Raw genomic sequence first — 57,671 nt, 5'->3', positions numbered from 1 at the left:
TATGATACAAAAAAGTAGGTACTTATCAAAATTTCAATCTTAGTATATAGTAATTTTTGTTGAAATTCAAATGTTTTTTAGGAGGAAGAGAATGGAAAAGAAAATTTCACCAAATTTAACGCTCTTTGCATTAGCTATCAATGCTTTCGCAATCGGTTCAACAGAATTTATTAGTGTGGGTTTATTACCAATGATTGTTAAAAGTTTTCATATTAGTCTTTCCCAAGCAGGTTTGACTGTTTCTTTATACGCTTTAGGTGTGACGATTGGGGCGCCGTTATTAACAATTTTGACAGGAAAATGGAATCGTCGCTCATTAATGCTGGGGATTATGCTTCTTTTCATTAGTGGGAATTTAATTGCTGCGTTTGCGCCAACGTTTATTATTTTATTGGTAGGGCGGATACTTTCTGCATTGGCGCATGGTATTTTCATGTCTGTTTCGACTGTCATCGCCGCAGATGTTGTGCCGCCGTCACGTCGAGCTAGCGCTATTGCTATTATGTTTACGGGCTTAACGGTTGCAACAGTGACTGGCGTACCTTTAGGGACGTTTATTGGGCAACAAACAGCTTGGCATATGTCCTTTCTTTTTATAGCCAGTATTGGCTTGGTGGGACTGATTGCTAGTTATTTTTTAGTTCCCAAAAATTTACCGATACCAGGAAAGGTTGACTTAAAAGGAATCACGCGGATTTTTACGAACAAACCCCTCGTTTTTTCTTTTCTAATTACTGCTTTTGGTTATGGTGGAACGTTTGCTGCATATACGTACTTGTCACCGTTATTGGAAAATTTAGGCTTTTCAGCCAATGCGGTAGTGATTATTTTAGTTGTTTATGGCGTAATGGTTGCAATTGGCAATACAGTAGGTGGTCACTGGGCAAATAAAAAACCTTTAGATTCGTTAGTAAAAATGTTTAGCTTATTAATTCTGTCCTTAGTCTTTTTATTTATTACTGTTTTAATGGATAACAGTCTTCTAGGCTTATTAGCAAGTTTGATGTTGGGTCTATTTGCCTTTATGAATGTACCTGGTTTACAACTATATGTTGTAGAATTAGCGGAAAAGTATGTTCCAGAAGATATCACTTTGGCCTCAGCTTTTAATATTGCAGCCTTTAATATTGGGATTACCGTTGGCTCAATGACAGGTGGGGTAGTCACAGATCATTTATCAGTAACATATACACCGATTTTTGGTGGCTTTATCGTGTTGATTGCCGTCTTGTTCGTACTATATATTCGGAAGCAAGAAGCATAAAAAAACAACTATCTTTAGAAAACTAGAAAAAAACAGCTGGTCACTACGGAACGGACCAGCTGCTTTTTTTTAAGCTTTTTTGCGGAAATAATTCCAGCAAGCAATTAAAACAATTACTAATAAGGTTAACAAGAAAATCAGAGAAATGAGGGAGCCCATCGTTGTCCCCTGAGCAAAATTATCTGCGTGGTCTTGAGCGATATTAATAATCGTCGCTACGATGGCCGTCGCAATAGCGCCAGAAAATTGTTGAAGTGTATTAAATAACGTATTACCGTCGCCAAAATCTTTCTCCTCTAACAAGCTCATACCAGTCGTCATCATATTACTGTATGCAAAACCTAGACCAATCATATAGGTAACATGTCCAGCGACGAATCCTAATAAAACAGGCATCTCTAGTAAAATTGTTAAAGCTAGCCAACCGATTGTCGCCAAACTTAAGCCAAATAATATAGGTTTTTTAGCGCCGTATTGATCCAACACTCGTCCAGAAAGTGGTGCCAAAATGGCCCCGACTGTAGCACCTGGCAGCATGACTAGCCCAGCTACAAACGCATTTTTTCCAAGGACGATTTGAACAAAGTTTGGTAAGACAAAGGAAATACCTAACAATAAGAATTGACAAACTAAAAAGCCACATAAAAATAAAACGAAGGCGGGATTTTTTAAAATTGTCAAACGAACTAGTGGCTGTTCAGCGGTCGTTGCTCGTTTATAAAAAATAACAAAGCCAATAACGGCTGCCAGAAGTGAAAGCCAGCCAAACAATGTGCCAATTTTACTTAAAAACATCAACAAACCACTAAATAACAGGGCAATACCAATTAAACTAACCAAATCAAGAGTGGTGGTTTTTTTAACAGGTATTTCTGGAATAGCCGATAACCCCATAAACAAAGAAAGTAGTAAAATAGGAATTAAGAATAAAAAGATGGCGTGCCAAGACAGGGAAGATGTTAAGATTCCACCATACGTTGGACCAATGGCTGGAGCAATTGAAGTGGTCAATGTGCCTACCCCCATCATCGTTCCCCGTTTTTCCAGCGGGGTAAAGTTCAAAATAATATGAAACATCAGTGGCAAAGCAATCCCAGTGCTAGCCCCTTGGAAGAGTCGGCCTAATAACAAGATACTGAAAGATGGCGAATAGACATCAATCGCTAAACCAATCAAAAAGAAAAGATTCGCAACGATAAATAAGCGTCTTAGCGAATAGGTTTTTAATAAATAATTGGATAAGGGCACCATGATAGAAATAACTAATAAATAAATCGTTGTCACCCACTGCACGGTACCGGTGGAAACACCAAATTCCTTTGTTAATGTCGGAAAGGTTACATTCATTGCTGTTTCAATTAATACGCCAGCAAAAGACATAATTCCTGTCGCTAAAACGGCAGGGAATAATCGTACGTTTTTTTGTTCCATTTAATCACCTCTATAGTTTTCATTTTTTCGTAAAAAAATAGAAGCAGTTTCTATAAGAATAGAAACCGCCTCTCTCTCGACACGCAATTTGCGTGTTATCTGTACGATTTGTTTACATGTTGCATTGTAAACACTTTTTAGGCAATCGTCAAGCAGAAAATAATTAACGTTGCATGAAGAAACTAATAATTGCAAAAATAGCAATGTGAGCTGGATAGAAAATATAAAAGAAATTCCGCATGCCACGGCCTTTTTCACCATTATAAAGAATAATTGGAATCGCTGCTAAAATCATCATCCATTGGTGGTTCGCCCCGAATAGTTCTTGGAAATTATAGCTGGCTGCTGAAATCAACGCAACAACGCCAATCGCTGAAATTTGTAACCACTTTTTGCCATGGAATAAATAAAAAGCCACAGCCAAGAGAACAAATAAAAACCCGCCTTCTGTCATCATTAGTGATGGCACAATCAGATTGAAAAGTTGGAAACCAATTAAGATAGCAGGGTTGCTTAATATGTCTGGAGAACTAAAAACGACGAAAGGTAGAGCACTGATTAATAAAGGCACAATAAACCAAAGAAGCCCTTTACCAATTTGTTTTTGTTTAAAATAGTCCATAGACTGCATGTAGACCGTACCTAAAAATAACGTCCCAAAAATATTATTGATAATTAAGCCACCTGTTGAAAAATACGCATTTAAAATGCCGTTCAGAATCCCCATAATCCAGAAGCCTAACAACAATCGGAACATGTATTTTCGCCGATTGCTTGTGTGAATGAAGCCTTCAGAACTTTCAAATAAGAAAATAGGTGCAGCAATTCGTCCAATCCATCCGAACCAACCAGGCACGCCTAAAAAACTAAAAAATTGCAATAGATGGTCAAAGACCATTGAAATAACCCCAATGACTTTCAAATGAAAGCCAGTTAATGTTTTACCCATAGTATAAACGCCTCTCTTTCATAAAGAACAATATAACAAAGTTCAGAAAAACCAACCATTTATTTGCCTAACAGTTATCTTACAAAATTGTTTGATTTCTTCAGCTTTTGATGAAAGAAAAAAGTGCCAAGACTAGTTTTTATAATTATTCTATGCTATAGTAAAAGTACATTTTAATAAAAAACATTTGGGGTGCTGTTATGGCTGAGATGATACCCATTGAACCTGATGCAGTTAGTACTGTCGCAGGGAAATGCCGATTTACTTTGATTTTTCACGCACTCATTCTGTCCTAGGATGAGTGTGTTTTCTTTTATCAGGGTTTATTTAAGTCACTCCTTTTGCTTTTTGTTAAGAGAAAGGAGTTTTTTTATTGAAAAAATGGTCATTGCAACAAGTCGTCTTACTCGCTTTTTTAGCCTTTTTGTTTGGCGGTGTTTTTATGGGGGCAGGGTTCCTCTATGCGTTATTGAATGCTGCGCTGTTACCATTAGGACTGAGTCCATTTGCCAATGAGCTTTTATTTGGAATGTGGACCATGGTGGCACCAATTGCAGCGATGCTGATTCCACGAGCGGGAAGTGCTGTTTTGGCGGAAGTTTTAGCCGCTTTGGCAGAAATGCTTTATGGTTCGTATTTCGGACCTAGTGTATTAATTTCTGGTGTGATTCAAGGCCTAGGTAGTGAAAGTGGCTTTTTTGTGACACGCTACAAACGGTACGATACACTCACGTTATTTTATAGTGCGATTGGGACGACTATTTTTAGTTATGTGTATGAATACTTTAAGTTTGGTTATGGCAATTACGGTCTGGGGATGAACATTGCTTTAATTAGCGTTCGGTTCGTTTCCATTTGTTTCTTTGGTATTTTCTTAACGAAAGTTATTTTACGAATGTATCAGTCTGCGCAAGGGTTAGCTGTGAAGGCAAAATGAATAGTATCCAATTAAAAGCTGTGTCCTTTTCACGAGAACAACCCTTGTTTGAAAAGACAAATTTAGCAATTCCTCAAGGAACGTTTTCCTTATTAATTGGCGATAGTGGTAGTGGAAAATCAACGCTCTTACGATTGATTGCCGGATTTGCTCCGCTTGATTACCAAGGAGAAATTTTGATTGAAGGAATGGAGCGCCGACAATTATCAACTCGTGAAAAGGCGCAAAAAATTGGCATGCTGTTTCAAAACCCCAGTCAACAATTTACAATGAAAACCTTGGAACGAGAACTGATTTTTGCTTTAGAAAATTTAGGAATCTCGCCTGAAGAAATGAACCGAAAAATCCAAACAGCGCTTCAACTTGTTCAGACTCAAACCTTATTCACACGAGAATTAGCGACGTTATCTGGTGGTGAAAAACAAAAAGCGGCGTTGACAGTTCTGCTAGCAATGAACCCAGATATTCTTTTATTAGATGAACCTTTTGCAAGCATTGATCCAACCTCTCGAAAACAATTTATTCAAATTTTAGCAAGACTCCATCAAGCAGGCAAAACGATTTTGGTGTGCGACCACGATTTCAGCGATTACGCTGATGTTGTGGACCAAGTCGTCACGTTGAAAAATGGCCAGTTTGAAAAGCAACCGTTGACGTTTATCAAAACAAAACCGCAGACATTTCAACTGACAAATTCTGTGGTAAAACAACCAATGCTCCAATTGAAAAATTTTCGTTTGTATCAGGGAAAACGAGTGCTACTTGAAGAAAAAGAAGCGCTTTTGTTTAAAGGAATTACCACGTTGACGGGGCCAAATGGGGCGGGGAAATCCACCTTATTAAAAGCCATCGTTCAGAGACAAAAATATCAAGGAAAAATGTTCTTGGCGGGCCGCCGCTTGCGGGCTTCAAAAAAATTGTATCAACACATGACATTAGCGGTGCAACAAGCCAATCGTCAGTTTGTCACGTTGACTTTACGAGAAGAGCTTTTGTTTGGTCAGAACATGACAGCAGAAAAAAGAAGAAAACAAGAGGAAGCCTTAACTTTTTTAGGTTTAAAAGAAAAACTAGAGCACAGTGTTTTTCAACTAAGTGAAGGGCAAAAAAAGATGGTGCAATTAATTAGTTTGCTGAGCTTAGATTTGGACTGTTTACTTTTAGATGAACCTTTTGCTGGATTAGATGAGCGAGCATGCAATTATTTTGTTGAATGGATCAAAGAAAAAAGTGCGCAACAAGATTTTCTAATCGTCACGCATCGGCTAGAACCTCTCTCTGGCGTGAGCAATTACCGAATAGAATTGCTGCATCAACAACTGATTATCTGGCAGGAGGGAACCACATGCAAATAAAGCAAACAAATGCAGCAATTTATGCTTCTTTGATTCTTATTTTGACCTTTGAATTATCTTTTTCTCAGTCAATTTTGGCAAATTTGGCGGTTTTTATGGGTTGTATCATTTTTTTAATAGGCCAGCGAAAATCCCGCTTACTGCTTTGGTTATTTTTCTTGCCACTTTTACCAGCAATCGGGACGTTTTGGTCTATTTATTTGCATGGTACGAGTAGTCAACAAGCCTGGCTTTTGTTTAGTCGAACGTATGCCTTTGCCGGTTTAGGACTAGCTTTTGCTGTAGGCGTTGATTTTGAAGAATTATTGTTGTTATTGGAACAAAAGGGGCTAGCACCAAACTTTGTTTATGGAATTTTAGTGGTGGTTCACGCCTTACCGGAAGTGAAAAGAGAAATTAATGATTTAAAAGAAGCAAGCCTACTCCGTGGCAAAACGTTTCATTTTTGGTCGCCGATGCTTTATGTTAAAACACTGCTCGTTGCTGTTTCTTGGCGAGATAAATATACGGAAGCAATGTCCGCCCATGGCTATGAAGAAGGAGCCACCAGAAGTCGAAAAGAGCATTTTGTGTCAGCAAAAGTCAGTCTTGGGCTTGCTATTTTGATCATCATTTTTACAAATTTGTTTATTTTTCTAACGTAAAGGAGAAACCTATGACATTTACAGAACAAGCCAAAGAACAAGCGCAAGCTTCTTGGCAAGGAAGTTTTCAGCATCCTTTTATCACAGAGTTACATGAAGGAACCTTGAGTCCAACGATTTTTCGCTACTATTTAATTCAAGATCATTACTATTTAAAACACTTTAGTCAACTTTATCGCTTGATTGCGGCACAAACGCAACAACCTCGATTGAAAAAATTACTCTTAACAAATGCGGAAAATCTCGCGTTGGGCGAATTAGCTATTCGTGAAACTTTTTTTGAAGAACTAGCGATTACGGAAGAAGAGGTTGCAGCGACACCGATTGCACCAACCGCGTATCACTATGTTTCTCATATGTATCGCCAACTTATTGAAGGAACGCCTAAGACGGCCGCAGCAAGTATGTTGCCTTGTTCTTGGCTCTATCAAGAAATTGGTGCACAGTTAGTCAAACAACACTCACCAGAGCCACTGTACCAACGTTGGATTGAAACCTATGCTGGGGAGGAAGCGTACCAACACGTCCAAGAGGAACGCCAACTGTTAGACCAATTATATGAAGAAAGTTCACCACAAGAACAAGCAGCTATGATCACCGCTTTTGTTATCAGCAGTGAGATGGAATACGCTTTTTGGGAAATGGCCTATACACACGAAACCTGGATTGGTTAATACAAAAACAAGTCGTTTAGTGATCGTAACTAACGACTTGTTTTTGTATTAGAAAGCAGTAATTGTCAGTTGCTTTTTTGACAGGGCGTGATAAGATATTCAGTGACGCAAAATCTGTTGTAACTCGCTCAGTAATAACAGAAACGCCTTGCTAAGAAAGGACTGTAGAAGCCTCATGAATTATCCAGAACCGATTGCAAAATTGATTGAAAGTTATATGAAATTACCAGGAATTGGTCAAAAAACAGCGACACGGCTTGCTTTTTATACAATTGATATGAAAGAAGAAGATGCTAATGCTTTTGCAAAAGCGCTAATTAGTGTCAAGAGAGATCTCCATTTCTGTAGTATTTGCGGAAATATTACTGAAGAAGATCCTTGTGAAATTTGCCAAGATAAAAATCGTGACCGTAGTATTATTTTAGTAGTGGAAGAGCCAAAAGACGTTATGGCAATGGAAAAAATGCGTGAATATCAGGGCTTGTATCACGTGCTCCACGGGGTGCTTTCACCGATGGAAGGAACAGGACCAGAAGATATTAATATTGCCTCTTTGATCAAACGATTGCACGATGATGAAGTGAAAGAGGTCATTATAGCAACCAATGCTACCACTGAAGGAGAAGCGACGGCGATGTATTTATCACGGCTCATTAAACCAGCTGGAATCACCGTTACTCGTTTGGCACACGGCTTGTCTGTCGGCAGCGATATTGAATATGCAGACGAAATAACCTTGCTAAAAGCAGTCGAAGGGCGTCGAGAAATTTAAAAGAAACATCGTTGGAAAAAGAGGTTGAAATCGAAGTAGGTCGTTTCTGTGAGAAAATGTCGCAGTTCAAGCTTTTCCGTACTTCTTTTTCAGTTTCTTTTTTTCAGCGGATGTATCACTTTAAATAGGACATAAGGATTTCAATTAGACTGATAGAGCAAGATGAAGTATAATAGATACAAGTAAAAATTGATTGGAGTTTTCGCACGTGCAGGGTATTTTTATCACATTTGAAGGTCCAGATGGCGCTGGCAAAACCAGTGTTTTGAAGGAAGTTTCTGAAAGATTAGCTAAAGAGTCAAAACGAAAAATTGTCACCACAAGAGAACCAGGCGGCATACCGATTGCCGAAAAGATTCGAACAGTTATTTTAGATCCAAGAAATGACAGAATGGATGAGCGAACAGAAGCTTTACTTTACGCAGCTGCTCGTCGTCAACATTTAGTGGAAAAAATCTTGCCAGCTTTGGAAGCGGGTCATTTAGTCCTATGTGATCGTTTTGTTGACAGCTCATTAGCCTACCAAGGCGCTGGGCGTAGAATTGGGATTGCCCCCATTGCTTCAATTAATGCGTTTGCGACAGAAGGTGTCTCACCAGATTTTACAATTTATTTAGACGTTGACTCAGATACTGGCTTACGGCGGATTCAAGAAAATCGAACACAGCAAATTGATCGCTTAGATTCAGAAGGATTAGAATTTCATCAACGTGTTCGTCATGAATATTTGAAATTAGCAGAAGAAAATCCACAACGTATCAAAAAGATTGATGCACGGATGAGTTTAGAACTTGTCGTAGAAGCAACGTATCAGGCGATTATTGGACGTTATCCAGAAAACTTTTAATTATAGGAAGGTGTAGACCATGAAGATTATTTTAGCCATTGTACAAGACAAAGATAGTAACCGATTAGCCAACGAATTTATTGATGCCAATATTCGTGCTACAAAATTATCCTCAACAGGTGGATTCTTAAAAGCGGGAAACAGCACATTTATTATTGGGATTGATGATGAACGTGTCGACGAAACATTAGCTTTAATTAAAGAAACATGTCAATCAAGAAAACAATATGTTTCAACACCTGTGACTTTAGATATCACAATGGATGGCCAAATTCCTTATCCTGTGGAAGTTGAAGTAGGCGGCGCTACTTGCTTCGTCTTACCAGTTGAAGGATTCCATCAATATTAAGATGAATGAAGCACAACAGCTACAGCAAATGCAACCTTTGCTGTACAAGCAACTCCAAAAAAGTTTTGAGCATGGTCGTCTTGCCCATGCTTATCTTTTTGAAGGAGATACAGGAACTGGAAAACAAGAATTTGGCTTATGGATGGCGAAACATGTCTTTTGTACGAATTTAGTAAATCAACAGCCTTGTAACGAATGCCATAATTGTGTGCGGATTAATGAAAATGAACATCCAGATGTTTTAAGAATTGCGCCAGATGGGCAAACCATCAAAGTGAACCAAATCCGTGAATTAAAAGCGGAGTTTTCTAAAAGTGGGGTCGAGACTGCTAAAAAAGTTTTCTTAATTCAAGAAGCAGATAAAATGAGTACCGGCGCAGCCAATAGTCTCTTAAAATTTTTAGAAGAACCAGAAGGACAAATTTTAGCTATTTTAGAAACCACTTCGCTTTCTCGAATTTTACCAACGATTCAATCACGATGCCAAACCTTACATTTTCAACCATTAGTCAAAAAAACATTAATTGATCGCTTAATCAAACAGGGGGTTGGTGAAAAGACTGCAACCCTTTTAGCTGAGCTGACAAATAGTTTTGAGAAAGCAGTTGAAATCTCTCAAGATGAATGGTTTAATGAAGCTAGGGAAATCATTTTGCAATGGTTTAATTATCTAAAAAGTAATGATTTACAGGCATTTATCTACGTTCAGAAGAAAATGATCAAAGTATTTAAGGAAAAAGAACAACAAGCGCTTAGCTTTGACTTGCTCATGGTTTATTACCGTCAATTATTGGAAGAAAGTGTTGCGACACAGCAAGCCAAAAAAGTAACGGAAGAGCAGGCGGAACGGTTGGCGCTAATTTTGAAAGCACGCCAAAAATGGACTGCCAATGTTAGTTGGCAAAATGTTTGTGAACAATTAGTTATCCAAATGATTCACCCTAAATCATAAAGGAAAAAAGTGCCAAGTGGCATTCAGTTTCATAATATAGTAGGAACTTAGCTGTTTCAGCAAGTTCCTTAACCGATTGAAGCGACGTTCACTTGAACTAGATTAGGAGGAATAAAATGGTAGAAGTAGTAGGAGTTCGCTTCCGTGAAGCCGGTCATATCTATTATTTTGCTCCTGGAAAATCTGAGTATATTTATAATGAGAAAGTACTCGTTGAATCTCAACAGTCAAAACAATTAGCTACTGTTGCTATTCCTAAAAAAACAGTCGATTCAGACGATTTACCAGAGGACCTAAAACCCATTTTAAATAAAGCAACAGCCAATGATTTAGAAAAAGAACAAAAAAATTTGGCTGATGCAGAAGCTGCCAAAAGCATTGCCAATGAAAAAATTCGAGCTCATGACTTAAAAATGAAATTAGTGCGAGTAGAATATACCTTCGATCGTAGCAAAATGATTTTTTACTTTACGGCAGATGGGCGAATTGATTTTCGTGAATTAGTCAAAGACTTAGCGGCTATTTTCCGGACGCGAATTGAGTTACGTCAAATTGGTGTCCGAGATGAAGCGAAAATATTAGGTGGCATTGGCCCTTGTGGCAGACAACTATGTTGCTCAACATTTCTAGGAGATTTTATGCCAGTTTCAATCAAAATGGCTAAAGATCAAGGGTTATCTTTAAATCCTGTCAAAATTTCGGGATTATGTGGCCGCTTAATGTGTTGTTTGAAATACGAAAACGACGAATATGAAGCCGCTAAAAAAGAATTACCAGATTATGGAAAAGAAGTAATAACACCAGATGGCAAAGGTAAAGTCGTCGGGTTGAATCTATTAAGTCGGATTGTCAAAGTTCGTCTGCATGGTCGTGAAATCGCAGCGGATTATGATTACGAAGAAATCAAAGAAGCTACTGCGAAAGTTGCTGCTGAAAAAGGTGATCAAAATGGATAAACGTTCGCTCTATGATGGATTAAATTCGTTGGAAACTGATTTAGACAGTTCCGTGACACAATTAAGAGAAATTAAAGCAGCACTCCATGAGTTGGTAGAAAAAAATACCACGTTGGAAATCGAAAACCAACGCTTACGGGAGCATCTCCAAGAACTGAATAAGTTAGCAGGAAATACAACTGAAACTGAAAAACAAGAGCTATCAAAATCACGTATGAATTTGGAAAAACTTTATGAAGAGGGCTTCCATGTCTGCAATATTTTATATGGTTCAAGACGTGAAAATGATGAAGAATGTGCCTTTTGTCTTGATGTTATTTATGGGGAACGTACGCGTTAAGTCTAGTGGACACTGCAAATAAAAAGGAAAGGTTTGGTTTGACAGTCAATCGATTGTCAAATCAAACCTTTATCTATTTATAGAACGAAAAAGGAAAATGAGGGATGCGCTATGCAAAAACAGAAAAGTTTTGATAAGCAAACAACAAAAGGAAAATTGTATCTTGTCCCAACACCGATCGGCAATTTAGAAGATATGAGTATTCGTTGTTTAAACATATTGAAAGAAGCAACGGTGATTGCTAGTGAGGACACAAGAAACACACAAAAATTGCTAAATCATTTTGAGATTACAACACCACAAATTAGTTTACACGAACATAATTACAAAGAGCGAATTCCTCAACTGATTACACGATTGCTGAATGGTGAAACGATTGCCCAAGTTAGCGATGCAGGTATGCCTTCAATTAGTGATCCTGGTCATGAATTGGTTACAGCATGTCTTGAAGAAGAACTGGCAGTGATTGCCTTGCCAGGACCTACGGCAGGAATGACCGCCTTGATTGCCTCGGGTCTTTTACCACAGCCATTTACGTTTTATGGTTTTTTACCAAGAAAGAAAAAAGAACAGAAAGACGTGTTATCAGCATTAAAAGAAGAACGGCCGACACAGATTTTTTATGAGTCCCCCTATCGGATTGCTAAAACGGTCGCAACGTTTGCTGAAGTCTATGGTCAAGAACGTCCCGCTGTGATTTGTCGAGAATTAACGAAACTTCATGAAGAATATTTACGTGGTACCTTAGGAGAACTAACAGAATATTTAGCAGAAAATACGCTAAAAGGCGAGTGTTGTTTATTAGTTAGTGGATTTACTGGTGAGAAAGAGACAATAGCAGCAATGCCAGCTATTTCCCTCAAAGAACATGTACAAGTTTTAATGGAGGAAGAGGGACGGAGTTCAAAAGAGGCGATCAAAGAAGTGGCCAAATTGAGAAATGTAAAAAAACAAGAAGTATATAAAGAATATCATTCCATTTAAAAAAGGAGAGAAACATGAGTAATTTATTGCGTGCAGAAGGCGTGTCTTATCAAGTAAATGGTCGTAGCATTCTTTCTGATATTGATTTGTCATTTGAAACAGGTAGCAATACAACAATTGTTGGTCCTTCAGGTAGCGGGAAAAGTACATTTTTAAAAATTTTATCTTCATTATTAAGTCCTACAGAAGGCGAAATTTTTTATCAAGAAGCGCCAATTACTACAATGCCAATCGAAACATACCGCCAAAAGGTTTCTTATTGTTTTCAGCAGCCAACTTTATTTGGTGAAACCGTGTATGATAATTTATTATTTCCATTTACCGTCAGACAAGAAGCGTTTAATCAGGAAAAAGTCGTGGCATTGCTCCAACAAGTGAAATTGCCCGCTGCTTATCTTGAAAAGAAAATAGCTGAACTCTCTGGTGGTGAGCGACAACGGGTTGCTTTGCTACGAAACATTGTTTTTGTACCAGATGTTTTATTATTAGACGAAGTTACAACGGGATTAGATGAAGAAAGCAAACAAATTGTCAATCAATTGTTAAACCAATTAAACAAAGAGCGAGGAGTCACGCTGGTTCGTGTCACGCATGATACCGAAGAAATTCAGCAAGCACAGCAAGTGATTCGTATTGTAGCAGGAAAGGTGGCGCCGACAGATGGATTTAGCAGTTAATAATTTATCCTTATTTTTTTCAGTCATGCTAGTGGTGGTCGCATTAATTATTAGTACTAAAGAAAAATTAGGTTTTACAAAAGATATTATTATTAGTGTGATTCGAGCAGTCATTCAATTAGTCGCAGTCGGCTATTTATTAAAATATGTTTTTCAAGTCAATAACCTGATTTTAACGCTCATCATGGTTTTGGTGATTGTTTCCAACGCAGCCTTTAATGCAAAAAAACGCAGCCAGCAATTACAAAAGGGCTTTTTGATTTCTTTTATTGCGATTGGTTGTAGTACAGGAATTACCATTGGTATTTTGATTTTTTCTGGTTCTATTAAATTTATTCCTTCTCAAATCATTCCTATCAGTGGGATGATTGCCAGCAATTCGATGGTGGCAATTGGTTTATGCTATCGCAATTTAGATACTCTTTTTCAAAACCAACGGCAAGCGGTAATGGAGAAACTAGCATTAGGTGCAACTATCAAACTCGCCTCTTTACCAATCATCCAACAAAGTGTGAAAACCGGGATGGCGCCGACGATTGATTCTGCCAAAACTGTCGGAATTGTTAGTTTACCTGGGATGATGTCAGGCTTGATTTTTGCGGGCGTTGATCCTGTCCATGCGATAAAATATCAGATTATGGTGACCTTTATGTTGCTATCAGCAACAAGTATTGGTTCAGTAATTGCAACTTATCTTGCCTATAAAGGCTACTATAATCAACAAAAACAATTGGTCGTTTAATTAAAAAGCTGGAAATCTGTGTTTATAACTTCACGGATTTTCAGTTTTTTCTGGTTGAAATAAAGAAGTTTCAATTTGAAAAAGAACGGACGTTCGTATATAATGGAGGGAGGAGGCGAATCAAAATGATGAGCGAATTACGTTTTCCCTTAAAAAAAGATACGTCGAGAAAAATTATACATATAGATATGGACGCGTTTTTTGCTTCAGTTGAAGAACGAGATCATCCAGAGTTAGTAGGACATCCGTTAGTTATTGCGCGCCATCCAAGTGATACTGGGGGCAAAGGAGTGGTGACCACAGCGAATTATATTGCTCGACAGTACGGTATTCACTCGGCTATGAGTGCTCAAAAGGCGTATGAACTATGTCCAAGTGCCATTTTTAAGCCAGGTAATTATCAGAAATATAGTGAAATTTCTCAAGAAATCCGTGAAATTTTTCGCCGCTATACAGATGTGATTGAACCAGTATCTATTGACGAAGCGTATTTAGATGTAACTGAAAATAAGGTCAACAGTAAGTCGGCTATTAAAATTGCGAAAATGATTCAATATGATATTTGGCATGAATTGCAGTTAACTTGCTCGGCAGGTGTTAGTTACAATAAGTTTTTAGCCAAGTTAGCATCAGATTTCCAGAAACCAAAGGGCCTGACGGTTGTCTTACCAGAAGAGGCCGAAGATTTTTTGAAAGCATTACCGATTGAAGATTTCCACGGAATCGGCAAAAAAACAGTGCCTAAAATGCATGAACTAGGGATTTTTACTGGAGCAGATTTATACAAGCAAGATGAGATGACGTTGATTCGGTTATTCGGTAAAATGGGTTATTCATTGTATCGTAAAGTCCGTGGTATCCATGATGCGCCAGTTCAAGTGACTAGAGATCGTAAGTCGGTAGGCAAGGAACATACTTACGGCACTCCTTTAACGACGGAAGAGCAGGTTACGGCTCAATTGAGACAATTAGCAGCAGGGGTTGAGCGTGCATTGCAACGAGTGCAAAAGCATGGCAAAACAGTAGTCCTGAAAGTTCGTTATACTGACTATACGACGATTACGAAACGTGTGACATTACCTGAATATATTTCAAAAAAAGAAGAACTTTTCTATCAAGCGAATTTAATTTGGGAAGATATTTTAGGTTTAGAACAAGGAATCCGTTTATTAGGCATTACTTTAACGAATTTAGATCCACTAGCGTATGAAAACATTGTTTTACCTTTATGGGAAAAAAGTTAGCCCTTTAGCCACATCCTCAAGAGATGGCTAAAGGGCTAACTTTTTTAAATTGATTTTTTGATTTGTTCATAAGACGTTTCGGCGTCATGACATTTTTCCCAAATAACAGCTTTGCCAGCAGCAAGTGATTTGGGTACATCAATAATCCGTTGATTACTACTGCCACGAAATTGTAAATTTAAATTACGTTTTGCCAGTTCAAAGCGCCCATCAACTAAAATGTCAATTGAATGGAGTAGTTCAAGCTTATCAGGCGTTTCTAAAAGTAGTTCTTCAAAGGTATACCCTGACCAAGACCAGATATCTTTGGCTGAGCCAAATGTTTCCCGCACACGTTTGACTACACTAAGACAAACATCTGTATTCAGAAAGGGTTCACCACCCAAAAGAGTCAAACCTTGGACATAGTCATGGGACAAATCTTCAATAATTTGATTCATTAAAGATTCTGTAAACGGCGTACCGTAATTGAAATTTTGGACAGCTTTGTTAAAACAACCTTCACAAGCAAAGAGACAGCCGCTCACATATAAACTATTGCGTACACCTTCGCCATCAACAAAGTTGAACGCTTTATAATCGGCAATCTTTTTTTGGCTGTAGTCTTCGGTTTTCCATTCTTGTGGTTTTGGATTACGCATCAGCAAAACTTCTTTCTATAGAATAATCGAGTTTAATTTTTTAAATGTTTCACACGAGAGGAAATTTCTTTGTGACGACCGTGTACCATTGGGCGAGCTTGCGGGTTACCTAAATAACCACAAGTCCGTTTAACGACATCACAAGTCTTAGGATCATGATTGCCACATTCTGGACATTCAAAGCCACGTTCAGTTGGATGGAAGTCCCCTTCAAAACCACAGGCATAACAATGATCAATTGGCGTATTGGTTCCTAAATAGCCAACTTTGTCATAAGCGTAATCCCAGACAGCTTCAAGTGCTTTGGGATTTTGCTGTAACATGGGGTATTCACAGTAGTGGATAAAACCACCAGAACAGTATTTTGGATAATCCTTTTCAAAATCAAGTTTTTCAAAAGGCGTTGGATTTTTGCGTACATCATAATGGAAACTATTTGTGTAATATTCTTTATCTGTAATATTTTCGACGATGCCAAATTTTTCAGTATCTAAACGGCAAAAACGGTCAGTCAAGCTTTCGCTCGGTGTAGAGTAGACACTAAAATGATAGCCGTATTCGTTGCCCCAGTTGTCGGCATTTTTTTTCAGTTCTTTTAAAATATCCAGTGTAAAGTTTTTGGCCTCTTGATTGTCCTCCCAAGCACCGCCGTAAAAGGCAGAAGCCACTTCATACAAGCCAATATAGCCAAGTGAAACCGTGGCACGTTTGTTTTTAAACAGTTCATCTACGGCATCCTGTGTAGCTAAACGTTTTCCAAATGCACCATACATGTATAAAATCGGTGCATTCGCTGGTTTAGCTTCTTTAACACGTTCAACACGATAAACCAAAGCATCTTTAACGATCGCTAAACGTTCATTTAAAATTTGCCAGAACTTTTCTTGACTTCCTTGCGCTTCTAAAGCGATTCTTGGTAAGTTCAAGGTCACAACGCCTAAATTCATTCGGCCAACATTTACTTCTTCACCTTGTTCGTCTTTCCAGCCTTGTAAAAAGGAACGACAGCCCATTGGTACCTTAAAACTACCTGTTAGTTCAACGATTTTATCATAGTTTAAAACATCAGGATACATGCGTTTCGTTGCGCATTCCAGTGCCAGTTGTTTAATATCGTAGTTTGGATCAGTAGGTTGCGCATTGACGCCTCGTTTAATTGTGAAAATCAGTTTTGGGAAAATAGCTGTTCGTTTTTCAATCCCTAAGCCATTAATTCGGATTTGTAAAATCGCCCGTTGAATTTCTCGCTCAAACCAGTTGGTACCTAAACCAAATCCCAGAGAAGTAAAAGGGGTTTGTCCATTGGAAGTAAATAAGGTATTAATTTCATACTCAAGACTTTGCATGGCATCAAAAATATCTTTTTTCGTTTTCTTCTGAGCGAATGCTTTTTGGCGTTCTTCTCCTTCAATCCATTCTTGCGCATCTGCTAAATGTTTTTCATAATTACGTTCCGCAAAAGGCGCTAATAATTCATCAATCCGATCGGCAGAGCAACCACCATACTGACTGGAAGCTACATTGGCAATAATTTGAGAAATTTGTGCAGTGGCCGTTTGAATTGATTTTGGTGATTCGACATCAGCGTTCCCAATTTTAAAGCCATTGTTTAGCATGCCTTTAAAATCAATTAAACAGCAGTTTGTCATGGGCGTATATGGATGATAATCTAAATCGTGATAATGAATGTCGCCTTTTTGATGGGCATTAGCCACGTGTGAAGGCAACATCTTTAAACCAATTGATTTTCCAACAATCCCAGCGGTTAGATCACGTTGCGTATTAAAAACGTCACTGTCTTTGTTGGCATTTTCGTTCACGACAGTCTGATCTTTATTAATTAATTTGCCGATAGATACATTAATATCAGTTGCTTTACTACGCTCAAAATCACGTTGGGTTCTGTAATGAATGTATTCTTCGGCTAAGGCATACTCATTGTTGGATAGCAGAGTATGTTCCACAATATTTTGAATTTCATAAATTTTTACGTTATTGGTAAAACGTTCGGCAATTTCTCGATTGACATCGGCAACAATCGATTGGACTTTTTGATGTGTCAAAGGAGTGACTTGGTCATGTATTTTTTGTTCAGCTTTGATCAAAGCGTCGTATATTTTTTGATCATCGAAAGTCACTAAACGACCATCTCGTTTGACGACTTTAATTGTTGAGAGATTAACATCCTCGGCTTTTTCATCAGTAATCTTCATCATTTTATCCAGCTCCTTATATCTCGTTAGTAACTATCCTAATACAAAGGTCGGCTAAATTCAATCGATATATTGCGTATTTTTAGTAAAATATCACTAGACAAACACTATATATTGTGCTTGTGCTGTTTTGAAAAAATATGAAAACAAATGAAGAAAAGGATTGAGCAAATTTTTTTGTGTGAAAAAAATTCTTTGTCAAAATTAAAAAACAGCAAAGAGTTTTTTGCCAAATTGCTAAAAGCAACACTAAAAAATAACAATTATTAAATAATAATTGTTTGCAGATTTATTCACGAAATGCCAATTATTCTTTGACTACCGAACGATATTGTAAGATAAAACGATGTTCATTCAGATTTTTTCTTGGTAAAATAAGAGTAATAACAAAACGTTGGAGCGAGAAAAATGAAAAAAATTGTAGAAGTAAACCATGTCAGCAAGACATATGGTCGTTTAAATAATAAAACAGAAGTATTAGATAATATTTCGTTTACCGTTGATGAAGGTGAATTTGTGGGGATTATGGGTCCCAGTGGTGCCGGGAAATCGACACTGTTGAATGTCTTATCCTCGATTATTTTGCCAACCGCAGGAATCGTGCGCATCGCCGGACAAGATATTTTGAAAATGCGAGATAATCAATTAAGTGATTTTCGGAGAAACGAAATGGGGTTTATTTTTCAATCGTTTAACTTAATTGATACGTTAAATGTGAAGGACAATATTCTGTTGCCTTTAGCTGTAGAAAAAGTTTCATTAGAAGAAATGGATAAACGTTTGTTACATGTGACTTCGATTTTGGGGATTCAGGAGCTTTTATCTGCTTATCCACCAGAGATATCTGTGGGACAAAAACAACGGGTAGCAGCTGCTCGTGCTTTGATTACGAACCCTAAAATTATTTTTGCAGATGAACCAACTGGCTCGCTGGATTCAAAATCAGCAACAGAATTGTTGAAATATTTAGCTGAAATTAATCTACATGATGATGCCACAATTTTGATGGTGACACATGACCCGTACACGGCCAGTTTTTGCAATCGCATCTTATTCATTAAAGACGGTGCGATTTTCTCAGAAGTTGTTCGTCAAGGATCACGTAAGGAATTTTTTAATCGTGTGATAGATATGCAAGCAACGATTGGTGGAGGCGGGCGCGCAAATGATTTTTAAACTATCATTAAAAAATTTAAAAGCTCATGTACCTAATTATCTGGTTTATTACATTAGTATGACTTTTGCAGCGGTCGTTTATTATTGTTTCCGTGCGATTGCTTACAACCAGCCTCTTGTCGCAGGTGCAGGCCGTGATATCGAAATTAAGCGATCTTTAGGACTTGGTAGTACCTTAGTCACCATTATTATTTTGGGCTTTATGTTGGCAGCAAATCGTTTTTTTATAGGAAAACGTAGCCAAGAAATTGGATTGTATCGATTAATTGGCTTGAGAAAGAGCCAAGTTTCACTAATTTTTTTAGTGGAAAATTTAGTTTTAGGCTTTGTTTCACTAATTAATGGGATTATTTTAGGAGTGATTTTCACCAAGTTGTTTTCAATGATTTTAGCCAAAGTTATGTTTTTAGAAGTGCCCAGTTTCTTCTATATTTCTTGGCGTTCCGTTATTGAAACCGGTGTAGCTTTTGCATTTATGATTCTGATTGTCTGCTTAAGAAGTATTTGGATGATTTATCGTTATCCATTGTCGCAGCTTATGCACCAAGAAAAAATTGGTCAAATTAATTATAGTCGTTTAACGAAACGGCGGCAGTTTCTAGGTATTTTAGGTCCTATTTGTTTACTGGCCGGTTATTTTATTGCGTTTGATTTTCGTAATTTAGCGACAGGTATTGTGTATAAACAATTAAATGATTCATTGGATATCTCGATTCCAATGATTATTACGTTGACCCCTTTTATCATTTTGGGTCTATGTGTGGTGGGAACTTATTTATTTTTCCGTTATACTATGTATTTTATCATTCGCTTATTTAATCATAGAAAAAAATGGTATTACCAAGATTTACGCATGATTATTTTAGGCAATGCCAAACGCTACTTATTTAAAAGTAGCAAAACACTCACTGGTTTGACCTTGTTAATTGCGACAGCCTTGAGTGGGATCGGCGTGATGGTTTTTGTGTATACGATTAGTATGCACACGGTCAACAGTGATGGCCCCGTGGACTTTTTAGTTTCACAGGAAAGCTATCCTAAATTGAAGAAAGTTCTCGATGAAGCGAAGGACACCAAAATAAAAAATGAAGTGACACTTTCTTATAAAATTACTGGAATTGAACGCACCTTGCGAATTGGTCAAGCGCAAGAGGAACAAGAAACGATTGAAGCAGTTAATGTTTTATCCTTCTCCAATTATCGTAACTATCAAAAAATTAATCCTTATTTGAATGATTTACATTTAAAAAATGACCAAAGTGTAATCTATATGGATAGCTTTACCAATATCTTAAGTGGTATGTCTCGTTATGGCGCGAAACTGCAATTTGTTGAAGGAGAGACGGCACAACTGCAACAAGTGCTGCCAAACTATTTAGGCAATTTTTTACTGCAATATTCCTTACCAACGATTGTCGTTTCCGATGCCCTTTATCAGAAAGTGACAAAAAATTCCATTCAATATCAGATTAACGCCGTAAATGTTGACACGAAAAGCCGTGAAAAACTTTATGAAGCCGTAAATAAACAGATTGCCACAGAATGGCAAACACCAATTTTGTATAAGTATGAAAAAAACAACCAGCAGTTGAGTGGTTTTGCCAAACAAATGCCTAACGAAGAGGCAAAGAATACGCAAGATGATGTCACAGAAACTTGGCGGCTAAATATGAATGATCGCTACGCCTCTTTACGCTATGAACGAAAAATTAACGGTTTGACTTTATATGTCTCCATGTTTGTGGCGATTTTAGCGTTGTTTATTACGGGCAGTATTTTGATGTTACGACAACTGTTTTCAGCTGTAAGTGAGCGTCAAGATTACGTGACTTTAAAACGGATGGGTGTTTCTAGTAAAGCGATAACTAAGCAAATTTATCGACAGAATAGTTTGATTTTCTTTCCGCCGATGGTCATTGGGATTTTGCATACCACCTTTGCTATTTATTTGTTAAGCCAATTTATTAAGAGTCCAGGATATTTGTTAGTATATCTTTCTTGTGGAATCTTAATAATTGTTTATCTAATTTTTTATATTTTAACGTCTGCCATTTATGCGCGGATGATTCGACACATCCATTTTTAAAAAACTGTAAAAGCCGTTGTGAAGCGGTTTTTACAGTTTCTTTATGCGAAAAAATTATGAGAGTTCCCTTTATGAAAATCATGAAAATTTAAGAAGTGACGAAATTGTTAGTTTTTTTATTAAATTGTAAGAAATTTCAATGGACTTTGCTGAAATATAGCATAAAATAATGGATAGCGATTAACCTTAGGAGGTGAATGATAATGAAAACAACTTTTCAGAAAATTCTCAATAACGAAAGTCTTAAATTCATCGGTAAAACGTTATTTTATTCTTTCATTGTCATTGCATTAATTTATCTTTATCATTACAAGAATATCAATGGAGGAACCTTCATTTATAACGAGTTTTAAGGAGGCGGCTATATATGGAAAAAGTAATTAATATGATTCAAACGATTGATGAATGGGCACGTAAAGAACCCCAACGTCCTGTTTATTTAACCGAAGAAAAAGTCTCTACGTATGGAGAGTTAAAAGAAAAGTCAGACAATCTAGCCGCTTATTTAGCTGAGCTGAAAACGGACAAGTCAGCGATTGTCGTATACGGAGAATTAGATTTTGAAATGATTGTGAGTTTTCTAGGCGCATCGAAAGCTGGTTTTAGCTATATCCCCATTGATGCACATACACCAAAAGAACGCATTGAACTAATTCTAAACGTAGCCAAACCAACCGCAGTGATTGCTGTGCATGAATGGCCTGAGTTAGCCACCGAAGTGCCAGTAATTACGGCGGAAGAATTAACAGAAATGATGATGCATGCACCTCGACATGCGCCTGCGTTGACGCCTGTCACAGGAGCAAGTAATTACTATATCATTTTCACTTCAGGGACAACTGGCGTACCAAAGGGTGTGCAAATCAGCCATGATAATTTAGTTAGCTTTACGAATTGGTTGTTGCGAGATTTTGGTTTAGAAGAAGGGGCCCGCTTTTTAGCACAGGCACCTTATTCGTTTGATTTATCGGTGATGTCTATTTATCCCGCATTGGCGTTAGGCGGCTCATTAACTCCGTTACCCAATGAAATCATTAACGATTTTAAACAATTATTTACGCGTTTGCCACAATTAACAATCGACGTCTGGGTTTCAACACCGTCCTTTATTGAATTGTGTCTAATGGAACCAAGCTTCGATGGTGAACATCTACCAGCACTGCGCACGTTTTTATTCTGTGGAGAAGAATTACCAAAACCAACGGCTGAGAAATTAGCCGCTCGTTTCCCAACTGCGCATATTTATAATACGTATGGGCCGACAGAAGCGACTGTAGCGATTAGTGCCATTGAAATCACTCAAGAAGTTTTAAAAAGTGTTCAACGTTTACCAATCGGGTATGAGAAAGAGGATACGCAAATTTATATTATGGAAGGCATGTCAAAATTACCTGCAGGTGAAATTGGTGAAATCGTCATTGCTGGACCAAGTGTTTCCAAAGGCTATCTAAATAATCCTGCGAAAACAGCTGAAGCTTTTTTCCAATTAGATGGCGTACCAGCTTATCGCACAGGCGATGCTGGAAAGTTAGTCGATAACCTATTGCAGTATGAGGGACGCTTAGATTTTCAAATTAAATTGCATGGCTACCGCATTGAGTTAGAAGAAGTGGATCATCACTTAACGAATGTTTCCTACGTGAAACAAGCAGTCGTTGTGCCGAAATATCAAGGAAATAAAGTCCAACAATTAATTGCCTATGTCGTTCCGCAAGCACATGAATTTTCAAGTGATTTTCAATTAACTAAGGCAATTAAACAAGAATTAGCCACGTTGACAATGGACTATATGATTCCACAAAAATTTGTATATGTTGAACAATTACCTTTGACAAGTAATGGCAAAATTGATCGGAAAGGGTTGATGAATGAGGTGAATGCCACATGATGAATTTTCCTCATATGATTCCCTATAATGCACCGTATTACTTCGTTCTGCTAATTGCGGCTCTGTTGCCAATGATTTTAACCTTAGCCATTAAAGGGACACGTTGGCCTTGGTACCAAACACTCGTGACATTGGTCTTTCTATATATCAGTTTTGGTGGCGAATTTTGGCAACAAGGAGTCGCTCTGATTGTATATGTTATTTATCAAACGTTACTAACGTGGGGCTATGCGGCTTATCGAAAAAATAAAAATGCAGGTTGGGTCTTTTATCTGGCTGTCTTTTTAGCTATATTACCGCTTGTTTGGGTGAAAGTTTCTCCCTTCATGACAGGCAAAACAACCTTACTTGGCTTTTTAGGGATTTCTTATTTAACCTTTAAAGCGGTCCAAGTGGTCATGGATTTACGGGATGGCGTAATGAAAGAATATCATCCGTTTCGTTACATTCAGTTTCTCTTGTTTTTCCCGACTATTTCTTCAGGACCCATCGATCGTTATCGGCGCTTTGAAAAAGATTTGAAAAACCCGCCGAGTGCGGAGAAATATTTAGACTTTTTAGAAAAAGGAATTTTTTATTTATTTCTAGGATTTTTATATAAGTTTATTATCAGTCATTATCTTGGTGGTGTCTTTTTACCACATGTGGAAAAAATGGCCTTGGCACAAGGTGGTTTATCTTGGTGGACAGTCGGCTATATGTATAATTACAGTTTGTATCTATTCTTTGATTTCGCAGGCTATAGTTTACTGGCCGTTGGCACAAGTTATTTAATGGGCTATGATACACCAATGAACTTTAACAAACCGTTCCTAAGTTGGAATATTAAAGAATTCTGGAATCGTTGGCACATGACCTTATCTTTTTGGTTCCGTGATTACATTTACATGCGCTTAATGTTTTTCTTAATGAAAAAGAAAGTCTTTAAGAGTCGGATTGTGACTTCTAATATTGGTTACTTTGCGTTGTTCTTAATCATGGGCATTTGGCATGGATTAACGTGGTTCTACATCGCTTATGGGCTCTACCATGCAACACTAATTTGTGTGACAGATGCTTGGCTACGTTTTAAGAAAAAACATAAAGACAAGATACCATCAAACAAATTTACACATGCATTTGCAGTCTTTTTAACTTTCCAAGCGGTTTGTGTCAGCTTCCTGATTTTCTCAGGATTTTTAGACAAACTATGGTTTAAATAAACAAAAATAAAAATATAAAGGGGCAATTTACAATGAACATTCAAGAAACAGTATTAAACATTTTAGAAGATATTACAGGAACAGACGAAGTTGTGAACAATCAAGATATTCAATTATTTAAAGAAGGATTATTGGACTCTTTAGCAACGGTTCAATTATTAGTAGAAATTGAAGGACAATTAGGAATCCAAGTTCCTGTATCAGACTTTGACCGTGAAGTATGGGGAACACCAAAACAAATCATTCAACAAGTGGAAGCTTTACAATAATGTCTAGAAAAAAACGACTAATCAGAATCTTAGGTCCAGTGCTTTGTTCAGCGGTCTTGGTTGCAGTGTTCTTTTTTGCACCGTTCAGAATCAATTTAACTTCCGAAAAAACGTTGAAGGAAGCATCAACGTCAATGGCACCGAACGTTTTAAAAGGCAATGTGATTAAAAACAAAGCAGTGGCTTCTGGTAAATATGTTCCTTTTTTTGGCTCTTCTGAATTAAGTCGATTTAGTGCTTTCCACCCTAGTGTGCTCTCTGAAAAGTATCAACGGAACTACCGACCGTTTTTACTAGGAGAAGCGGGCACACAGTCATTAACCCAAGCGATGGTCATTCATTCGATGGGCGATGCGATCGCCAATAAAAAAGCGGTCTTTATTTTATCTCCGCAATGGTTTGTCAAAAAGGGTGTACCTAATGATAGTTTTGGTGCACACTATTCACAATTACAAACCTATCAATGGTTAGCTAATTTAACCGAATTAACCAGTGGTGACCAATATCTAGCACAACGTTTGACCAAATTTCCAGTTGTTCAAAAAGACAAAGTCTTAATGGAAACTTTGGCAAATCTGCAGGCAGGGCAACTTCCCCAACGCTCTCAACGAGATTATTTTATAATGAATCTCCGTTTCTTGAATCGTGAGGATGAATTGTTTAGCCAAATTGGCATGGTTAGCAGAGAACCAATTGTTGAAAAAGATATGAAACAATTACCCGCTACGTATAATTTTAATGAATTAGATCAGCTAGCTGGAAAAATTGCGGCAAAAGCCATAAATAATAATAAATTTGAAATTAGTAACGGTTTTTATCGCCAACGGATTAAACCAGTTTTACCGAAATTAGCTCATTCACAAAAGAAATGGGATTATCGTTTTTCTCCAGAATATGGTGATTTCCAAGCTGCGTTAGAACAGTTAGCAGAAAAAAATGTCGATGTTTTATTTGTAATCCCACCTGTTAACAAACGTTGGTCGGACTATACGGGCTTGTCACAAGATATGTTGCAACAAGTAGCACGCAAGCTGAAATATCAACTTCAAGAGCAAGGCTTTACTAACATTGCTGACTTCTCAACATGTAGTAATGAACGTTACTTTATGGCGGACACGATTCATTTAGGTTGGCGTGGTTGGCTCGCTGTTGATCGTCAAGTAGATGAATTTATGAAACAACCTGCGTCTAAAAAGTTAGCGTATCAAATTGATGATCGTTTTTATCAGACAGATTGGCAACAACAAAATCCATTGGTCTTACCTCAATTTTAAGAAGGCAAGATGGATTAAGTACCAAGTATTTGAAGCGGACTAGAAGCGCTTCGTAACAATGAAAATAGCCTGTACCTGCCGTTGAATAACGAGCGTGCAGGCTGTTTTTTCGTTTATTTTTAGTGGAGAACGTTGCTCAATTTATTTTTTGTAAGTATTTTTTTAGTTCGTGGTATAATGGATAAAATTGGTTTTTGAGGGGAGTTATTTTTATGGATGCAAAAGAAGAAAAAATGTTAATTGATTTAACAAGTGCTAAAGGGATTGCTGGGAATGAAGACGAAGTACGTTCGTTATTTAAAAAGTATGCAGCACCGTATGCGGATAAATTTTTATATGATGGCCTTGGCAGTATTATTGCAAAAAATGTTGGTGATAAAGAAGGACCAAAAGTCTACATTTCTGGGCATATGGATGAAGTCGGTTTCATGGTTACCCAAATCACAGAAAAAGGCTTTTTAAAATTTCAAACCGTTGGCGGTTGGTGGGGGCAAGTGATGTTGGCCCAACAAGTTCAGATTAAAACTACGACTGGTAAGGTTTACCATGGTGTCATTGGGTCTAAACCACCGCATGTGTTAACAGCGGAAGTTCGTAACAAACCCTATGAGATTGCAGATATGTTTATTGATATTGGTGCAAGTAGCGATCAACAAGTTGCAGAATGGGGGATTCATCCAGGGGATATGGTGACACCATATATTGACTATCGTCGCATGAATGATACAAAATTTTTATTGGCAAAAGCGTGGGATAACCGAATTGGTACGGCCGTTTCATTAAAAGTTTTAGAAAATTTAGCGACAGAAGGGCACCCCAATATTTTATTTGCAGGCAGTGATGTGCAAGAAGAAGTCGGGCTACGCGGTGCGCAAACAAGTACGCATCTTGTGAATCCAGACATAGCGTTTGCTTTAGACACAGGAACAGCTGGTGACACACCAGGAATGACACCTAAAGAAGCCGACTCTGTTTTAGGTGAAGGACCACAAATTTTGATTTATGATGCATCAATGATTCCGCATAAAAAATTACGTGATTTTGTTATTCAAGTGGCGGAAGAAAATAACATTCCCTTCCAATATACAGTGATTACAGGGGGAGGTACGGATGCTGGCCGCATGCATTTAACACGCAATGGGATTCCATCATTAGCCATCACGGTGCCTGTTAGATATCTGCATTCACATACCTCAGTTATTCATGAAGATGATTATTTCAACACAGTCAAATTAGTCACAGAAGTGGTGAAACGTCTAGATAAAGAAACAGTCGCTAAATTGACTAGTTATTAGTTTCAGAAAGGATGGAATGAATGAAAAGTTTAGTAACAAATTCGCAACATCGTGCCAATGCTCGCAGAGCCCTTGATGGGCAATGGGGGATCATGGCTTGGTTAACTTTCTTAGGAGTGGTTTTACAGAGCTTCTTAACATCGATTGTGCAAAATTTATTTTCTGGTGAAAATCAAGTTTTTCAAAGTAGTTTTGCCGCAGTATTACTGCAAATTTTTGTTTTATTCGCGTTAAGTTATGCGCTATATTACGCAGCCTTGAAGGTGTTGCGTGGTGAAAAGGTGCGGGTCAATATTTTAATGAGTGTTTTTCAAGGAAAATATTATGGTCCGCTATTCGTGGTCAACCTACTTCAAAAAGTACTTGAACGTGTAATTGGTTTGTTATTTTTGTTACCAATTTTATTTGGTGCAGGGACAACCTTGTATTTCAAATTGATGTTTAGTACAGTTACACCAGAGGAAATCCAAACCTTTTTCTTAAATGATTTTTCCTTTTTCCTAGCGTTTGGCGTTGCCACTATCTTGATCTTTTTAATTGGTTTGTTTGTGAGTGGCGTTTTTCAATTTGCTGTGTGGCTACGTTTTGATAATCCAGAACTGCCAATTATGATGGCGTTGAAACAGGCGTTATATTTAATGAAAAATCGTTTTTGGCAATATTTATGTTTACAATTTTCTTTTATTGGTTGGTATATTGTGGGCTTTTTAGCTATTGGTATCGGTCTATTATGGGTGATTCCTTATAACCATGTAGCGTTAGCTAGTTTTTATCAAACTGCCTTAGAAGAAAAAGGTTTAGCCGAAGAATAAAAAAGAAGCTTGAATCCTTTGTTATCTCGACAAAGGGTTCAGGTTTTTTCTTTGTCTTTTTGTGAAAATTTAAGCGTTTTAACCTCGTTTTTCCGTTATTCTATGGTAACATGGAAGTATCGTATTGAAGGAGGTTGTCCACACATGAAATTGACTGTCTTAGGCTGTTTAGGTGCTTATCCATACAAAGGAGAAGGAACGAGTTCCTATTTGTTAGAATCTGAAGGCTTTCATTTGCTTATTGATGCAGGCAGTACAACATTAGTGCGTTTAGAAAACTATCTAGATCCATTGAAATTAGATGCTGTCATTCTGTCGCATTATCATCATGACCATATCGCAGATTTAGGCGTTTTACAATATTATCGTCAGCTTTATCCAACGCTGGAACCGACTCCTATTTTGCCAATATATGGCCATACACAAGATCAAATGCATTTCAAAGAACTAACGCTTCCTAACGTTTCCGAAGGGAAAGAGTATTTTGAAGCAGAAGAGTTGGCAGTAGGACCATTTTTAATTACTTTCATGGAAACGATTCATCCTGTCACTTGTTACGCGATGCGGATTGTTGAAAAAGCGACCGGCAAAGTCTTTGTCTTTACAGGAGACTCTGGTTACTTAGCAAGTTTTGAAGACTTTGCAAAAGACGCGGATTTATTCTTAGCGGATACGTACTTATTTGAAGGTAATGAACGACATCATGCACATTTTACATCAAGAGAAGCGGGTGAAATTGCCAAAGCCGCACAAGTCAAACAATTGATGTTGACCCATTTACCACAACATGGGTCATTGGAACAACTACGTGAAGAAGCGCAAAACTATGCTGGAACGGAAATTCCAGTGACATTAGCCCAACCAGATTTAACAGTTGAGATTTAAAAAAGTAACTATACCAAGGGAGAGAACCGATTGTGATTTTTGTACCGAATGAAAATAATGACCCACGAGTGAATTTAGCAATTGAAACATATTTGTTAACAGAAATGCCTTTAGATGAGCCCATCCTTTTATTTTACATTAACGAGCCGTCAATCATTATTGGCCGTAACCAAAACACAATTGAAGAAATTAACAAAGAATATGTAGATGAGCACGGCATTCATGTTGTTCGTCGCTTAAGTGGCGGCGGCGCCGTTTATCATGATCATGGTAATTTGAATTTTAGTTTTATTATGCCAGATGACGGCAACTCTTTCCGTGATTTTGCGAAAGTTACCCAACCAATTATTCAAGCATTGCACGACTTAGGCGTTGAAGGTGCCGAATTAAAAGGGCGCAATGACCTAGTGATTAATGATATGAAGTTTTCAGGAAATGCGATGTACGCTACCAACGGCCGCATGTTTGCACATGGAACCTTAATGTTTGATAGTGATATTGATGAAGTTGTAAATACATTGAAAGTACGGAAAGATAAAATCGAATCTAAAGGTATCAAGTCTGTTCGTTCACGGGTAACAAACATTAAACCATTTTTATCTGAAGATAAACAAGAGATGACAACGGAAGAATTCCGCCAAGAAATTCTTTTGAAAATTTTCGGCGTAGATTCGATCGACCAAGTTAAAACGTATGAATTAACTGATCAAGACTGGGCGGCTATTAACAAAATTTCAGAGCAATACTATCGCAATTGGGATTGGAATTATGGTAAATCACCTGCATTTAACTTAGAACGTCGCCATCGTTTCCCAATTGGTTCAATTGAAATGAAAATGAATGTGGCAGATGGTGCCATTCAAGAAATTAAAATCTTTGGGGACTTCTTTGGGCTTGGTGAAATTAAAGATGTTGAAGATATTTTAACCGGTGTGAAATATGATAAAGCTTCTTTAGAAGAAGCCATTGATCAAATTGACGTAAAAAAATACTTTGGCAATATCGAAAAAGAAGATTTGCTTGGGTTAATTTATTAAAAAAAAGACAGCCGTTTCAAACGGTTGTCTTTTTTCTAGCTAAAAAATAATTTTTAGCTTTTAGAAAGGTAGTACTATGTGCAAAATCGTCGAAACGATTTTTATCAGGGAACTATCAAATAGCTCGCCTGCATATGTACTTGAACCAAGTCAAGTCCGGGAATTTGGTTATGTGCTTCACTATAAATCACTATCTGTAAAGAGTATACAAGATTTCCTTTCTTTTGTGATACCAAATTTTTACAGACAAAGTAGTAAAATTTGACGTTTCTTATTTTAGCAAGGTTATAGGCTTGTTTTGGGGCTTGAAATAGCAAGAATTGAGAGTGATTTAAGGGAAAATATTAACATATGTAGAAGTATTTTTATAAGAAATAACGAGAAAAAATCAATAAGTATGTTCTTGAGGGCTACTTTTTGACGTTTTCTAATTAAAACTTAATAAAAAATAGCGGAAACAAAGAAAAAATGTGCTTACAAAAAGTAATCCGCACTTAGCTAGGAAGTTAAGAATGTGTAGGTTATTTTCAAACAAATACTAAGAATCCTATTTCAATCCTTTACAGAGGAACAAGGACTTCGTATAATAAAGGGACGAAAAGGAGCGAAAGTGATGAGAAACGAAATGATGCATCGACCAGTCGTTAAACCAGAATTGGTTGAGTATATGCGTACAAAACAAAAGAAACTTCCCGGAGAATTAGGTGCCGTGGAGGCAGAAGCCAATGAAGCAGGGGTGCCGATTATTCCGCACGAAACAGTAGTTTTTCTACAATTTTTGCTAGGACAACTAAAGCCTAAAAATATTTTAGAAATCGGGGCAGCAATTGGTTTTTCTTCAAGCTTGATGGCCCAATTTGTTGGTGAAGATGGTCACGTGACCACGATTGATCGTTTTGACGTAATGATAAAAAAAGCGAAGAAAACCTACCAACGCCTAGACTTAGAAGAAAAGGTCACTCTTTTAGAAGGACAAGCAGCTGAGATTCTACCAACGTTGGAAGGACCTTATGACTTTATTTTTATGGATAGTGCCAAATCAAAATACATTGAATTTTTACCTGAATGTTTACGGTTGCTGCCAGTTGGCGGCGTTTTAATGGTGGATGATGTATTTCAAGCTGGGACAATTTTAGACCCTGCTGAGGAAGTACCGAAAAAAAATCGAGCGATTCATCGTAAATTAAACCAATTTTTAGATGTAGTCATGGCGCATCCTGATTTAACTTCTACTTTAGTTCCTCTTGGTGATGGAGTTATTTTAATTACCAAAGAGAAAGAAACGATTATTTTAGATAGTTAAAGAATGTCTTCACAAAAAGAAAGCGAATCATTAAAAAGCAAGTTCTTTTAATGATTCGCTTTCTTTTTTATGTTATTTAAAAAGTTATCTCACTATTTCTAATTGAGAATGATAATCATAAAATTCTCAATAGGACAGTATTATGTGTTAATAAAACCTTGTTTGTTTATAATTATTCTATTGACGGAATAATTATAAACTGTTATCCTTAAAGAGTAAAAAAACAGAGGAGGAACGACAATGAATTTAATTAATCAAAAACTTTTTGACTTTGAATGTGATGCCTATCACGATGGTGAATTTACACGAGTATCAACAGAAGATATTTTAGGAAAATGGAGTATTTTCTTCTTTTATCCAGCTGATTTTTCTTTCGTGTGTCCTACGGAATTAGGGGATATGCAAGAGCATTATGCGCATTTACAGGAATTAAATTGTGAGGTTTACTCTGTTTCAGAAGATAGTCATTATGTGCATAAAGCATGGGCTGACGCTACAGAAACGATTGGAAAAATTAAATATCCAATGTTAGCCGATCCCAACGGTCAACTTGCTCGTTTCTTTGGCGTTTTAGATGAAGCTTCTGGAATGGCTTACCGTGCTTCATTTATTGTGAGTCCAGAAGGTGACATCAAATCTTATGAAATCAACGACATGGGTATTGGTCGTAATGCTGAAGAACTTGTTCGTAAATTAGAAGCTTCTCAATTTGTAGCAGAACATGGTGATAAAGTTTGTCCAGCCAATTGGCAACCAGGAGAAGAAACAATTGCGCCAAGCTTAGATTTAGTTGGTAAAATTTAAATTCGCTTTGTAAATAGAGGTCAAAGAGTTGGATAAAACAGAGAAAATGTTTTGTTCAGCTCTTTTTCTGAAACACAGAAGAAAGAGGAGAAGCAAGTGACAGATGAAATCTACGATTTGATTATTATTGGTGGCGGCTCAGCTGCTTTATCTGCAGGTATCTATGCAGGTCGCGCAATGATGGATACCTTAATTATTGAAAAAGACAAAATTGGCGGACAGGTAACGACGACTTCTGAAATTGTGAACTATCCAGCGATTCGTCACACAACAGGTCCAGAACTAATGGAAGAAATGCGCATTCAAGCACAAGACTTCGGTGTAGCTTTTACAAACGACGAGATTATTGATGTTGATTTTAGTCAAACGATAAAAACTGTTCAATCGGCGAGTCAAACCTACCAAGCATATGCAGTATTGATTGCGACAGGGGCCTCTGCTCGTAAAATTGGTTTCCCTGGTGAAAGTGAATTTACAGGACGCGGCGTGGCCTATTGTTCTACTTGTGATGGGGAGTTTTTCCAAGGTCTGGATATTTTTGTGATTGGTGGCGGTTATGCAGCAGCGGAAGAGGCCGTTTATTTGACACGTTACGGTAAATCAGTAACGATGATTATCCGAGAACCTGATTTTACATGTGCAAAATTAACTGCGGAGGCGGCCAAAAATCACCCGAAAATTAAGATTGTTTATAACACAGAAGTGAAAGAAATTACGGGAGATGATTTTGTCCGGAAAGCTGTGTTTGTCAATAACCAGACGGGAGAAGAAACGGTTTATGAAGCACCAAAAGACAGTACATTTGGTCTGTTTGTTTTTGCTGGAAATAAACCAAGTACAGAAATTTTTGAAGGGAAAATTTCCTTAGACCGTGGGTATGTGCCAACAACTGAGAATATGGAAACCAATATTCCTGGCGTTTATGCAGCAGGAGATTTACGAATAAAAGAATTACGTCAAATTGTGACGGCGGTTGCAGACGGTGCAATTGCCGCCACTCATGCGCAACGTTACGTGACAGAACAAAAAACACAGGCGGGCCAACCGATTGTAACGAAGCGAATGACTGAACGATTAGCTAATCAATCTGCCCCTGAAACAAACAGTCAGCAATCAAAAGAAAAACAGCCAGCGAAAGTTACTGGTAAGCATCAGTGGTTCCCAGAAAGTATGCGCCAACAATTAAGCGGTATTTTCGCTAAACTAACCAAAAAAGTGACATTGCTTCAGTTTTTGGATGCAAGTGATGAAAAATCATTGGAACTTCAGTCATTCTTAACAGAATTTGCAAGTCTGGATCAGAAGATTACTTTAGAAACGATTTTGAAAGATACTGAGCCAGCCAAAGAATTGCTGTATGGGATTGAAAAAATGCCTAGCGTTGTGCTCTTAGATGCGGCAGGAAACTATACAGGAATTAAATTTAGTGGTATTCCTAGTGGACATGAAGTAAACTCGTTGGTTTTGGCGGTTTATAATGTCGGCAGCGAGGGGCAGCCGTTAGAAGCAAGTCTGCAAAAGAACATACTTGCATTGCCAAAAAGAAAAATAGAAATCTTTGTTTCACTAACATGTCATTTCTGTCCCGATGTCGTGGCCGCTTGCCAACGGATTGCATCAATTAATCCTCATGTTGAAGCAGAAATGGTGGACATTAGTCTATTTCCAGAGTTGAAAAAAGAAAAGAAAATTATGAGCGTTCCAGCAATGCTGATTGATGGCGAACAAATGATTTTTGGTTCAAAAACAATGACCGAAATTATTGAAGCCTTGGCTTAAAAGAGGCGGAAAAAAGTAAATAGCCTAAAGACCTAAGTCATTCAAAAAAGTGAGAAATACGTCGAGATGATGTATTTCTCACTTTTTTCGCATAGTTAGTCAAGTACCTTTTTTGATTAAGCGATTGAGTTTCCTAAAAAGAATTAAAAAGACACAACAACAAATGAACAATAGGCTTCCTGTTAGTGGTAAAAAGATACCTTGCATGTAGCTATCGATATGCATTAAACCAGGCACCTCGCTGAAAAAATCATGGATAAACTGTTGAATGAGCTTATTAGCTAGAAAAGCAGCTAAAGGCAAAACAAAAATCAAATAATAGATGGGTTGTAAGGCATAGCTAATTAAAATTTGTAATTTTGTCGTACCTAAAAGAGCTAAGATCAGTAAGTCGTTTTTTTGCTCTAAAAAAGTTAGGAAGAAAGCTCGGCAAATATAACTAATCAGGAAGAAAAAGAGTGTTCCAGTGCTGATTCCAGCCAAACCTCTGAAAATTTTCAAGGGAGGAATCACTGCATAATTATCAAGAAGAATCATTTGTGAAAGCCATCGAGAAAACAACAAAGTCAATAATAGAGCAGAAAAAGTCAGAAAACTAATAATAAAGATAAGAATCAACGTACTAAATTGTTTTTTTGAGCGCCACGCATTTTTGAGAGAGTCTGTGAATAAGTAAAGAATCGAATACATCATCACGTCCTTTCTGAAAAATTTTTGTTTTAGCGGAAAAGTTATGTAAAAGAAAAGACGTTATCTCCTGCCAACTAGCCACTGAAAGAGATAATGCCTTCGCTGGAAACAAGAACTGGATTATTTCACCAATACTAATTTTTTTAAAGGTTCAACCCCAAATCGTTGTTCTTGCTGTAAAAGAATTTCGGCACAAGCACGGCTATCTTCTAAAGCATCATGATGATTATTTAAAGTGATATTGAGGTTTTCACAAACGGTATTTAATTTATGATTAGGAAATTCAGGAAACAGTTTGCGACTCGTTTTGACAGTACATAAAGAAAGGTAATTAGGTTGTTCTAAGCCATAGTAATCTAAACAGCCAGCCAAAACGCTACAATCAAAACTTGCATTGTGAGCGACCACTAACCGATTTGGCTGAAAACAATGCTGAATTTGTTGCCATACTTCAGGGAATTTGGGCGCATTGGCAACATCTGATTCATGAATGCCGTGAATTTGCGTATTTCGCCAGAAAAAAGGTGTTTCTGGTTTGATTAACGTGTAAAATTCATCCACAATCCGACTATTTTCTACTTTAACAATTGCAATGGAACAGGCACTATGTTTATCATAACTAGCTGTTTCAAAGTCAAAAGCGTAAAAGTTCATTAAAAAAACTCCTTTCAACGCGTTGAGTAACACTTAAAAATCAAGTACAACTTCCACTGGACAATGATCACTACCAAGAATATCTGTATGGATTTTAGCACTGACTAAACGTTCATTCAAGGATTCTGACACAACGAAATAGTCAATCCGCCAACCTGCGTTATTTTTTCGTGCATTAAAGCGATAACTCCACCATGAGTAGATGCCCTCAGCTTCTGGATAAAAATAACGGAATGTATCAGTGAAACCACTGTCTAATAACTCAGTAAATTTTTGCCGTTCTTCAGGCGTGAACCCCGCATTTTTTTGATTGGTTTTCCAATTTTTTAAATCAATATTTTGATGAGCTACGTTTAAATCACCGCAAAGAATTACGGGTTTTTCTTGATTTAATTCGTTTAAATAGGCACTAAAAGCATCTTCCCATGTCATTCGATAAGCTAAACGCTTTAGTTCAGCTTGTGAGTTTGGTGTGTAGCAAGTGACTATGAAAAATTCTGGATATTCTAACGTGATCACGCGGCCTTCTTGATCGTGAGCCTCGATACCTAAGCCATAGCGAACACTTAACGCTTCTTCTTTAGCGAAAATTGCTGTGCCAGAATAGCCTTTTTTTTCGGCGTAATTCCAATACTGATGATAGCCAGGAAGTTCTAAATCAATTTGCCCAGCTTGTAATTTTGTTTCTTGTAAACAGAAAAAATCTGCATCTAATTCATTAAAAACATCCATAAAATTCTTTTTAACAACCGCTCGTAAGCCGTTGACATTCCAAGAAATACATTTCATTGTTGAAACTCCTTTCAAATAAGAAACGCTTTTGCTCGTTTCAGTGCAAACCAGAACCAAAGAAAAGGTCGCTTGGTGCTTTCTTCTATTCTAATACTTTTTAAAGAAGTTTTAAATACTTGAAAAGAAAAAGAGAAAATGACTGATTTTTGGAAAGAAGTAGTCTATGATAAAATAGTAAAAAGAGCAGAAATGAGGACAAACGAATGAAAATTGGAGTCATTGGTTTAGGAAATATTGCACAAAAAGCGTATTTGCCAACTTATAGTAAATGCCGCCATTTGGCAGAGTTTGTGTTAGCAACTAGAAACCCAGAAACACGACAAAAAATCGCTGATCAGTATGGCTTTACAGAAACCGTTGGGACCATAGAAGAATTGATTGAAGCAAAGATTGATGCTTGTTTTGTCCATGTAGCCACAAAAGTGCATGGTGCAGTCGTTCGCCAATTATTACAGGCTGGTATTCACGTCTTTGTGGACAAACCTTTAAGTGAAGAGCTTGCTGAAGTCAAAGAATTACAAGCATTGGCAGCAGCAAAAAATCTGTGTCTGATGGTTGGTTTCAATCGTCGTTTTGCCCCTTATACGGAAGTATTGAAAAATATTCCTGAAAAACAAACTATTTTTATTAAAAAGAACCGCATCAATACAACGAGAGAAACAAGTTTTATGATGTATGATTTATTTTTACATGTCGTTGATACCGCAGTTTATTTAGCGGAAGGACCGCTCCACGTGGTGCAGTCAAAATTAGTGGAAGAAAACGGTTATTTAAAACGAGCAATTTTACAATTAGAAACCGAACAGACAACGATTGTTTGTTCCATGGATTTACACTCTGGGGCCAATACTGAAACTTTTGAAGTCACCAGCCCCACAGGTACTTATCGCTTGGAAAATTTAACGCATTTGACCATCCAAACAGAAGAAGAATACCAAGTAAAAGAGATGGGAGATTGGACGCCAACATTGGAAAAAAGAGGTTTTTACCAAATGGTTACTGCTTTCATCCAGGCCATTAAAAAACCGCAAGAGCAAGAGTTAAAACAAGAAAAAGTCTATGAAAGTCATGCGTTATGTGAAGAAATGCTACGCCAACAACAACGGCATGTTCTTTAAAGAGGACTAGCAACTTTCTTTCTATCATGCTAGAATAAGACAGATATTTTGAAAAGAAAGGACTAACTTTCGTGAACACTAAAGCTATGTTAGAAACATTAAACGAAATTACTTTATTAGTAGATGAACCATTAAAAAACGTAACCTTTACCAAAACAGGCGGCCCAGCTGATGTGTTGGCCTTACCCAAAACAAAAAAAGAAGTCGAAGAGATTGTGGCGTATTGCCGAGAACAAGGACTTTCATGGTTAGTATTAGGCAATGCTAGCAACTTGATTGTTCGTGATGGCGGTATTCGCGATGTCGTGATTATGCTAACAGAAATGAAAGAAATCAAAGTAGCCGGTACCACCATGATTGTGGATGCTGGTGCCAAGCTGATTGATACAACCTACGAAGCCTTAGCAGCTGATTTAACTGGTTTTGAATTTGCTTGTGGCATTCCGGGAAGTGTCGGTGGTGCTGTTTATATGAATGCTGGAGCATACGGCGGGGAAATTAAAGATGTTTTCCAGTCTGCAGAAGTGCTGTTGGCAGATGGAACTATCCAAACCATGACGAAAGAAGACCTGAATTTCCGTTATCGTCATAGTGAAATTCAAGAATTACATTGTATTGTCTTGCAAGCAACGTTTGCTTTAGAAAAAGGAAACCATGCAGAAATTAAAGCCCAAATGGATGAATTAACGGAACTTCGTGAACTGAAGCAACCGCTAGAGTATCCCTCTTGTGGCAGTGTCTTTAAACGCCCTGTTGGTCATTTTACAGGGAAATTAATCCAAGACGCTGGCTTACAAGGCTTAAAATGGGGCGGTGCTCAAATTTCCGAAAAGCATGCGGGATTTATTGTTAACATCGATCATGCAACCGCAACAGATTATGTGGAATTAATTGCACATATCCAAGAAGTGATTAAAGAAAAATTTGATGTTGAATTACAAACGGAAGTTCGAATTATTGGTGAAGAAGTCTAAAAAATAAGCTAGGGAGGCAAGTCATTTTGACTTGCCTCCCTAGCTTTAAATCCTAAGATAAAGATCGTAAATTTTACTCGTCTTCTAAATTTTCCAATTCTACAACTTTAAAGTTTTTCCGCTCTAAATGTTCTACAATGGCTGTACACGTTTCGGCAGTTGTGCCGGCTGGTAAAGTAATAAGTGTGCGACGAACAAATTCTTCACTATCAACATCCAATGTAATACAGCTGGCGATGCTGCTATATTTGGCAATGATTTTTGAAATGGCTGCTAAGTCGCCTTGTTGACCAACTGAAGCAATTGTTAAAACGTAGCTCCCTTGTTTTACATTCCAAGATTGCGCTAAAATATTTAATAAGGTGCTGTGTGTTAAAATGCCGTAAAAATAATTATTTTCATCTAAAACAGCAATGTAAGGTAGTTCTTTAATAGTAAAAAATACCTTGAAAAATGAAGTGTTGACATAAATAAATTTTGTGGCATTTTTTAACAAATAGGTAACAGGTAAACTCATATCGCCACCGTTTGCTTTATGGCGGTAAATATGCATTTTATAAATATTTCCTCGGAAAATTTTTCCAGATTCGTCTAAAATTGGGACACAACGGTAACCTGAGTCTTCTAAAATAGAAAGAGCTTCTTCTAGAGTACAAGATTCATTGACGGTTGTTAAATTATCTTTTTTAATAACTACAGATTTTAATAACATAAACAGGCCTCCTAAGGGTTCATTTTTAATAAATTTATCATATCATAACTTAGCAGAAAACAATAGCTGAGACCTCAGAATAAAAGCAATTTTGTTAAAATAAATAGAAAATAAAGAAAAATCAGATATTTTGTAAAAGAAATCAAGCACGTATTCGCGATAATGGTAAAAAATTACGTAAGAATCGGCACAGCGCTTCTTTAAAAAGTAAATTAAACTTTGACAACTTTTTCGAATAATGGTACTGTTAAGAAGTAAATTTGTGAATAGAGGAGGTCGAAGAACATGGCAACAAAGAAAGCAGCTCTTGCTTGTTCCGTTTGTGGCTCTCGCAACTATTCTAAATCCGTTAGTGAAGGTAAACGTGGCGAACGCTTAGAAATCAATAAATTCTGTAAATATTGTAATCAATACACGTTACATAAAGAAACGAAATAGATTTAGAGGAGGGTATCAACATGAAATTTTTCCGCAGCGTTGCTGATGAGATGAAGCAAGTAACTTGGCCAACAAAAAAACAATTGCGTAAAGATACATTAGTTGTAATTGAAACATCTATTTTATTTGCAGCATTGTTCTTTATCATGGATACTGTTATCCAAACGGCATTTGGCTGGATTTTAAAATAATTAATTCTAGTATTTCCCGACGAGGGGTGCTATAATAGTATTCGAGAAAAAGCTTCGGGAAACTGAGCTTTTTTTATTTGCTCGAAAAAAATAAACTAAAACATTTAAAGGAGCCGAATCAGTAATGGAAACTTTTGAAAGAAATTGGTACGTATTGCACACCTATTCAGGCTATGAAAATAAAGTAAAAGCAAACATTGAATCACGTGCACAAAGCATGGGGATGGGCGATTATATTTTTCGTGTCGTTGTACCAGAAGAAACAGAAAAAGAAGTCAAAAATGGTAAAGAAAAAGAAATCGTTCATAAAACTTTCCCTGGTTATGTGTTAGTGGAAATGATTATGACCGATGATTCTTGGTATATTGTTCGTAATACGCCAGGCGTAACTGGTTTTGTAGGCTCACATGGTGCTGGTAGTAAACCCGCTCCTTTATTACAAGAAGAAATTAACCACATTTTACGTTCAATTGGCATGAGCACCCGTCAATCAGACTTAGAAGTAACGCTAGGCGATACAGTGAAAATTATCGAAGGTGCCTTTTCTGGTCTTGAAGGTGTTGTGACAGAAATCGATGAAGAAAAACAAAAATTAAAAGTAAACATCGATATGTTTGGTCGTGAAACAAGTACAGAATTAGACTTTGAACAAGTCGATAACATTGATTAATAAACAAGCTGACAAACTATTGTTCAGCTGATTGATACAGATTGTAGGGTCTGGAAAAGCAGTCAACTGACTTCTTTTCCAAGCCCTTTTTTATTTCATCGCAGAAAGGAATGAAAAAATGAAACAGGCCAAAAAATATCGTTATTTTTCTTTGCTAATGGGTCTTGTTCTATTATTAAGTGCTTGCCAAATTGGAGCAACCACGAAGAATGACAACCAAGCCCCCACAAAAGAAGCAACCGTTGAGTTAAACCGCACAACAACACCAACGCTCTTTTTTCATGGTTACGCGGGAACTAAAAATTCGTTTGGCTCGTTACTGCATCGCTTGGAGAAACAAGGTGCCACAACTCAAGAATTAGTGCTACTCGTTAAACCTGATGGGACCGTGGTTAAAGAGCGAGGAGCTTTAAGTGGCAAAGCGACGAATCCCAGTGTTCAAGTTCTATTTGAAGATAATAAAAACAATGAATGGAATCAAACAGAATGGATAAAAAACACATTACTCTATTTACAAAAAAATTATCAAGTGAACAAAGCCAATATTGTCGGGCACTCTATGGGTGGTGTTAGTGGTTTACGTTATTTAGGAACCTATGGGCAAGACACATCGTTACCTAAAATTGAAAAATTTGTCAGCATTGGAGCACCTTTCAATGATTTTATTGATACGAGTCAACAGCAAACCATCGAAACGGAACTAGAAAATGGCCCCACAGAAAAAAGTAGCCGCTATTTGGATTATCAAGAGATGATTAATGTTGTTCCAGAAAAACTGCCCATTTTATTAATTGGTGGTCAATTAAGTGCAACAGATTTAAGTGATGGAACGGTACCGTTATCTAGTGCCTTAGCAGTCAACGCCTTGCTAAGACAGCGAGGAACTCAAGTCACTAGCCAGATTATTAAAGGAGAAAATGCACAACATAGCCAATTACATGAAAATCCTGAAGTAGATCATTTGCTAATTGAATTTCTATGGCCGAGTAAAAAATAGCAAAAAGGCACATGTTCCATAAAAAATGGAACATGTGCCTTTTTCTATACTTTGGCTAGCGAAATAGCTTTTTTCAGCTATAATAAATAAAATTATTTATTTTTAGGAGATATTGGAATGTAATCCTCATGATTTAAATAAGCACAAATCAAGGCTTCAAAGGTGATTAATGTTTGGCCAAAAAACATTTGTGGCTGAGCGACACTTGTTGAAAACGGGCTGTAAGAGTCAGTTGAAAAAACGAGATCTGCCAGTCGACCAAGAGTTGAATTTTTGGCACCAACAAAAGAAATGATAGGATGTTTTTTCTCTTTCGCAAGCAGAGCTGTTTCTTTTAGGTATTTTTCTTCACCAGAATGTGAAAGAATGATAAAAAGAAAATTCTGATTATTTTGACTATTTATCGAATGAGTATGGGCTGTTGTGATACTGGGGATGCCATGAAAATTGAAAACTTCACTAATGTAAGCCGCCAAATGTCGTGAAAAGTCATGACCTAAAATAACAAATAAATGACTCTTGTGTTTGGCAAGCAGTCGACAAAACTCGTTGGTTGTTTCAAATGAAGGCGCTGTTTCATAAGGGATTGGCTGAGAAAAATGGGCTTCTTTTAATTTGTAAATAAGTTCATTATAACCTGATAAATTTAATTTTTTGGCTAAACGAATGATGGAACTAGGCGAAGAAAAGCAGTGTTTGGCAACTTCTCGAATACTCAAATCGGCCGCGTTCGTACTTTGTTGATCCAAATAATACAAAATCTGACTTTCTGTTTTCGTTAAATGATACGTTTCTTTTAAGTAATCTAAGTTCATGAGCAAACCTCCTTTATCAGATTATAAATAATTTTGTGGGAAAAAGGTATCAAAAAATAAAAAAATGAGGTGTTTTTATGAAAAGGGCAACAAAGCAAAGGCTGTCTTTGGCAGCAATCATAGTTCTACTTCTCTCGGGCTGTGGAAATGTTGGGAAAGAAACCAAAAAGCAAGAACAACAGGTATTACGGGTCGGGATTGATTCGGAATTATCAACGGCAGACGTGTCGTTGGCAATGGATAATACAGCAGCAGATGTAATGAGTCAAGTAGGAGAGGGACTTTTCTCCTTTGACGAAAAAGGAGAAGCTAAACCAGCATTGGCAACTGAAAAAGTACAGCCCTCTAATGATGGTTTAATCTATACTTTTACGATTCGAAAAGATGCAAAATGGAGTAACGGCGAGCCAATCACAGCCAATGATTTTGAATATTCTTGGAAGCGCACAGTAGACCCAAAAACAGCTTCCCCGCAAGCGTATTATTTTGAAGGGCTAAAAAATTATCGTGCTATTGTTGACGGTGGCAAATCTAAAGAAGAGCTAGGGGTAACAGCCATTGATGACCATACCTTGGAAGTAGAGCTGAGCTATCCTATGAGTTATTTTCAACAATTATTGGCGGTGCCAGCTTTTTATCCTTTAAATGAAGCATTTGTCGAAAAAACGGGCAAAAACTATGGTACATCAGCTGAGTCAACACTTTACAATGGCGCCTTCACATTAGAAGGTTGGGATGGCACGAATAATACTTGGTCCTATGTGAAGAATAAAAATTATTGGGATCAAGCGAATGTTTCGCTAGATAAGGTGGATGTCCAAGTCGTTAAAGAAGTCAATACTGGGAAAAATCTTTTCGAAGGGAAAGAATTAGATGTTGTAAAAATTTCTGGAGAAATTGTTGCACAAGAACAAGGCAATGCAGCTTTGAAAATTCGTGAAATTCCTGGAACGTATTATATCCAATTAAATACGCAAAAAGATCTTTTGGCAAATAAGAATGCACGTCGAGCGATAGCATTATCATTGAATTCTGAACGTTTAGCTAAAAATGTTTTAAATGATGGCTCAAAAAAAGCACTTGGCTTCGTGCCAACAGGTTTCACTAATCAAGAAACGCAAAAAGATTTTGCAGAGGAATTAGGAGATTTAAATCCTAGTGAACCAGAAAAAGCGAAAGAGTTATGGCAAACGGCTAAAAAAGAATTAGGAATTGAAAAAGCGGAGCTAACGATTTTAAGTTCGGATACAGAAAATGCTAAAAAAATCAGTGAGTATGTTCAAGGAGCTTTAGCAGATAATTTAGAAAATTTAACAGTCAATGTTTCGCCAGTTCCTTTTAATAATCGTTTAGAAAAAAGTCGCAGCGGAGATTTCGACATTGTGGTTGGTGGCTGGACGCCAGTATATGCTGATCCAATCGATTTCTTAAACCTATTGCAATCAAAAAATTCCAATAATTTTGGTAAATGGTCTAATAAGACCTTCGATCAGTTGCTTCAAGAAGCAAACGTAACTTATGCAAATAAATATGAAGAACGTTGGAAAACATTACAAAAAGCGGATCAATTGGTTGCGGAAGAAGCACCCCTAGTTCCTCTTTATCAATTAACAGAAGCACGCTTAGTGGACGATTCTGTCCAAAATTTAGTCTATGGCCCATTAGGTTCAGGCTATTACAAATCAGTCTCTATCGGTGACAAGTAAAGGTTGGGAAAAAATGAAAAAAAGTCAAGCTGTTCAATTAATTCAGGAACTTTCAAATGCTAATGGTGTTTCAGGCTTTGAAACAGAAGTCGTTAGAATCCTTCAACACGCAACTGCGGATTTTACTATTCAACGGCTAGATGCCATTAAAAATTTATATCTTGAGAAGAAAAATAATCTAAGTGAAGGTCCAGTTGTGCTTTTTGATGCTCATAGTGACGAAGTGGGTTTTATGATTCAAGCAATTAAAGAAAACGGCTTGTTGCGTTTTCTTCCGTTAGGTGGCTGGGTCCCTAATACGATTTCTGCACAAAAAGTTCGGATTCGTAACCGGGAAGGCACCTATCTGCCAGGCGTAGTTACTAGTCGGCCCCCTCATTTTATGACACCAGAGGAACGTCAGCGGCCATTAACCATTGCTGATTTGACAATCGATATTGGCGCTACCTCAAAAGAAGAAGTAATTGAAACGTACAAAATCGATCTTGGTGCACCGGTCATTCCAGATGTGACGTGTTGTTACAACGAACAGACAGATCTTTTTTTAGGAAAAGCTTTTGATTGTCGCATTGGCTGTGCTTGCTTAGTGGACGTCATGGAGGAGTTGAAAGAAGAGACACTTCCATTCAAGTTAGTTGCGACAGTAACTGCACAAGAAGAAGTTGGCGAAAGAGGAGCACTTATTGCCGCAAAGCAAGTCAATCCTGATTTAGCTATTGTTTTCGAAGGCTGCCCTGCTGATGATACGGCAGAAACGCCAGAGATGATTCAATCAGCAATGGGAAAAGGACCGATGTTACGCTATTTTGATGTTTCTATGATTACGAATCCGGAATTTCAAGAGTATGCACTAGAGATTGCTAAAATACACAAAATTCCTGTTCAAGTTTCTGTTCGAAGTGGTGGTGGAACCAATGGCATGGCGATTACACAAGTTCAAGGAGCCCCGACGATTGTTGTAGGAATTCCTGTCCGTTACGCACACACCCCCCATTGCTATGTGGACTTTCAAGATTACCAAGCGGCGAAAGAATTAGTCATTCAATTAATCAAAAATTTAGATGCTGACAAAATTCAAGCACTGGTTCAGCCATTGTCAAAGGAGTGGAACAAATGAAGATTTATGTATCATGCGATATTGAAGGATTAGCAGGTATTGCGACATTTGATATGGAAAAAGAGGATACCGTTTTATTCCGAGAATTATATCACCAACATGTGGCTTGGTTGATTGAAGGGATTCAAAAGAGTGCTAAAAATGAACAAATTACAGAAATTACTATTGCCGATTCGCATAGCCGTGGATTGAATTTAGCTTATGCGCGCTTAGCAGAAATGGATGAACAAATTTCCTTAGTGAGCGGCTTTCCTCGCATGGATTATATGATGAGTGGCTTGGATAGTAGCTATGATGTAGTCTTTTTCTTAGGTTATCATGCTGGTATTGGTAAACAAAAAGGGAATATGGATCATGGGTATAGTGCTAGTGTTGCTTATGATTTAAAAATAAACGAATTAGCGATGAATGAAACGACAATTAATGCAGCTTACGCTAGCGAATTAGGTGTCCCTGTTGGTTTAATTATCGGTGAATCAGGCTTAGAGGAACAACTTTTTCAAGAAAAAATGATGCCCGAAGTCCCCTTTGTTTCCACCAAAGAATCTCTGGGACGTTATGCAATCAAAAATAAACCCATGCAACAAGTTCGGGAAGCTATCGTAGCAACTACAAGTCAGGTGTTAACTTCCTTTGCGTTGTCTGAATTACCCCGATATGCCTTGCAAACACCTGCAACTGTAAAATTGCAATGTGTGACGACAGCACAAGCAGATCGCATTGAAATGTTACCAATGATTAAACGCATTGATGGTAGAACCGTTTCATTTGTAGGTGAAACGATGAAAGATGTCATGAATGGAATTGTCGCTGTGGTTGGTTTAGGCGGAACAAGTGATTAAAGAAGAAGCTTACGGAAAAAACGAATGGACGTTTTTTTCTGTAAGCTTCTTGCTATAGTTATTTCTATTTTTGTTTCTCTAGAATTTCTTTGCTTAAACGTTGTGCAGTTGGTGTCACCGCAAGACCGCCTTCAGCGGTTTCCTTGAAAATTTGTGGCATTTGGCGACCCACTTGGTACATTGCGTGGATGACTTCATCTGGTGGAATGACACTTCGAATCCCCGCTAAAGCCATGTCAGCTGAGATGAAGGCTTGAGAAGAACCTAATGCATTTCGCTTCACGCAAGGGACTTCAACAAGTCCCGCAACAGGATCACAAATGAGGCCCATCATATTTTTTATCGTAATGGCCACAGCTTGAGCAGATTGATCAGGCGTACCGCCAGAAGCCGCAACTAAAGCGGCACTTGCCATTGCACTAGCAGAACCGACTTCAGCTTGACAACCACCTTCGGCACCACTGATTGAGGCATTATTGGCAATCACTAAGCCAAAAGCCCCAGCTGTAAATAGAAAATCCAATTGTTGCTGATGCGTTAACTTTAAGCGATCAATAACTGCCAACAAGACGCCAGAAACTACTCCGGCACTGCCTGCGGTTGGTGTAGCACAAATCAAGCCCATTTTTGCATTAACTTCATTAACAGCAATCGCATTTCGCACGGCTTGTAAAATGGTCTCACCGCTTAAAAAGTTGCCTGAATGTATGTAATCATTTAAGCGGGTTGCATCGCCACCAGTTAGCCCTGTTACTGAGGTAACACCAGCGATTCCTTCAGCGACGGATTGTTTCATAACGGCTAGATTTTTTTCCATTGTTTCAATAATTCGTTCACGAGAATACCCGCCATGAGCCATTTCTGTTGCAATCATTAATTCGCTCACAGAAGGGTACTCTTTCGCTTGAGCTACCAAATCTTCAATTGAATAAAACATCGTATTACTCCTTTACGTTCATTTAGTCAAAATAGTTGACGCTATATATATGAGGGATTTCAGCTAATTGCATGACAATGTCACCGACTTCGGCTTGATCAACTTCAATAATCATAATCGCTTTTTCCCCTTTAGATTCTCGGGTAACGGTCATTGTACTAATATTGATATCGCTAGCTGAAAGGATGTTGGTCACCTTAGCAATCATGCCAGGAACATCTTGATGGACAACGATAAATGTTGGCGTGCCCATACTTAAAGACAATTTGAAGCCATTTAATTCAGAAATTTGAATGTTTCCACCACCAATTGAAATTCCTGTCACAGATAGTTTTCGGTCGCCAGAAGAAACCACAATTTTAACGGAATTAGGGTGGTCTGCTTTTTCACTTTTAGGAATAAAACAAACTTCCATTCCTTGTTCATAGGCAATTTCCAAAGAATTGGCTAGTTGCTCATCATCTGGTTCCATGCCTAAAAGGCCGCCAACTAAGGCGATATCTGTTCCGTGACCACGATAAGTTTTGGCAAAAGACTCATATAAATAAATGTCAACGCTATCAGGTTGCTGTCCAAAAATACTGCGAACTACTTTTCCAATTCTTGCCGCTCCGGCTGTATGAGAACTGCTTGGACCAATCATAACGGGTCCGATAATATCAAAAACACTATTAAAGCGTAACTCTTCCATTTCAGCACCTTCTTCATTAGAATATGTTTTCATTGGAAGTCTAACACAAAAAATGGCGGGGAACTAGGCAATCGCTTGTGTTTTAGCGAATAATTTAAATTTTTATCAGAATGAAAGCAAGGGGCCTTCGTTGACAAATCAGTGAAGAGATGCTAAATTCTAGATAATAAAAGACGAAAAGAGGGATTCGTGCGTTGAAAATTTAAGTTAATTTTTTAGAGAAACTGTATAACTTTGCCTGAATATAACGGGTGGAGTGTGCGGATTTTCGGAAATTAGCTTAAAGAATTCAGCCACGGGTCTTTTTGTATACCTTGGATTGATGCCGCTGATTTCCGTAAAGCTGCATCAATTTTGCTTTATGGAGGTATATTTATGTCGAAAATTGAACTAAAACAACTATCTTTTGCCTATGATAATCAAGAAGTATTGCTTTTTGATCAGGCAAATATCACGATGGATACCAATTGGAAATTAGGATTGATTGGCCGCAATGGCCGTGGGAAAACAACCTTATTAAGATTGTTACAAAAGCAGTTGGATTACCAAGGAGAGATTCTTCATCAAGTCGATTTCGTCTATTTTCCACAAACAGTTGCAGAAGAACAACAGCTCACTTATTATGTCTTACAAGAGGTGACTTCTTTTGAACAGTGGAAATTAGAACGAGAATTAACGCTTTTAAACGTTGATCCTGAAGTTTTATGGCGGCCCTTTTCTTCTTTATCAGGCGGCGAAAAGACGAAAGTTTTATTAGGTCTTCTTTTTATTGAAGAAAATGCCTTTCCTTTAATTGACGAGCCAACAAATCATTTAGATCTAGCTGGCAGACAACAAGTAGCTGAATATTTGAAGAAAAAGAAACATGGATTTATTTTAGTCAGCCACGATCGGGCATTTGTTGATGAAGTGGTTGATCATATTTTGGCGATTGAAAAAAGTCAATTGACACTGTACCAAGGGGATTTTTCTATTTATGAAGAGCAAAAAAAATTAAGAGATGCTTTTGAACTGGCAGAAAATGAAAAAATCAAAAAAGAAGTCAATCGCTTGAAAGAAACCGCTCGTAAAAAAGCGGAATGGTCGATGAACCGTGAAGGTGATAAGTACGGCAATGCTAAAGAAAAAGGGAGCGGGGCGATTTTTGATACAGGAGCCATTGGTGCCCGGGCAGCGCGCGTAATGAAGCGCTCGAAACACATTCAACAACGTGCCGAAACACAATTAGCAGAAAAAGAAAAACTATTAAAAGATCTTGAGTATATTGAGCCTTTGTCAATGGATTATCAGCCAACGCATCACAAAACATTATTGACGGTGGAAGAGCTTCGTCTAGGCTACGAGAAAAATTGGCTATTTGCGCCACTTTCTTTTTCAATAAACGCGGGAGAAATTGTTGGAATAACAGGAAAAAATGGCTCAGGAAAATCGAGCTTGATTCAGTATTTGTTGGGGGATTTTTCTGGGGATTCAGAAGGCGAAGCCACTTTGGCTCACCAATTAACCATTTCTTATGTGCGCCAAGATTATGAAGACAATCAAGGAACTTTATCCGAATTTGCAGAGAAAAATCAGTTAGATTACACCCAATTTTTAAATAACTTACGAAAACTTGGGATGGAGCGCGCCGTTTTCACTAATCGAATTGAACAAATGAGTATGGGGCAACGGAAAAAAGTCGAAGTAGCCAAATCATTGTCTCAATCAGCTGAACTTTATATTTGGGATGAACCCCTTAATTACTTGGATGTGTTTAATCATCAACAATTAGAAACGCTAATCTTATCTGTGAAGCCTGCAATGCTAGTGATTGAGCATGATGCGCATTTCATGAAGAAAATAACGGATAAAAAAATTGCCTTGAAATCATAAAAACATCTTGAAAAAGTAAAGGGAATCCTGTATAGTAATAGGGTATGTTTTAAATGTACGTTGAGTGGGAGGGGAAATCTCAACCCCATTAACCACGCACGAGAACTTAAGGAGGTATTTTCGTGGCTAAAAAAGTAGAAAAAATCGTTAAATTACAAATTCCTGCGGGGAAAGCAACACCAGCTCCACCAGTAGGTCCAGCGTTAGGTCAAGCAGGTATCAACATCATGGGATTCACTAAAGAATTCAATGCTCGTACAGCTGACCAAGCAGGCTTGATTATTCCAGTAGTAATCTCTGTATATGAAGATCGTTCATTTACATTCATTACTAAAACACCACCTGCTGCAGTCTTATTGAAAAAAGCTGCAAAAATCGAAAAAGGTTCAGGTGAACCAAACAAAACTAAAGTTGCAACAGTTTCAAGCGATCAAGTGAAAGAAATCGCTGAACTTAAAATGGCAGACCTAAACGCCGCTGACGTTGAAGCAGCAATGCGCATGGTTGCAGGAACTGCACGAAGCATGGGTATCATCGTAGAATAATTTTTATTCCACACTTACTCAAAGAAGTAGCTTCTCAGTTCGTTTCATATTTAAAGATATGAAAGACGTGGGAGGTACAACCGTTATAACCACAATCAAGGAGGAAACAAAATGGCTAAAAAGAGCAAAAAAATGCAAGAAGCATTGAAAAAAGTTGATGCTACAAAAGCTTACTCAGTTGAAGAAGCAGTAGCTTTAGCAAAAGATACAAACATCGCGAAATTTGACGCAACAGTTGAAGTTGCTTACAAATTGAACGTTGACCCTAAAAAAGCAGACCAACAAATCCGTGGAGCAGTTGTGCTTCCAAACGGAACTGGTAAAACACAAACTGTTTTAGTATTCGCTAAAGGCGAAAAAGCTAAAGAAGCTGAAGCTGCTGGTGCAGATTTCGTAGGCGACGACGACATGGTTGCAAAAATCCAAGGTGGATGGTTCGACTTTGACGTAGTTGTTGCGACTCCTGACATGATGGCTACAGTTGGTAAATTAGGCCGTGTCTTAGGACCAAAAGGTTTAATGCCAAACCCTAAAACTGGTACTGTAACAATGGACGTTACAAAAGCTGTTGAAGAAGTTAAAGCTGGTAAAGTAACTTACCGCGTTGACAAAGCTGGTAACATCCACGTACCAATCGGTAAAGTTTCATTTGATAACGAAAAATTGGTTGAAAACTTCAACACAATTAACGACGTATTATTGAAAGCTAAACCATCAACTGCTAAAGGTCAATACATCAAAAACATTTCAGTAACAACAACATTTGGACCTGGAATCCACGTTGACCAAGCTTCTTTCTAATTTGAAAGAAAATAATTAAAAAATTCTTGACTCACTCACTTACCCTATGGTAAAGTGAGTGAGGTTAATAATTAACTGTACCGAAGACAGTAGGTGACGCAAGTCTTAATTTCCTACCGAGGACAATTGTTGAGTTATATACAATTCGGTCCCTCTATGTCTACGGTGGCATGGAGTTTTGTTGTTTTACACGACTTTTTGAAAAAAAGCCGATGAAAAACAATACTTGGCGAACGAAGTGAGCGAAGTTTCATTTGATTCTTCTACTTTACATATCGTAAACCAAGTCCAACTCCACCATCAAAATCAGGAGGTGAAATAAATGAGTGAAGCAGCAATCGCTAAAAAAGAAACCCTAGTTCAAGCAGCCGCTGAGAAATTTGAATCAGCAGCATCAGTTGTAATCGTGGACTACCGTGGTTTAACAGTTGAAGAAGTCACTAACTTACGTAAACAATTACGTGATGCAGGCGTAGAAATGAAAGTCATCAAAAACTCAATCCTTTCTCGTGCAGCTAAAAAAGTTGGTTTAGACGGCTTAGACGAAGTCTTTACAGGCCCAACTGCTGTCGCATTCAGCAACGACGATGTAGTAGCACCAGCTAAAATCATCGACGAATTTGCTAAAGATGCAAAAGCATTAGAAATCAAAGGTGGCGTCATCGAAGGAAAAGTTTCTTCAGTGGAACAAATTACTGCGTTGGCAAAACTACCAAACCGCGAAGGTTTACTATCTATGCTATTATCTGTATTACAAGCGCCAGTCCGCAACGTGGCTTACGCTGTCAAAGCAGTGGCAGAGAAAAACGAAGAAGTTGCTTAATTGCAGTCTAATTCAAACAAATAAAAAACAAACAATTTTAATTTAAATGGAGGAAATTCAAAATGGCATTAAACATTGAAAACATCGTTGCTGAGTTAGAAACAGCAACTATCTTAGAACTAAGCGAATTAGTTAAAGCTATCGAAGAAAAATTTGACGTATCAGCAGCAGCTCCTGTAGCAGTAGCTGGACCAGCAGCAGGTGGAGCAGCAGAAGAACAAACTGAATTCACTGTTGAATTAACAGCAGCTGGCGATCAAAAAGTTAAAGTTATCAAAGCAGTTCGTGAAGCAACTGGCTTAGGCTTGAAAGAAGCTAAAGCTGTAGTTGATGGCGCTCCTGCACCAGTTAAAGAAGGCGTTTCTAAAGAAGAAGCAGAAGCTTTAAAAGCTGCTTTAGAAGAAGTTGGCGCTTCAGTAACAGTAAAATAATTCATTCATTGAATAATTTTAAAACCTCTTGCTTAGCAAGAGGTTTTTTACGTTAAAAACTGTTGACGATATTGTCGAGGTGTCATCTCTTTTTTCTGGAAGAAAAATTTTGAAAAATAAGAAGGTGAAGAAAAACCTGCTTCAAAACTGATTTCCGTGATGGTTAAGGAACTTTTTCTTAACAGAGAACAGGCTTTTTGCAATTTTAAGTTTTGTACATAAATACTAGGATTTGTTTGTTCATAACGCTGAAATAGCTTAAATAAATAGCTACGATCAATGTTATACTCAGAAGCTAATTGACTAATTGAAAGATTGTTTGAAAAATTTTCGTGAATAGCCATTTTAATTTGGTTAAATAATTGTTGGCTTTGATTTTCGTGCTGTGTAACGGAATGATGCTCTAGATAATTCAACAATTGAAAGCTTTCACTTAAACTGCCAAAATGATTATGTTTCTTCGCTTCTTGGTAAATATTTTTAAATAAACTTTCTAATTTCTTATCAACAGTTCCTTTTAAAATACAATTTTCGGTAGTCAGGCCTATTTTTTCTAAATACTGAGACGAAAGATCTCCAACAAAACCGACCCAATGATAGGTCCAAGGATTTTGCCGATTAGGATAATAAATATTGCGACAATTGGCTGGAATCATAAACAAATCGCCAGCGGTAATGTGTTGTTTTTCCATAAAGGGTGTTGAAAAATAGCCTTCACCATCGCTACAATAATGCAAAACCCAATAATTAATGGGGGCAAACTCAGTTGGTTTTGTCGGGCGGCATTTTTCATAGCCAGCTTCATAAAGATGAAATTCTTGGCTAATAGGTTGATCATTAATCAGGATGCTGACATTATTTGTAAAAACATTTTGCATGCTATCACCTCTTTATAAGAGTATGTAAAGGCTTTCTAAAAGTCAACATCTTTACAAGAAATAGGCAACATTTTTTATTTTTAAAAAACTGTAAGCGTTTTACAATGTGTGAGTACTAATTAATTTGATAAAGAGAGGATGTAGTAAAATGGCAACACATTCACGGGAACGATTAGGTTCTGTCGCGTTGATGCTCATGACTTTTTCAGCGGTTTTTGCCTTTCCCAGCATTGTTAACAACAGTATTCAGATTGGCCTAGCAACTATTCCAGGCTATTTATTCGGCTCTATTTTTTACTTTTTACCATTTATTCTAATGATTGCAGAATTTGCTTCTGCTAATTCTGAAAATGAATCAGGTGTTCACAGTTGGTTGGAATCTGTGTTAGGACCTAAATGGGCATTTTTAGGCGCTTGGTCATATTTCTTTGTCAACTTGTTTTTCTTCTGTTCATTACTACCGAATACATTGATTTATGGTTCATACGCTTTTTTAGGTCAAAACGTTTTTCAAGGAAACCATAGTACTAAAATAATTGCAGTGATTTCTATTCTGTTATTTTGGTTAATGACATGGGTTTGTATTAAAGGGGTTTCGTGGATTTCGAAAGTGACTAGCTTAGCGGGTGGTGCTCGTTTATTTATGGGCGTGGCTTTTGTGGTTTTAGCCTTTGTCGTCGTGTTTGGTTTTGGCAATGAGCCAGCACAAGAATTTACCACGACGTCAATTATGCCAACTTTTAATTGGACTTTTTTCATGACGATGGCGTGGATTTTACAAGCTGTTGGCGGTGGTGAAAGTATCGGCGTATACATTAAGGATGTTAAAGGCGGCAATAAAACGTTTGTCCGCACGATGATTGGTGCAACGATTGCGGTCGGTATCATGTATATTCTTGGTGCCGTTGCTGTAGGTTTGGTAGTGCCAACGGACGTCTTAAAAGGAAATTTTTCAAATGGTATTTTTGATATCTTTAAAATTTTAGGTACGTATTTCCATATTCCCGCAGCAATGATGGTGCGCTTAGTAGGAATTATCTTATTTGTCGGAAGTCTTGGTTCTTTGGCTCTGTGGACAGCAGCACCAGTTAAAGTATTTTTCTCAGAAATTCCTGATGGGGTCTTCGGTAAGTGGCTAGTGAAAACGAACGAAGAGGGAAATCCAACCAATGCTTTGTTAGTTCAAGGAATTATTGTGACGATTTTAGTTGCCATTCCAGCATTAGGAATTGGAAATATGGATAGCTTTTTAGAAACGTTAATTAATATGACAGCTTCTACGTCATTAGTACCTGTCTTGTTCTTGTTAATCGCCTATATTGGGCTTCGTTGGAAAAAAGAAACAATGCCGAGAAGTTTCCGCTTTGGTAATCGAACCTTTGGCTTAATTGCGGGGATTTTCTTATTAGCCATTTTTATCTTTGTATTCTTTATGTCAACTGTGCCGGATCCAAAATTAATCATGGAAGAAATCAATGGCACGTTGCCGAAAGGAACCGCTAGTCCACTGGGCATGTTGGCGTATAACATCATTGGTTTAATTGTTTTTATGGGCTTTGCTTGGATTTGCTGGAAACGGTATGAAACAAAAGAAAAAAATGAAGTTGGTAAAGGAGAAATGGATTATGAAGACTTGGGAAAATTATAAAGTAGATAGTATCAATCGGTTGGCTGGACGAGCACATTTTTCGAGCTTTCCTTCGAAAGAAACAGCCTTACTAAATGAAAATAAATATACACAAGCATACAAAAATTTAAACGGACGCTGGCATTTTCTTTTTTTAGAAGCGCCAGAATACAGCCCAGAAAACTTTTTTGCGACGGACTTTGATACAAGCCAGATGGATCAAATCACTGTTCCTGGAAATTGGCAAGTCCAAGGATATGGCAAAATGCATTACTCTGATTTATGGTACAATTTTCCCATTAATCCGCCGTATGTACCAACGGAAAACCCAACAGGTATTTACAAACGGACATTTGCTATAGATGAAACATTTCACGATAAAAAAATCATTTTACGCTTTTGTGGCGTAGATTCAGCTTATCATGTTTGGGTGAACGGCCATGAAGTTGGCTACAGCAAAGGTGCACGAAATGAAGCAGAATTTGACATTACGCCTTACGCTAAAATTGGTGAAACAAATGATTTAACGGTGCGAGTCTATCAATGGTCAGATGGTACGTATTTAGAGGATCAAGATATGTGGTGGTTAAGTGGTATTTTTCGTGATGTTGAATTACTCGGTGTACCAGAAAATGGGCTGGAAGATTTCTTTGTTATTTCCGATTTAGATGATTCGTATCAAAATGGCCACTTGGCAATTACGGGTAAATTTTGGCAAGACAAAGGACAACAAGTTCAATTGGAGTTGATGGATCAGCAGGGAAAAACGGTTCTTAAAGAGACTGTCGCAGGAAATCAAGGTACGGTTGAATTTTCAGCAAGTTTACCGTCTGTCACTGCTTGGTCAGCGGAAAAACCATACTTGTATCAGCTATTTATCACTGTTTTTTCTGAAGGGGAAGTCGTCGAAGTTATTCCGCAAAAAGTTGGTTTCAGAAATATTCATGTATCTGGTGAGACTTTCTTAGTCAATGGTGTGGCCATTAAACTAAAAGGAATGAATCGTCATGATTATAATCCGAAAAATGGTCGAGTGGTTAGTCGTGAAGAAATTGAAAAAGATATTCGTTTAATGAAACAATTTAATATTAATGCCATTCGAACCAGTCATTATCCAGCATCTGCTTATTTCTATGATTTATGCGATGAATATGGAATGTATGTGATTGATGAAACTGATTTGGAATGTCACGGCTTTGAATTAACTGGAGAATATGATTGGATTAGCAACGATCCAGAATGGGAAACGGCTTATGTTTCTCGGATGGTACGGATGATTCAACGGGATAAAAATCATCCATCAATTCTCTTTTGGTCGTTAGGAAATGAATCTGCGTTTGGTCATAACTTTATTGAAATGGCCCGTATTGCCAAAGAAATGGATCCGACACGCTTGGTCCATTATGAAGGTGATTTTGAAGCAGAGGTCACGGATGTCTATTCTACAATGTATACGTGGTTGGAACACCCAACTAGAGAATTACTGATGAATACGATTATTGAAAATTCAAAAAAACCGCATATTTTATGTGAATATTGTCATGCGATGGGGAATGGCCCTGGGAATTTAAAAGAATACCAAGAGCTATTTTATGCTCATGATAAATTACAAGGTGGCTTTATTTGGGAATGGTTTGACCATGGCATTGAATCGGTAACAGATAACGGTGAAGTTTATTATCGTTATGGCGGCGATTTCGGCGATGATCCAAGTAACAAAGATTTTTGTATTGATGGGATGTTGATGCCTGACCGTACGCCATCTACTAGCTTGTATGAATACAAAAAAGTCATTGAACCCATTACAACTAGCGCTATTGACGTTCTGTCAGGTGAATTCTCATTATTGAGTCGGTTTGACTTTGAAAACTTGGCTATCTTTAAGCTGGTTTATACAATTACTGAAGATCAAACAGTGATTCAATCAGGGACAGTAGCAGTGCCAGCAATTGCTGCTAGAGCAGAAGGAAGACTGCACTTACCTTATCATTTAGATTTTCCTAAAAAGGCAGGAGCCGCCTATTATTTAACTCTTTCATATCAATTGAAAGAAACGACCGCCTATGCATCTGCTGGTCATGAATTAGCTACCGCACAGTTTGAATTGCCAATTGCAACACCAGGGATTGAGATCACACCAGTTGGCTCGCTGATGGCAAAGGAAATTGGCCCTCATTTATACATTGAAGGACCAAACTTTTCAATTAATTTTGATAAAGTGAAGGGTGCCTTAACGAATGTGACACGAGATGGTAAAAAATTATTGCATAAAGGGCCGAAATTTACATTTTGGCGGGCACCAATCAGTAATGATATGGAAATTATTGATGAAATGAAGAAGAAATATTTCTTACATTTAGAGCATGAAATTGTCCGTTCTTTTGAATGGAAAAAAGTTGATGATTTTATCCAAGTCATCGTAAAAACAATTAACGGAACGACTAACAGTGCTTGGCATTATCAATGTACCTATCAGTATTTAATTGCACCAAATGGCGAAATTTTCTTCGACTTAAAAGGTAGTCCTGCTGGTAAAATTGAAAATGCGCCAGATATGTTACCACGTTTGGGTGTGACTCTCCATTTAGACAAGTCTCTATCAGAAGTAAAATATTTCGGTAAAGGGCCGAGAGAAAACTATGTAGATTCACAAGAAGCTGGTTTACTTGGCGTTTATGATGCTACAGTGGCGGAAATGTTCACTAATTATGTTGTTCCACAAGCCAATGGTAATCACATGGCGACTAAATGGTCCGCATTCACGGATGATCGCGGCCAAGGAGTAGTAGCAACAGCGGCTGATTCATATAATTTTAGTGTTTCTTATTTTGAAGAACAAGCGCTAGATGTTGCTAAGCATACCAATGAATTACAAGAAAGTGATTATGTTGTTTTAAATATCGATTACAAACAAAACGCCCTAGGTAGCTACTCTTGTGGCCAGTGGCAATTAGAAAAATACCGGACTACGTTTGAAGAATTCCAATTGGCATTCCGCTTAACACCTTTTAATAATAAAGAGATTCAAGCAACGGATGTCGCACATGAACGAGTAAAACGCCCAACGATTTCTTAAATAAAAGCTCAGAACAGTGCACTTCTGTCTCCTGTTCTGAGCTTTTTTAATGAAATTATCAGAAATTATTGCTTTTTTTTCATGGAAACGAGCAAACTATTTTGTTATCTAATAAAAGTAGTCCATAATAGTAACATAGCGAATTATTCGCTAGATAAAGCATTTAGGAGGAATTATTTTATGCATACTTTATGGGTTTTAATCGTTGGTGCTGTTATCGGTGCTATCGCTGGCGCGCTTACAAGCAAAGGTCAATCAATGGGTTGGATTGCGAATATCGTTGCCGGTTTAGTTGGTTCATTTATCGGAGAAAAAATCTTAGGTAGCTGGGGTCCTCACGTAGCAGGTATGGCAATTGTGCCATCAATTATTGGGGCAGTAATTTTAGTTGCTGTGGTTTCATTCTTCTTCGGACGAAAAAATAGCTAATTAAGTAAATAATTGTTTAATTAGTTAAAGGAGGTCGGGACAGAACCGTTTAGCTCCGAGAACC

58 protein-coding genes, 1 riboswitch and 1 other annotated feature are annotated in these 57,671 nt (G+C 37.6%); of the genes, 46 read left to right on the top strand and 12 right to left on the bottom strand.

Features of this window, described 5'->3' with window-relative positions:
• Window positions 1–91: 91 nt before the first annotated feature.
• Window positions 92–1,264, top strand: a complete 1,173-nt coding sequence (locus tag HMPREF2810_RS01180) for an MFS transporter (protein ID WP_002382489.1) — start codon at window positions 92–94, stop codon at window positions 1,262–1,264.
• Window positions 1,265–1,333: 69 nt separating this feature from the next.
• On the opposite strand, the gene HMPREF2810_RS01175 is transcribed toward HMPREF2810_RS01180, so the two are convergent.
• Together HMPREF2810_RS01175 and HMPREF2810_RS01170 are read right to left on the bottom strand one after the other, a co-directional pair.
• Complete coding sequence (locus tag HMPREF2810_RS01175) at window positions 1,334–2,695, bottom strand: MFS transporter (protein ID WP_002382490.1); 1,362 nt, start codon at window positions 2,693–2,695, stop codon at window positions 1,334–1,336.
• 163 nt (window positions 2,696–2,858) lie between these two features.
• Complete coding sequence (locus tag HMPREF2810_RS01170; RefSeq protein WP_002382491.1) at window positions 2,859–3,644, bottom strand: TraX family protein; 786 nt, start codon at window positions 3,642–3,644, stop codon at window positions 2,859–2,861.
• Window positions 3,645–3,822: 178 nt separating this feature from the next.
• Window positions 3,823–3,913, top strand: a riboswitch (TPP riboswitch).
• Window positions 3,914–4,017: 104 nt separating this feature from the next.
• On the opposite strand from HMPREF2810_RS01170, the gene HMPREF2810_RS01165 reads away from it, so the two are divergent.
• From HMPREF2810_RS01165 to dinB, 14 genes are all read left to right on the top strand, one after another.
• Entirely contained in the window at window positions 4,018–4,581 is a 564-nt protein-coding gene (locus tag HMPREF2810_RS01165; RefSeq protein WP_002359429.1) for an ECF transporter S component, read from the top strand.
• Window positions 4,578–5,936, top strand: a complete 1,359-nt coding sequence (locus HMPREF2810_RS01160) for an ABC transporter ATP-binding protein (protein ID WP_002382492.1) — start codon at window positions 4,578–4,580, stop codon at window positions 5,934–5,936. Before HMPREF2810_RS01165 ends, HMPREF2810_RS01160 begins: the two co-directional genes overlap by 4 nt.
• Window positions 5,927–6,580, top strand: a complete 654-nt coding sequence (locus HMPREF2810_RS01155; protein WP_002359432.1) for a CbiQ family ECF transporter T component — start codon at window positions 5,927–5,929, stop codon at window positions 6,578–6,580. Before HMPREF2810_RS01160 ends, HMPREF2810_RS01155 begins: the two co-directional genes overlap by 10 nt.
• A gap of 11 nt (window positions 6,581–6,591) precedes the next feature.
• Window positions 6,592–7,254 carry a thiaminase II gene (gene tenA / locus HMPREF2810_RS01150; RefSeq protein ID WP_002362330.1) on the top strand — a complete coding sequence of 221 codons (663 nt, stop codon included), beginning with the start codon at window positions 6,592–6,594 and terminating at the stop codon, window positions 7,252–7,254.
• Window positions 7,255–7,429: 175 nt separating this feature from the next.
• Window positions 7,430–8,026: a recombination mediator RecR gene (gene recR, locus HMPREF2810_RS01145; protein WP_002356363.1), complete on the top strand. Its 597-nt coding sequence runs from the start codon at window positions 7,430–7,432 to the stop codon at window positions 8,024–8,026.
• Window positions 8,027–8,234: 208 nt separating this feature from the next.
• Entirely contained in the window at window positions 8,235–8,873 is a 639-nt protein-coding gene (gene tmk, locus HMPREF2810_RS01135; protein ID WP_002382493.1) for a dTMP kinase, read from the top strand.
• A 19-nt stretch (window positions 8,874–8,892) separates the two neighbouring features.
• A complete protein-coding gene (locus HMPREF2810_RS01130) occupies window positions 8,893–9,222 on the top strand; it encodes a cyclic-di-AMP receptor (protein WP_002356367.1) in 330 nt (109 codons plus the stop codon).
• Window position 9,223: 1 nt separating this feature from the next.
• Entirely contained in the window at window positions 9,224–10,174 is a 951-nt protein-coding gene (gene holB / locus HMPREF2810_RS01125) for a DNA polymerase III subunit delta' (RefSeq protein WP_002382494.1), read from the top strand.
• 116 nt (window positions 10,175–10,290) lie between these two features.
• Window positions 10,291–11,130, top strand: a complete 840-nt coding sequence (locus HMPREF2810_RS01120) for a PSP1 domain-containing protein (RefSeq protein WP_002356371.1) — start codon at window positions 10,291–10,293, stop codon at window positions 11,128–11,130.
• Window positions 11,123–11,470 carry a DNA replication initiation control protein YabA gene (locus HMPREF2810_RS01115; protein WP_002356372.1) on the top strand — a complete coding sequence of 116 codons (348 nt, stop codon included), beginning with the start codon at window positions 11,123–11,125 and terminating at the stop codon, window positions 11,468–11,470. The genes HMPREF2810_RS01120 and HMPREF2810_RS01115 overlap by 8 nt, the downstream gene beginning before the upstream one ends.
• Before the next feature lie 111 nt (window positions 11,471–11,581).
• A complete protein-coding gene (gene rsmI / locus HMPREF2810_RS01110) occupies window positions 11,582–12,454 on the top strand; it encodes a 16S rRNA (cytidine(1402)-2'-O)-methyltransferase (RefSeq protein ID WP_002359438.1) in 873 nt (290 codons plus the stop codon).
• Window positions 12,455–12,468: 14 nt separating this feature from the next.
• Window positions 12,469–13,131: an ABC transporter ATP-binding protein gene (locus HMPREF2810_RS01105; protein ID WP_002382495.1), complete on the top strand. Its 663-nt coding sequence runs from the start codon at window positions 12,469–12,471 to the stop codon at window positions 13,129–13,131.
• Window positions 13,115–13,873: an ABC transporter permease gene (gene fetB, locus HMPREF2810_RS01100; RefSeq protein WP_002382496.1), complete on the top strand. Its 759-nt coding sequence runs from the start codon at window positions 13,115–13,117 to the stop codon at window positions 13,871–13,873. The genes HMPREF2810_RS01105 and fetB overlap by 17 nt, the downstream gene beginning before the upstream one ends.
• Before the next feature lie 128 nt (window positions 13,874–14,001).
• Window positions 14,002–15,117 carry a DNA polymerase IV gene (dinB, locus tag HMPREF2810_RS01095; RefSeq protein ID WP_023894966.1) on the top strand — a complete coding sequence of 372 codons (1,116 nt, stop codon included), beginning with the start codon at window positions 14,002–14,004 and terminating at the stop codon, window positions 15,115–15,117.
• Window positions 15,118–15,161: 44 nt separating this feature from the next.
• On the opposite strand, the gene nrdG is transcribed toward dinB, so the two are convergent.
• A complete protein-coding gene (gene nrdG, locus HMPREF2810_RS01090) occupies window positions 15,162–15,758 on the bottom strand; it encodes an anaerobic ribonucleoside-triphosphate reductase activating protein (RefSeq protein WP_002356379.1) in 597 nt (198 codons plus the stop codon).
• A 32-nt stretch (window positions 15,759–15,790) separates the two neighbouring features.
• Window positions 15,791–17,974 (bottom strand): anaerobic ribonucleoside-triphosphate reductase, encoded by a 2,184-nt coding sequence (nrdD, locus tag HMPREF2810_RS01085; RefSeq protein ID WP_002382497.1) that lies wholly within the window; start codon window positions 17,972–17,974, stop codon window positions 15,791–15,793.
• 405 nt (window positions 17,975–18,379) lie between these two features.
• On the opposite strand from nrdD, the gene HMPREF2810_RS01080 reads away from it, so the two are divergent.
• From HMPREF2810_RS01080 to HMPREF2810_RS01015, 14 genes are all read left to right on the top strand, one after another.
• Entirely contained in the window at window positions 18,380–19,147 is a 768-nt protein-coding gene (locus HMPREF2810_RS01080; RefSeq protein ID WP_002356382.1) for an ABC transporter ATP-binding protein, read from the top strand.
• Window positions 19,137–21,233, top strand: coding sequence for an ABC transporter permease (locus HMPREF2810_RS01075; RefSeq protein ID WP_002382498.1), 2,097 nt, complete (start codon window positions 19,137–19,139; stop codon window positions 21,231–21,233). Before HMPREF2810_RS01080 ends, HMPREF2810_RS01075 begins: the two co-directional genes overlap by 11 nt.
• Window positions 21,234–21,436: 203 nt before the next feature.
• Window positions 21,437–21,586 (top strand): teichoic acid D-Ala incorporation-associated protein DltX, encoded by a 150-nt coding sequence (locus tag HMPREF2810_RS01070; protein ID WP_002356384.1) that lies wholly within the window; start codon window positions 21,437–21,439, stop codon window positions 21,584–21,586.
• 14 nt (window positions 21,587–21,600) lie between these two features.
• On the top strand, window positions 21,601–23,121 hold the full coding sequence (dltA, locus tag HMPREF2810_RS01065) for a D-alanine--poly(phosphoribitol) ligase subunit DltA (protein ID WP_002382499.1): 1,521 nt from the start codon (window positions 21,601–21,603) through the stop codon (window positions 23,119–23,121).
• Complete coding sequence (dltB, locus tag HMPREF2810_RS01060; protein WP_002382500.1) at window positions 23,118–24,323, top strand: D-alanyl-lipoteichoic acid biosynthesis protein DltB; 1,206 nt, start codon at window positions 23,118–23,120, stop codon at window positions 24,321–24,323. The genes dltA and dltB overlap by 4 nt, the downstream gene beginning before the upstream one ends.
• A gap of 32 nt (window positions 24,324–24,355) precedes the next feature.
• A complete protein-coding gene (dltC, locus tag HMPREF2810_RS01055) occupies window positions 24,356–24,592 on the top strand; it encodes a D-alanine--poly(phosphoribitol) ligase subunit DltC (protein ID WP_002382501.1) in 237 nt (78 codons plus the stop codon).
• Window positions 24,592–25,866: a D-alanyl-lipoteichoic acid biosynthesis protein DltD gene (gene dltD / locus HMPREF2810_RS01050; protein WP_002356390.1), complete on the top strand. Its 1,275-nt coding sequence runs from the start codon at window positions 24,592–24,594 to the stop codon at window positions 25,864–25,866. The genes dltC and dltD overlap by 1 nt, the downstream gene beginning before the upstream one ends.
• Window positions 25,867–26,078: 212 nt before the next feature.
• Entirely contained in the window at window positions 26,079–27,161 is a 1,083-nt protein-coding gene (locus HMPREF2810_RS01045) for a M42 family metallopeptidase (RefSeq protein ID WP_002367214.1), read from the top strand.
• Window positions 27,162–27,181: 20 nt separating this feature from the next.
• Complete coding sequence (locus HMPREF2810_RS01040; protein ID WP_002381417.1) at window positions 27,182–27,973, top strand: DUF975 family protein; 792 nt, start codon at window positions 27,182–27,184, stop codon at window positions 27,971–27,973.
• Window positions 27,974–28,117: 144 nt separating this feature from the next.
• Window positions 28,118–28,858, top strand: a complete 741-nt coding sequence (locus tag HMPREF2810_RS01035; protein WP_002356393.1) for an MBL fold metallo-hydrolase — start codon at window positions 28,118–28,120, stop codon at window positions 28,856–28,858.
• 32 nt (window positions 28,859–28,890) lie between these two features.
• Window positions 28,891–29,895 (top strand): lipoate--protein ligase, encoded by a 1,005-nt coding sequence (locus HMPREF2810_RS01030; RefSeq protein ID WP_002356394.1) that lies wholly within the window; start codon window positions 28,891–28,893, stop codon window positions 29,893–29,895.
• Between the two features lie 613 nt (window positions 29,896–30,508).
• Complete coding sequence (locus tag HMPREF2810_RS01025; RefSeq protein WP_002381418.1) at window positions 30,509–31,198, top strand: O-methyltransferase; 690 nt, start codon at window positions 30,509–30,511, stop codon at window positions 31,196–31,198.
• Window positions 31,199–31,438: 240 nt separating this feature from the next.
• Window positions 31,439–32,002, top strand: coding sequence for an alkyl hydroperoxide reductase subunit C (ahpC, locus tag HMPREF2810_RS01020; RefSeq protein WP_002367212.1), 564 nt, complete (start codon window positions 31,439–31,441; stop codon window positions 32,000–32,002).
• Between the two features lie 96 nt (window positions 32,003–32,098).
• On the top strand, window positions 32,099–33,781 hold the full coding sequence (locus HMPREF2810_RS01015; RefSeq protein ID WP_010715414.1) for an FAD-dependent oxidoreductase: 1,683 nt from the start codon (window positions 32,099–32,101) through the stop codon (window positions 33,779–33,781).
• Between the two features lie 99 nt (window positions 33,782–33,880).
• Here HMPREF2810_RS01015 and HMPREF2810_RS01010 read toward each other — a convergent pair whose 3' ends face one another.
• From HMPREF2810_RS01010 to HMPREF2810_RS01000, 3 genes are all read right to left on the bottom strand, one after another.
• Window positions 33,881–34,471, bottom strand: a complete 591-nt coding sequence (locus HMPREF2810_RS01010; protein ID WP_002416195.1) for a hypothetical protein — start codon at window positions 34,469–34,471, stop codon at window positions 33,881–33,883.
• Window positions 34,472–34,591: 120 nt separating this feature from the next.
• Complete coding sequence (locus tag HMPREF2810_RS01005) at window positions 34,592–35,125, bottom strand: 3'-5' exonuclease (protein WP_010713133.1); 534 nt, start codon at window positions 35,123–35,125, stop codon at window positions 34,592–34,594.
• A gap of 33 nt (window positions 35,126–35,158) precedes the next feature.
• A complete protein-coding gene (locus HMPREF2810_RS01000; RefSeq protein WP_002382506.1) occupies window positions 35,159–35,914 on the bottom strand; it encodes an exodeoxyribonuclease III in 756 nt (251 codons plus the stop codon).
• 206 nt (window positions 35,915–36,120) lie between these two features.
• Here HMPREF2810_RS01000 and HMPREF2810_RS00995 point away from each other — a divergent pair, with 206 nt between their 5' ends.
• Window positions 36,121–37,035 (top strand): Gfo/Idh/MocA family protein, encoded by a 915-nt coding sequence (locus HMPREF2810_RS00995; protein ID WP_002382507.1) that lies wholly within the window; start codon window positions 36,121–36,123, stop codon window positions 37,033–37,035.
• A gap of 86 nt (window positions 37,036–37,121) precedes the next feature.
• A complete protein-coding gene (gene murB / locus HMPREF2810_RS00990; RefSeq protein ID WP_002387193.1) occupies window positions 37,122–38,009 on the top strand; it encodes a UDP-N-acetylmuramate dehydrogenase in 888 nt (295 codons plus the stop codon).
• Between the two features lie 73 nt (window positions 38,010–38,082).
• On the opposite strand, the gene cbpA is transcribed toward murB, so the two are convergent.
• Window positions 38,083–38,721 carry a cyclic di-AMP binding protein CbpA gene (cbpA, locus tag HMPREF2810_RS00985; protein WP_002365057.1) on the bottom strand — a complete coding sequence of 213 codons (639 nt, stop codon included), beginning with the start codon at window positions 38,719–38,721 and terminating at the stop codon, window positions 38,083–38,085.
• A 285-nt stretch (window positions 38,722–39,006) separates the two neighbouring features.
• On the opposite strand from cbpA, the gene rpmG reads away from it, so the two are divergent.
• The 4 genes from rpmG (at window position 39,007) to HMPREF2810_RS00965 (ending at window position 41,017) form a co-directional block, all read left to right on the top strand.
• Window positions 39,007–39,159, top strand: a complete 153-nt coding sequence (gene rpmG, locus HMPREF2810_RS00980; protein ID WP_002356408.1) for a 50S ribosomal protein L33 — start codon at window positions 39,007–39,009, stop codon at window positions 39,157–39,159.
• A 20-nt stretch (window positions 39,160–39,179) separates the two neighbouring features.
• Window positions 39,180–39,350, top strand: coding sequence for a preprotein translocase subunit SecE (secE, locus tag HMPREF2810_RS00975; protein WP_002356409.1), 171 nt, complete (start codon window positions 39,180–39,182; stop codon window positions 39,348–39,350).
• Window positions 39,351–39,474: 124 nt separating this feature from the next.
• A complete protein-coding gene (gene nusG / locus HMPREF2810_RS00970) occupies window positions 39,475–40,020 on the top strand; it encodes a transcription termination/antitermination protein NusG (RefSeq protein WP_002382509.1) in 546 nt (181 codons plus the stop codon).
• A 118-nt stretch (window positions 40,021–40,138) separates the two neighbouring features.
• On the top strand, window positions 40,139–41,017 hold the full coding sequence (locus HMPREF2810_RS00965) for an alpha/beta hydrolase (RefSeq protein WP_002382510.1): 879 nt from the start codon (window positions 40,139–40,141) through the stop codon (window positions 41,015–41,017).
• Between the two features lie 92 nt (window positions 41,018–41,109).
• Here the strand turns inward: HMPREF2810_RS00965 and HMPREF2810_RS00960 are convergent, their stop codons facing one another.
• Window positions 41,110–41,832: a MurR/RpiR family transcriptional regulator gene (locus tag HMPREF2810_RS00960; RefSeq protein WP_002382511.1), complete on the bottom strand. Its 723-nt coding sequence runs from the start codon at window positions 41,830–41,832 to the stop codon at window positions 41,110–41,112.
• Window positions 41,833–41,909: 77 nt separating this feature from the next.
• Between HMPREF2810_RS00960 and HMPREF2810_RS00955 the strand changes: the two genes are divergently transcribed.
• The 3 genes from HMPREF2810_RS00955 to HMPREF2810_RS00945 are packed head-to-tail and all read left to right on the top strand — an operon-like array spanning window position 41,910 to window position 45,497.
• Window positions 41,910–43,538 (top strand): peptide ABC transporter substrate-binding protein, encoded by a 1,629-nt coding sequence (locus HMPREF2810_RS00955; protein ID WP_002382513.1) that lies wholly within the window; start codon window positions 41,910–41,912, stop codon window positions 43,536–43,538.
• A 13-nt stretch (window positions 43,539–43,551) separates the two neighbouring features.
• Entirely contained in the window at window positions 43,552–44,655 is a 1,104-nt protein-coding gene (locus tag HMPREF2810_RS00950; RefSeq protein WP_002356417.1) for a M42 family metallopeptidase, read from the top strand.
• Window positions 44,652–45,497 (top strand): M55 family metallopeptidase, encoded by an 846-nt coding sequence (locus HMPREF2810_RS00945; protein WP_048958285.1) that lies wholly within the window; start codon window positions 44,652–44,654, stop codon window positions 45,495–45,497. Before HMPREF2810_RS00950 ends, HMPREF2810_RS00945 begins: the two co-directional genes overlap by 4 nt.
• Before the next feature lie 64 nt (window positions 45,498–45,561).
• On the opposite strand, the gene sdaAA is transcribed toward HMPREF2810_RS00945, so the two are convergent.
• Both sdaAA and sdaAB read right to left on the bottom strand, forming a co-directional pair.
• Entirely contained in the window at window positions 45,562–46,434 is an 873-nt protein-coding gene (gene sdaAA / locus HMPREF2810_RS00940) for an L-serine ammonia-lyase, iron-sulfur-dependent, subunit alpha (RefSeq protein ID WP_002367199.1), read from the bottom strand.
• Window positions 46,435–46,456: 22 nt separating this feature from the next.
• Window positions 46,457–47,125 (bottom strand): L-serine ammonia-lyase, iron-sulfur-dependent subunit beta, encoded by a 669-nt coding sequence (gene sdaAB, locus HMPREF2810_RS00935; protein ID WP_002414070.1) that lies wholly within the window; start codon window positions 47,123–47,125, stop codon window positions 46,457–46,459.
• Window positions 47,126–47,500: 375 nt separating this feature from the next.
• Here sdaAB and lsa(A) point away from each other — a divergent pair, with 375 nt between their 5' ends.
• The 5 genes from lsa(A) to rplL all read left to right on the top strand — a co-directional run bounded on the left by lsa(A) (window position 47,501) and on the right by rplL (window position 51,597).
• Entirely contained in the window at window positions 47,501–48,997 is a 1,497-nt protein-coding gene (lsa(A), locus tag HMPREF2810_RS00930; protein ID WP_048942695.1) for an ABC-F type ribosomal protection protein Lsa(A), read from the top strand.
• Between the two features lie 122 nt (window positions 48,998–49,119).
• Complete coding sequence (rplK, locus tag HMPREF2810_RS00925; RefSeq protein WP_002356424.1) at window positions 49,120–49,542, top strand: 50S ribosomal protein L11; 423 nt, start codon at window positions 49,120–49,122, stop codon at window positions 49,540–49,542.
• 111 nt (window positions 49,543–49,653) lie between these two features.
• Window positions 49,654–50,343 carry a 50S ribosomal protein L1 gene (gene rplA, locus HMPREF2810_RS00920; RefSeq protein WP_002356425.1) on the top strand — a complete coding sequence of 230 codons (690 nt, stop codon included), beginning with the start codon at window positions 49,654–49,656 and terminating at the stop codon, window positions 50,341–50,343.
• A gap of 62 nt (window positions 50,344–50,405) precedes the next feature.
• Window positions 50,406–50,535: a sequence feature (ribosomal protein L10 leader region), on the top strand.
• A gap of 130 nt (window positions 50,536–50,665) precedes the next feature.
• Window positions 50,666–51,166: a 50S ribosomal protein L10 gene (gene rplJ, locus HMPREF2810_RS00915; protein ID WP_002356426.1), complete on the top strand. Its 501-nt coding sequence runs from the start codon at window positions 50,666–50,668 to the stop codon at window positions 51,164–51,166.
• Window positions 51,167–51,228: 62 nt separating this feature from the next.
• Complete coding sequence (rplL, locus tag HMPREF2810_RS00910; protein WP_002382519.1) at window positions 51,229–51,597, top strand: 50S ribosomal protein L7/L12; 369 nt, start codon at window positions 51,229–51,231, stop codon at window positions 51,595–51,597.
• A 47-nt stretch (window positions 51,598–51,644) separates the two neighbouring features.
• On the opposite strand, the gene HMPREF2810_RS00905 is transcribed toward rplL, so the two are convergent.
• Window positions 51,645–52,475, bottom strand: a complete 831-nt coding sequence (locus HMPREF2810_RS00905) for an AraC family transcriptional regulator (RefSeq protein ID WP_002356429.1) — start codon at window positions 52,473–52,475, stop codon at window positions 51,645–51,647.
• 148 nt (window positions 52,476–52,623) lie between these two features.
• Between HMPREF2810_RS00905 and HMPREF2810_RS00900 the strand changes: the two genes are divergently transcribed.
• From HMPREF2810_RS00900 to HMPREF2810_RS00890, 3 genes are all read left to right on the top strand, one after another.
• Window positions 52,624–54,123, top strand: a complete 1,500-nt coding sequence (locus HMPREF2810_RS00900) for an amino acid permease (protein ID WP_002359464.1) — start codon at window positions 52,624–52,626, stop codon at window positions 54,121–54,123.
• Window positions 54,056–57,178 (top strand): beta-galactosidase subunit alpha, encoded by a 3,123-nt coding sequence (gene ebgA / locus HMPREF2810_RS00895; protein ID WP_002382521.1) that lies wholly within the window; start codon window positions 54,056–54,058, stop codon window positions 57,176–57,178. Before HMPREF2810_RS00900 ends, ebgA begins: the two co-directional genes overlap by 68 nt.
• A gap of 180 nt (window positions 57,179–57,358) precedes the next feature.
• Window positions 57,359–57,607: a GlsB/YeaQ/YmgE family stress response membrane protein gene (locus HMPREF2810_RS00890; protein ID WP_002356434.1), complete on the top strand. Its 249-nt coding sequence runs from the start codon at window positions 57,359–57,361 to the stop codon at window positions 57,605–57,607.
• Window positions 57,608–57,671: the final 64 nt, after the last annotated feature.

Origin of the sequence: Enterococcus sp. HMSC078F03 (genome assembly GCF_001811595.1) — a bacterium.
Classification (GTDB): domain Bacteria; phylum Bacillota; class Bacilli; order Lactobacillales; family Enterococcaceae; genus Enterococcus; species Enterococcus faecalis.
The sequence above is the reverse complement of the archived record's forward strand: the minus strand, read 5'-3'. Positions and strand labels throughout refer to the sequence as shown.

Excerpts from the sequence above, each read along its gene's own strand:
- HMPREF2810_RS01180 (WP_002382489.1), top strand. The coding sequence starts at position 92 with ATGGAAAAGAAAATTTCACCAAATTTAACGCTCTTTGCATTAGCTATC.
- HMPREF2810_RS01175 (WP_002382490.1), bottom strand. The coding sequence starts at position 2,695 with ATGGAACAAAAAAACGTACGATTATTCCCTGCCGTTTTAGCGACAGGA.
- HMPREF2810_RS01170 (WP_002382491.1), bottom strand. The coding sequence starts at position 3,644 with ATGGGTAAAACATTAACTGGCTTTCATTTGAAAGTCATTGGGGTTATT.
- HMPREF2810_RS01160 (WP_002382492.1), top strand. The coding sequence starts at position 4,578 with ATGAATAGTATCCAATTAAAAGCTGTGTCCTTTTCACGAGAACAACCC.
- HMPREF2810_RS01155 (WP_002359432.1), top strand. The coding sequence starts at position 5,927 with ATGCAAATAAAGCAAACAAATGCAGCAATTTATGCTTCTTTGATTCTT.
- tenA (WP_002362330.1), top strand. The coding sequence starts at position 6,592 with ATGACATTTACAGAACAAGCCAAAGAACAAGCGCAAGCTTCTTGGCAA.
- recR (WP_002356363.1), top strand. The coding sequence starts at position 7,430 with ATGAATTATCCAGAACCGATTGCAAAATTGATTGAAAGTTATATGAAA.
- HMPREF2810_RS01130 (WP_002356367.1), top strand. The coding sequence starts at position 8,893 with ATGAAGATTATTTTAGCCATTGTACAAGACAAAGATAGTAACCGATTA.
- holB (WP_002382494.1), top strand. The coding sequence starts at position 9,224 with ATGAATGAAGCACAACAGCTACAGCAAATGCAACCTTTGCTGTACAAG.
- HMPREF2810_RS01120 (WP_002356371.1), top strand. The coding sequence starts at position 10,291 with ATGGTAGAAGTAGTAGGAGTTCGCTTCCGTGAAGCCGGTCATATCTAT.
- HMPREF2810_RS01115 (WP_002356372.1), top strand. The coding sequence starts at position 11,123 with ATGGATAAACGTTCGCTCTATGATGGATTAAATTCGTTGGAAACTGAT.
- rsmI (WP_002359438.1), top strand. The coding sequence starts at position 11,582 with ATGCAAAAACAGAAAAGTTTTGATAAGCAAACAACAAAAGGAAAATTG.
- HMPREF2810_RS01105 (WP_002382495.1), top strand. The coding sequence starts at position 12,469 with ATGAGTAATTTATTGCGTGCAGAAGGCGTGTCTTATCAAGTAAATGGT.
- fetB (WP_002382496.1), top strand. The coding sequence starts at position 13,115 with ATGGATTTAGCAGTTAATAATTTATCCTTATTTTTTTCAGTCATGCTA.
- dinB (WP_023894966.1), top strand. The coding sequence starts at position 14,002 with ATGAGCGAATTACGTTTTCCCTTAAAAAAAGATACGTCGAGAAAAATT.
- nrdG (WP_002356379.1), bottom strand. The coding sequence starts at position 15,758 with ATGCGTAATCCAAAACCACAAGAATGGAAAACCGAAGACTACAGCCAA.
- nrdD (WP_002382497.1), bottom strand. The coding sequence starts at position 17,974 with ATGATGAAGATTACTGATGAAAAAGCCGAGGATGTTAATCTCTCAACA.
- HMPREF2810_RS01080 (WP_002356382.1), top strand. The coding sequence starts at position 18,380 with ATGAAAAAAATTGTAGAAGTAAACCATGTCAGCAAGACATATGGTCGT.
- HMPREF2810_RS01075 (WP_002382498.1), top strand. The coding sequence starts at position 19,137 with ATGATTTTTAAACTATCATTAAAAAATTTAAAAGCTCATGTACCTAAT.
- HMPREF2810_RS01070 (WP_002356384.1), top strand. The coding sequence starts at position 21,437 with ATGAAAACAACTTTTCAGAAAATTCTCAATAACGAAAGTCTTAAATTC.
- dltA (WP_002382499.1), top strand. The coding sequence starts at position 21,601 with ATGGAAAAAGTAATTAATATGATTCAAACGATTGATGAATGGGCACGT.
- dltB (WP_002382500.1), top strand. The coding sequence starts at position 23,118 with ATGATGAATTTTCCTCATATGATTCCCTATAATGCACCGTATTACTTC.
- dltC (WP_002382501.1), top strand. The coding sequence starts at position 24,356 with ATGAACATTCAAGAAACAGTATTAAACATTTTAGAAGATATTACAGGA.
- dltD (WP_002356390.1), top strand. The coding sequence starts at position 24,592 with ATGTCTAGAAAAAAACGACTAATCAGAATCTTAGGTCCAGTGCTTTGT.
- HMPREF2810_RS01045 (WP_002367214.1), top strand. The coding sequence starts at position 26,079 with ATGGATGCAAAAGAAGAAAAAATGTTAATTGATTTAACAAGTGCTAAA.
- HMPREF2810_RS01040 (WP_002381417.1), top strand. The coding sequence starts at position 27,182 with ATGAAAAGTTTAGTAACAAATTCGCAACATCGTGCCAATGCTCGCAGA.
- HMPREF2810_RS01035 (WP_002356393.1), top strand. The coding sequence starts at position 28,118 with ATGAAATTGACTGTCTTAGGCTGTTTAGGTGCTTATCCATACAAAGGA.
- HMPREF2810_RS01025 (WP_002381418.1), top strand. The coding sequence starts at position 30,509 with ATGAGAAACGAAATGATGCATCGACCAGTCGTTAAACCAGAATTGGTT.
- ahpC (WP_002367212.1), top strand. The coding sequence starts at position 31,439 with ATGAATTTAATTAATCAAAAACTTTTTGACTTTGAATGTGATGCCTAT.
- HMPREF2810_RS01010 (WP_002416195.1), bottom strand. The coding sequence starts at position 34,471 with ATGTATTCGATTCTTTACTTATTCACAGACTCTCTCAAAAATGCGTGG.
- HMPREF2810_RS01005 (WP_010713133.1), bottom strand. The coding sequence starts at position 35,125 with ATGAACTTTTACGCTTTTGACTTTGAAACAGCTAGTTATGATAAACAT.
- HMPREF2810_RS01000 (WP_002382506.1), bottom strand. The coding sequence starts at position 35,914 with ATGAAATGTATTTCTTGGAATGTCAACGGCTTACGAGCGGTTGTTAAA.
- HMPREF2810_RS00995 (WP_002382507.1), top strand. The coding sequence starts at position 36,121 with ATGAAAATTGGAGTCATTGGTTTAGGAAATATTGCACAAAAAGCGTAT.
- murB (WP_002387193.1), top strand. The coding sequence starts at position 37,122 with ATGTTAGAAACATTAAACGAAATTACTTTATTAGTAGATGAACCATTA.
- cbpA (WP_002365057.1), bottom strand. The coding sequence starts at position 38,721 with ATGTTATTAAAATCTGTAGTTATTAAAAAAGATAATTTAACAACCGTC.
- rpmG (WP_002356408.1), top strand. The coding sequence starts at position 39,007 with ATGGCAACAAAGAAAGCAGCTCTTGCTTGTTCCGTTTGTGGCTCTCGC.
- secE (WP_002356409.1), top strand. The coding sequence starts at position 39,180 with ATGAAATTTTTCCGCAGCGTTGCTGATGAGATGAAGCAAGTAACTTGG.
- nusG (WP_002382509.1), top strand. The coding sequence starts at position 39,475 with ATGGAAACTTTTGAAAGAAATTGGTACGTATTGCACACCTATTCAGGC.
- HMPREF2810_RS00965 (WP_002382510.1), top strand. The coding sequence starts at position 40,139 with ATGAAACAGGCCAAAAAATATCGTTATTTTTCTTTGCTAATGGGTCTT.
- HMPREF2810_RS00960 (WP_002382511.1), bottom strand. The coding sequence starts at position 41,832 with ATGAACTTAGATTACTTAAAAGAAACGTATCATTTAACGAAAACAGAA.
- HMPREF2810_RS00955 (WP_002382513.1), top strand. The coding sequence starts at position 41,910 with ATGAAAAGGGCAACAAAGCAAAGGCTGTCTTTGGCAGCAATCATAGTT.
- HMPREF2810_RS00950 (WP_002356417.1), top strand. The coding sequence starts at position 43,552 with ATGAAAAAAAGTCAAGCTGTTCAATTAATTCAGGAACTTTCAAATGCT.
- HMPREF2810_RS00945 (WP_048958285.1), top strand. The coding sequence starts at position 44,652 with ATGAAGATTTATGTATCATGCGATATTGAAGGATTAGCAGGTATTGCG.
- sdaAA (WP_002367199.1), bottom strand. The coding sequence starts at position 46,434 with ATGTTTTATTCAATTGAAGATTTGGTAGCTCAAGCGAAAGAGTACCCT.
- sdaAB (WP_002414070.1), bottom strand. The coding sequence starts at position 47,125 with ATGGAAGAGTTACGCTTTAATAGTGTTTTTGATATTATCGGACCCGTT.
- rplA (WP_002356425.1), top strand. The coding sequence starts at position 49,654 with ATGGCTAAAAAGAGCAAAAAAATGCAAGAAGCATTGAAAAAAGTTGAT.
- rplJ (WP_002356426.1), top strand. The coding sequence starts at position 50,666 with ATGAGTGAAGCAGCAATCGCTAAAAAAGAAACCCTAGTTCAAGCAGCC.
- rplL (WP_002382519.1), top strand. The coding sequence starts at position 51,229 with ATGGCATTAAACATTGAAAACATCGTTGCTGAGTTAGAAACAGCAACT.
- HMPREF2810_RS00905 (WP_002356429.1), bottom strand. The coding sequence starts at position 52,475 with ATGCAAAATGTTTTTACAAATAATGTCAGCATCCTGATTAATGATCAA.
- HMPREF2810_RS00900 (WP_002359464.1), top strand. The coding sequence starts at position 52,624 with ATGGCAACACATTCACGGGAACGATTAGGTTCTGTCGCGTTGATGCTC.
- ebgA (WP_002382521.1), top strand. The coding sequence starts at position 54,056 with ATGAAACAAAAGAAAAAAATGAAGTTGGTAAAGGAGAAATGGATTATG.
- HMPREF2810_RS00890 (WP_002356434.1), top strand. The coding sequence starts at position 57,359 with ATGCATACTTTATGGGTTTTAATCGTTGGTGCTGTTATCGGTGCTATC.